This window comes from Kaistia sp. UC242_56 (assembly GCF_044452255.1).
In the GTDB taxonomy this organism is placed as follows: domain Bacteria; phylum Pseudomonadota; class Alphaproteobacteria; order Rhizobiales; family Kaistiaceae; genus Kaistia; species Kaistia defluvii_A.
Window position 1 is genome coordinate 1 of record NZ_JBIOAN010000001.1, and the last position, 56,680, is coordinate 56,680.

51 protein-coding genes are annotated in these 56,680 nt (G+C 66.3%); 20 read left to right on the forward strand and 31 right to left on the reverse strand.

Annotated features, from left to right (window positions below; translation table 11 throughout):
- Positions 1-165: 165 nt before the first annotated feature.
- Entirely contained in the window at positions 166-537 is a 372-nt protein-coding gene (locus ACHMWQ_RS00005; protein ID WP_396305901.1) for a hypothetical protein, read from the reverse strand.
- A 329-nt stretch (positions 538-866) separates the two neighbouring features.
- Here ACHMWQ_RS00005 and ACHMWQ_RS00010 point away from each other — a divergent pair, with 329 nt between their 5' ends.
- Together ACHMWQ_RS00010 and catB are read left to right on the forward strand one after the other, a co-directional pair.
- Positions 867-2,942 carry a M23 family metallopeptidase gene (locus tag ACHMWQ_RS00010; protein ID WP_396305902.1) on the forward strand — a complete coding sequence of 692 codons (2,076 nt, stop codon included), beginning with the start codon at positions 867-869 and terminating at the stop codon, positions 2,940-2,942.
- 280 nt (positions 2,943-3,222) lie between these two features.
- Positions 3,223-3,852 carry a type B chloramphenicol O-acetyltransferase gene (gene catB, locus ACHMWQ_RS00015; protein WP_396305903.1) on the forward strand — a complete coding sequence of 210 codons (630 nt, stop codon included), beginning with the start codon at positions 3,223-3,225 and terminating at the stop codon, positions 3,850-3,852.
- A 102-nt stretch (positions 3,853-3,954) separates the two neighbouring features.
- Here the strand turns inward: catB and clpB are convergent, their stop codons facing one another.
- The 6 genes from clpB to ACHMWQ_RS00045 all read right to left on the reverse strand — a co-directional run bounded on the left by clpB (position 3,955) and on the right by ACHMWQ_RS00045 (position 14,207).
- Positions 3,955-6,555: an ATP-dependent chaperone ClpB gene (gene clpB / locus ACHMWQ_RS00020; RefSeq protein ID WP_354554514.1), complete on the reverse strand. Its 2,601-nt coding sequence runs from the start codon at positions 6,553-6,555 to the stop codon at positions 3,955-3,957.
- 282 nt (positions 6,556-6,837) lie between these two features.
- Positions 6,838-8,124 carry a DUF4167 domain-containing protein gene (locus ACHMWQ_RS00025; protein WP_396305904.1) on the reverse strand — a complete coding sequence of 429 codons (1,287 nt, stop codon included), beginning with the start codon at positions 8,122-8,124 and terminating at the stop codon, positions 6,838-6,840.
- Positions 8,125-8,571: 447 nt separating this feature from the next.
- Positions 8,572-9,450, reverse strand: a complete 879-nt coding sequence (prmC, locus tag ACHMWQ_RS00030) for a peptide chain release factor N(5)-glutamine methyltransferase (RefSeq protein ID WP_396305905.1) — start codon at positions 9,448-9,450, stop codon at positions 8,572-8,574.
- Positions 9,447-10,517, reverse strand: a complete 1,071-nt coding sequence (gene prfA / locus ACHMWQ_RS00035) for a peptide chain release factor 1 (RefSeq protein WP_396305906.1) — start codon at positions 10,515-10,517, stop codon at positions 9,447-9,449. The genes prmC and prfA overlap by 4 nt, the downstream gene beginning before the upstream one ends.
- A gap of 5 nt (positions 10,518-10,522) precedes the next feature.
- Positions 10,523-12,790, reverse strand: coding sequence for a phosphoenolpyruvate--protein phosphotransferase (ptsP, locus tag ACHMWQ_RS00040; RefSeq protein ID WP_396305907.1), 2,268 nt, complete (start codon positions 12,788-12,790; stop codon positions 10,523-10,525).
- A 163-nt stretch (positions 12,791-12,953) separates the two neighbouring features.
- Positions 12,954-14,207 (reverse strand): aspartate kinase, encoded by a 1,254-nt coding sequence (locus ACHMWQ_RS00045; protein WP_354554504.1) that lies wholly within the window; start codon positions 14,205-14,207, stop codon positions 12,954-12,956.
- A 277-nt stretch (positions 14,208-14,484) separates the two neighbouring features.
- Here ACHMWQ_RS00045 and ubiG point away from each other — a divergent pair, with 277 nt between their 5' ends.
- The gene (gene ubiG, locus ACHMWQ_RS00050; RefSeq protein WP_396305908.1) at positions 14,485-15,231 is read left to right on the forward strand and encodes a bifunctional 2-polyprenyl-6-hydroxyphenol methylase/3-demethylubiquinol 3-O-methyltransferase UbiG; all 747 of its coding nucleotides are present in this window, start codon (positions 14,485-14,487) and stop codon (positions 15,229-15,231) included.
- Between the two features lie 97 nt (positions 15,232-15,328).
- Here the strand turns inward: ubiG and ACHMWQ_RS00055 are convergent, their stop codons facing one another.
- From ACHMWQ_RS00055 to ACHMWQ_RS00070, 4 genes are read right to left on the reverse strand one after another with little or no spacing between them, the layout of a single operon-like run.
- Positions 15,329-15,763 carry a DUF1178 family protein gene (locus tag ACHMWQ_RS00055; RefSeq protein WP_266334872.1) on the reverse strand — a complete coding sequence of 145 codons (435 nt, stop codon included), beginning with the start codon at positions 15,761-15,763 and terminating at the stop codon, positions 15,329-15,331.
- Between the two features lie 16 nt (positions 15,764-15,779).
- Complete coding sequence (locus tag ACHMWQ_RS00060; protein ID WP_396305909.1) at positions 15,780-16,631, reverse strand: carbon-nitrogen hydrolase family protein; 852 nt, start codon at positions 16,629-16,631, stop codon at positions 15,780-15,782.
- A 40-nt stretch (positions 16,632-16,671) separates the two neighbouring features.
- The gene (gene grxC, locus ACHMWQ_RS00065; protein WP_266334868.1) at positions 16,672-16,929 is read right to left on the reverse strand and encodes a glutaredoxin 3; all 258 of its coding nucleotides are present in this window, start codon (positions 16,927-16,929) and stop codon (positions 16,672-16,674) included.
- A gap of 37 nt (positions 16,930-16,966) precedes the next feature.
- Complete coding sequence (locus ACHMWQ_RS00070) at positions 16,967-17,752, reverse strand: ComF family protein (protein WP_396305910.1); 786 nt, start codon at positions 17,750-17,752, stop codon at positions 16,967-16,969.
- A gap of 86 nt (positions 17,753-17,838) precedes the next feature.
- Between ACHMWQ_RS00070 and ACHMWQ_RS00075 the strand changes: the two genes are divergently transcribed.
- Complete coding sequence (locus ACHMWQ_RS00075) at positions 17,839-18,702, forward strand: methyltransferase domain-containing protein (protein ID WP_396305911.1); 864 nt, start codon at positions 17,839-17,841, stop codon at positions 18,700-18,702.
- Positions 18,703-18,708: 6 nt separating this feature from the next.
- Here the strand turns inward: ACHMWQ_RS00075 and ACHMWQ_RS00080 are convergent, their stop codons facing one another.
- The 5 genes from ACHMWQ_RS00080 to ACHMWQ_RS00100 all read right to left on the reverse strand — a co-directional run bounded on the left by ACHMWQ_RS00080 (position 18,709) and on the right by ACHMWQ_RS00100 (position 22,465).
- On the reverse strand, positions 18,709-18,888 hold the full coding sequence (locus ACHMWQ_RS00080; RefSeq protein WP_396305912.1) for a Flp family type IVb pilin: 180 nt from the start codon (positions 18,886-18,888) through the stop codon (positions 18,709-18,711).
- An 89-nt stretch (positions 18,889-18,977) separates the two neighbouring features.
- Entirely contained in the window at positions 18,978-19,382 is a 405-nt protein-coding gene (gene mutT / locus ACHMWQ_RS00085; RefSeq protein ID WP_354554492.1) for an 8-oxo-dGTP diphosphatase MutT, read from the reverse strand.
- A 25-nt stretch (positions 19,383-19,407) separates the two neighbouring features.
- The gene (locus ACHMWQ_RS00090; protein ID WP_396305913.1) at positions 19,408-20,151 is read right to left on the reverse strand and encodes a GNAT family N-acetyltransferase; all 744 of its coding nucleotides are present in this window, start codon (positions 20,149-20,151) and stop codon (positions 19,408-19,410) included.
- Between the two features lie 10 nt (positions 20,152-20,161).
- Positions 20,162-21,394, reverse strand: a complete 1,233-nt coding sequence (gene argJ, locus ACHMWQ_RS00095; protein WP_396305914.1) for a bifunctional glutamate N-acetyltransferase/amino-acid acetyltransferase ArgJ — start codon at positions 21,392-21,394, stop codon at positions 20,162-20,164.
- A 162-nt stretch (positions 21,395-21,556) separates the two neighbouring features.
- Entirely contained in the window at positions 21,557-22,465 is a 909-nt protein-coding gene (locus ACHMWQ_RS00100) for a peptidylprolyl isomerase (protein WP_396305915.1), read from the reverse strand.
- Between the two features lie 308 nt (positions 22,466-22,773).
- On the opposite strand from ACHMWQ_RS00100, the gene secA reads away from it, so the two are divergent.
- Positions 22,774-25,500, forward strand: coding sequence for a preprotein translocase subunit SecA (secA, locus tag ACHMWQ_RS00105; protein WP_396305916.1), 2,727 nt, complete (start codon positions 22,774-22,776; stop codon positions 25,498-25,500).
- Positions 25,501-26,120: 620 nt separating this feature from the next.
- Here secA and ACHMWQ_RS00110 read toward each other — a convergent pair.
- The 3 genes from ACHMWQ_RS00110 to ACHMWQ_RS00120 form a co-directional block, all read right to left on the reverse strand.
- A complete protein-coding gene (locus tag ACHMWQ_RS00110) occupies positions 26,121-26,843 on the reverse strand; it encodes a Crp/Fnr family transcriptional regulator (RefSeq protein WP_396305917.1) in 723 nt (240 codons plus the stop codon).
- Positions 26,844-26,955: 112 nt separating this feature from the next.
- Positions 26,956-28,083, reverse strand: coding sequence for a 3-dehydroquinate synthase (gene aroB / locus ACHMWQ_RS00115; protein WP_396305918.1), 1,128 nt, complete (start codon positions 28,081-28,083; stop codon positions 26,956-26,958).
- A complete protein-coding gene (locus ACHMWQ_RS00120) occupies positions 28,070-28,696 on the reverse strand; it encodes a shikimate kinase (protein ID WP_396305919.1) in 627 nt (208 codons plus the stop codon). The genes aroB and ACHMWQ_RS00120 overlap by 14 nt, the downstream gene beginning before the upstream one ends.
- Before the next feature lie 199 nt (positions 28,697-28,895).
- On the opposite strand from ACHMWQ_RS00120, the gene ACHMWQ_RS00125 reads away from it, so the two are divergent.
- From ACHMWQ_RS00125 to ACHMWQ_RS00140, 4 genes are all read left to right on the forward strand, one after another.
- Complete coding sequence (locus tag ACHMWQ_RS00125) at positions 28,896-29,045, forward strand: hypothetical protein (RefSeq protein ID WP_266334846.1); 150 nt, start codon at positions 28,896-28,898, stop codon at positions 29,043-29,045.
- A gap of 38 nt (positions 29,046-29,083) precedes the next feature.
- Positions 29,084-30,004, forward strand: a complete 921-nt coding sequence (xerD, locus tag ACHMWQ_RS00130; protein ID WP_354554524.1) for a site-specific tyrosine recombinase XerD — start codon at positions 29,084-29,086, stop codon at positions 30,002-30,004.
- Between the two features lie 142 nt (positions 30,005-30,146).
- Positions 30,147-31,100 (forward strand): acetyl-CoA carboxylase carboxyltransferase subunit alpha, encoded by a 954-nt coding sequence (locus tag ACHMWQ_RS00135; protein WP_396305920.1) that lies wholly within the window; start codon positions 30,147-30,149, stop codon positions 31,098-31,100.
- Positions 31,101-31,238: 138 nt separating this feature from the next.
- On the forward strand, positions 31,239-32,396 hold the full coding sequence (locus ACHMWQ_RS00140) for a transcriptional regulator (RefSeq protein WP_396305921.1): 1,158 nt from the start codon (positions 31,239-31,241) through the stop codon (positions 32,394-32,396).
- 403 nt (positions 32,397-32,799) lie between these two features.
- Here ACHMWQ_RS00140 and ACHMWQ_RS00145 read toward each other — a convergent pair whose 3' ends face one another.
- Positions 32,800-33,063, reverse strand: a complete 264-nt coding sequence (locus ACHMWQ_RS00145; RefSeq protein WP_396305922.1) for a BolA family protein — start codon at positions 33,061-33,063, stop codon at positions 32,800-32,802.
- Between the two features lie 69 nt (positions 33,064-33,132).
- Between ACHMWQ_RS00145 and ACHMWQ_RS00150 the strand changes: the two genes are divergently transcribed.
- The 5 genes from ACHMWQ_RS00150 (at position 33,133) to ACHMWQ_RS00170 (ending at position 38,924) form a co-directional block, all read left to right on the forward strand.
- A complete protein-coding gene (locus ACHMWQ_RS00150) occupies positions 33,133-33,756 on the forward strand; it encodes a DnaJ domain-containing protein (protein WP_354554471.1) in 624 nt (207 codons plus the stop codon).
- 102 nt (positions 33,757-33,858) lie between these two features.
- A complete protein-coding gene (cobS, locus tag ACHMWQ_RS00155) occupies positions 33,859-34,845 on the forward strand; it encodes a cobaltochelatase subunit CobS (protein ID WP_354554469.1) in 987 nt (328 codons plus the stop codon).
- A gap of 186 nt (positions 34,846-35,031) precedes the next feature.
- Complete coding sequence (gene cobT / locus ACHMWQ_RS00160; protein WP_396305923.1) at positions 35,032-36,936, forward strand: cobaltochelatase subunit CobT; 1,905 nt, start codon at positions 35,032-35,034, stop codon at positions 36,934-36,936.
- A complete protein-coding gene (locus ACHMWQ_RS00165; RefSeq protein WP_396305924.1) occupies positions 36,933-37,967 on the forward strand; it encodes an esterase-like activity of phytase family protein in 1,035 nt (344 codons plus the stop codon). Before cobT ends, ACHMWQ_RS00165 begins: the two co-directional genes overlap by 4 nt.
- Positions 37,968-38,174: 207 nt before the next feature.
- Positions 38,175-38,924, forward strand: coding sequence for a DNA helicase (locus tag ACHMWQ_RS00170; RefSeq protein WP_396305925.1), 750 nt, complete (start codon positions 38,175-38,177; stop codon positions 38,922-38,924).
- 51 nt (positions 38,925-38,975) lie between these two features.
- Here the strand turns inward: ACHMWQ_RS00170 and ACHMWQ_RS00175 are convergent, their stop codons facing one another.
- Complete coding sequence (locus ACHMWQ_RS00175; RefSeq protein ID WP_354554461.1) at positions 38,976-39,614, reverse strand: VUT family protein; 639 nt, start codon at positions 39,612-39,614, stop codon at positions 38,976-38,978.
- 8 nt (positions 39,615-39,622) lie between these two features.
- On the reverse strand, positions 39,623-39,928 hold the full coding sequence (gene rpmB / locus ACHMWQ_RS00180; protein ID WP_354554459.1) for a 50S ribosomal protein L28: 306 nt from the start codon (positions 39,926-39,928) through the stop codon (positions 39,623-39,625).
- Between the two features lie 257 nt (positions 39,929-40,185).
- Here rpmB and ACHMWQ_RS00185 point away from each other — a divergent pair, with 257 nt between their 5' ends.
- From ACHMWQ_RS00185 to ACHMWQ_RS00210, 6 genes are all read left to right on the forward strand, one after another.
- The gene (locus ACHMWQ_RS00185; RefSeq protein WP_396305926.1) at positions 40,186-41,043 is read left to right on the forward strand and encodes a DUF3108 domain-containing protein; all 858 of its coding nucleotides are present in this window, start codon (positions 40,186-40,188) and stop codon (positions 41,041-41,043) included.
- A 1,132-nt stretch (positions 41,044-42,175) separates the two neighbouring features.
- Positions 42,176-45,376, forward strand: coding sequence for a helicase-related protein (locus ACHMWQ_RS00190; protein ID WP_396305927.1), 3,201 nt, complete (start codon positions 42,176-42,178; stop codon positions 45,374-45,376).
- A gap of 18 nt (positions 45,377-45,394) precedes the next feature.
- Entirely contained in the window at positions 45,395-45,799 is a 405-nt protein-coding gene (locus ACHMWQ_RS00195; protein ID WP_396305928.1) for an RNA-binding S4 domain-containing protein, read from the forward strand.
- Positions 45,800-45,918: 119 nt separating this feature from the next.
- Complete coding sequence (fdxA, locus tag ACHMWQ_RS00200) at positions 45,919-46,257, forward strand: ferredoxin FdxA (RefSeq protein ID WP_396306311.1); 339 nt, start codon at positions 45,919-45,921, stop codon at positions 46,255-46,257.
- Between the two features lie 462 nt (positions 46,258-46,719).
- The gene (locus ACHMWQ_RS00205) at positions 46,720-47,313 is read left to right on the forward strand and encodes a CarD family transcriptional regulator (RefSeq protein ID WP_354554452.1); all 594 of its coding nucleotides are present in this window, start codon (positions 46,720-46,722) and stop codon (positions 47,311-47,313) included.
- Positions 47,314-47,527: 214 nt separating this feature from the next.
- Positions 47,528-48,394 (forward strand): RNA polymerase factor sigma-32, encoded by an 867-nt coding sequence (locus ACHMWQ_RS00210; RefSeq protein WP_396305929.1) that lies wholly within the window; start codon positions 47,528-47,530, stop codon positions 48,392-48,394.
- 667 nt (positions 48,395-49,061) lie between these two features.
- Here ACHMWQ_RS00210 and ACHMWQ_RS00215 read toward each other — a convergent pair.
- From ACHMWQ_RS00215 to ACHMWQ_RS00255, 9 genes are all read right to left on the reverse strand, one after another.
- Positions 49,062-49,568, reverse strand: coding sequence for a heme-degrading domain-containing protein (locus ACHMWQ_RS00215; RefSeq protein ID WP_396305930.1), 507 nt, complete (start codon positions 49,566-49,568; stop codon positions 49,062-49,064).
- Positions 49,569-49,593: 25 nt separating this feature from the next.
- A complete protein-coding gene (locus ACHMWQ_RS00220; protein ID WP_396305931.1) occupies positions 49,594-50,310 on the reverse strand; it encodes an ABC transporter ATP-binding protein in 717 nt (238 codons plus the stop codon).
- Positions 50,307-51,149, reverse strand: a complete 843-nt coding sequence (locus ACHMWQ_RS00225; protein ID WP_396305932.1) for an ABC transporter ATP-binding protein — start codon at positions 51,147-51,149, stop codon at positions 50,307-50,309. The genes ACHMWQ_RS00220 and ACHMWQ_RS00225 overlap by 4 nt, the downstream gene beginning before the upstream one ends.
- The gene (locus ACHMWQ_RS00230) at positions 51,142-52,008 is read right to left on the reverse strand and encodes an ABC transporter permease (RefSeq protein ID WP_396305933.1); all 867 of its coding nucleotides are present in this window, start codon (positions 52,006-52,008) and stop codon (positions 51,142-51,144) included. Before ACHMWQ_RS00230 ends, ACHMWQ_RS00225 begins: the two co-directional genes overlap by 8 nt.
- Complete coding sequence (locus ACHMWQ_RS00235) at positions 52,005-53,084, reverse strand: ABC transporter permease (RefSeq protein ID WP_396305934.1); 1,080 nt, start codon at positions 53,082-53,084, stop codon at positions 52,005-52,007. The genes ACHMWQ_RS00230 and ACHMWQ_RS00235 overlap by 4 nt, the downstream gene beginning before the upstream one ends.
- Positions 53,085-54,683 carry an ABC transporter substrate-binding protein gene (locus ACHMWQ_RS00240; protein ID WP_396305935.1) on the reverse strand — a complete coding sequence of 533 codons (1,599 nt, stop codon included), beginning with the start codon at positions 54,681-54,683 and terminating at the stop codon, positions 53,085-53,087.
- A 153-nt stretch (positions 54,684-54,836) separates the two neighbouring features.
- A complete protein-coding gene (locus ACHMWQ_RS00245; protein WP_396305936.1) occupies positions 54,837-55,346 on the reverse strand; it encodes a nucleoside deaminase in 510 nt (169 codons plus the stop codon).
- A 130-nt stretch (positions 55,347-55,476) separates the two neighbouring features.
- A complete protein-coding gene (locus ACHMWQ_RS00250) occupies positions 55,477-55,890 on the reverse strand; it encodes an OsmC family protein (RefSeq protein WP_396305937.1) in 414 nt (137 codons plus the stop codon).
- A gap of 50 nt (positions 55,891-55,940) precedes the next feature.
- Positions 55,941-56,132, reverse strand: coding sequence for a hypothetical protein (locus tag ACHMWQ_RS00255; RefSeq protein ID WP_396305938.1), 192 nt, complete (start codon positions 56,130-56,132; stop codon positions 55,941-55,943).
- Positions 56,133-56,680: the final 548 nt, after the last annotated feature.

Sequence of the window (56,680 nt, forward strand, 5' to 3'; positions counted from 1 at the left end):
GGAGAGGTATAGGGAGACACGCCCGGCCCGTCAACGCCTATTTCCAAGAATTTCGATTGCCGCGGCCGCCCGAAATTCCGCCATGTGGATAAGCAGCCGTCGAAGCCGCTGCAATCCGCAGGAACGGGCCGAAACCAGCAAGTTCTTGAAATACCTTAATTTTCGTTAACCTATCGGATCCCCGCAGCGCGCGAGCCGCTGCCTCGTTGCGAGGCGGACACCGCCCGAGGACCGGGCAACGCCCGTTCCGGCGTCGTGCAGGACCAAGGAGCCGGGAGGCTTCCCTCTTCCCTCTTCCCTCTTCCCTCTTCCCTCTTCCCTCTTCCCTCTTCCCTCTTCCCTCTTCCCTCTTCCCTCTTCCCTCTTCCCTCTTCCCTCTTCCCTCTTCCCTCTTCCCTCTTCCCTCTTCCCTCTTCCCTCTTCCCTCTTCCCTCTTCCCTCTTCCCTCTTCCCTCTTCCCTCTTCCCTCTTCCCTCTTCCCTCTTCCCTCTTCCCTCTTCCCTCTTCCCTCTTCCCTCTTCCCTCTTCCCTCGCCAAAGCCGGCGCCAGCCATATTGATGACACGAAAAGGGACGAGTTCAGGAGCCTGTCCTTTGCGGTGCTGCGTCGGTCGCGCGGCTACCGCGCATGGCCGTCCGGCAAGGCGCCATGCGGGATGGTCGCAAGAGGCGACCGCTTCGTTGACTTGAGCCGCCGCGGACGGCAAGTTCCTTCGTCACGCGGGGCAGGCTCCAGGATCAGATGACAGGCGCTAGAAAAGCTGCCGGCGACGGGGAGAATACGAGACCGTGAAGGCATCGACGCGCGGCGGCGCGCCAGCAAGAGGAATGCACGGCGCGCGCATCGACCTCGGGCGGGAGCCGCCCTTGACGGTTGGCGACACGAGCGAGGGTGTTCCGCATCGGCGCAGCGTCAGCATTCGCTGGCTGACCGGCACCGTGCTCACGGGCTTCACCTCCACCATCCTGATGGGCGGCGCCCTGATGGCGGCGCTCGACGGGCGTCACCAATTGGCCTTCCCGCCGGAAGTTGGCCGCGCCATGCGCGCCTCGGAAGCGGGCGGCGACGTCCCCCTCTCCAACGGCTCCAAGGGCGATCGCATCCGTACCGCGCGCGAGCCGGCCTCGGATCGCCAGGTCGTCCAGGTCTCGACGGTCACCAAGCAGGGCGACCGCGATCTCATCAAGCTGAAACCCTTCGCCCGCATCGCGACCTCGATCGCCACAACCATCACCGCCCTCAGCGACGACGTCCCGGCCTATGACCCGGCCAAGATCGTCGCCGGAGCGGCCGGCAGCCGCGGCGGCGACAAGGGCGGCGATAGCCCGCCCGCTCCCACCGCCGCCGAAAAGCTCGGCGTCGTCGATGATGAAGGCGCGTCAGGGGACGGCGGCGATGACGGCCTGATCATCGACGGCAATGCCGACGGCGTCGCCGACGACACCAAGGGCGACGGCACCAGCGTTGTCGCGGTCGGGGCCGAGCAGGAGCAGATCTACGGCGCCAATGTCGAGGGCGAGGTCTCGATCAAGGTCAGCGACTTCCCGATCGGCGAGGCACCGCAGCCGGAGGAGCCGAGCTTCAGCCCGGACGAGGCGGAACAGGTCGCGCGCGCCTCGATCCAGACGACCGTATCCAACGGCGTCCAGATCGCGGCGATGCCCTATGTCGACCCGGACCGCTTCTCCTTCGACGAAAGCGGCACCGATCCGTTCTCGGCGCTCGGCGTGCGCATCGTGCCGGAGAACGTCTCCTTCGTTTCCAAGACCGGCCCGGCGATCCCGTCCGACGAGCGCGTCGCCGTGGTCGAGAAGAAGGAAACGCTGGCCGAGATCCTCGACGAAAGCGGCGTCGCCCAGCCCGACGCCCAGAACATCCTTGCCGCCATGTCCAACCTCATGGACCTGTCGGACCTGCAGGCCGGGCAGAAGGTTCGCATCCTCTTCTCGGCGGAAGGCGAAACCCCGCGGCCGATGCGCGTGTCGATCTATGACGAAGGCTCGCACCAGGCGACCGTCGCGCGCCGCGACGACGACACCTTCGTACGTGCCGACGAGCCGGAGAGTTCGACCGACGAATTCGAGATGGCGGAGCCGGCCCCGGCCGACAACAGCCCGATGCCGCGCCTCTACCAGGCGGTCTATGAGACCGCGCTGGAGCAGAAGATCCCGGTGCCGCTGATCACCGAGCTGATCCACATCTTTTCCTATGACGTCGATTTCCAGTCGCGCGTCGCACCGGGGGATTCCCTCGAAGTCTTCCATTCGCTGCCGGAATCCGGCGGTGCCGAGGATGACGAGGAAATCCTCTACGCCGCCATCACGCTCGACGGCGCGACCAAGCGCTATTACCGCTACCGCTCGCCGGATGATGGCGTGGTCGACTATTTCGACGAGGAAGGCCGCAGCGCCAAGAAATTCCTGGTCCGCAAGCCGATGAATGGCGGCGTGCTGCGTTCGAATTTCGGCTACCGCAAGCACCCGATCCTTGGCTATACGCGCCTGCATCCGGGCGTCGACTGGGCCGCCCCGCGCGGCACGCCGATCCTGGCCGCCGGCAACGGCACGGTCGAGAAGGCCGGCTGGAGTTCGGGCTACGGCAACTTCACGCTGATCCAGCACACCAATGGCTATGAATCCGCCTATGGCCACCAGTCGGCGATCGCCAAGGGCATCCGTCCGGGCGTCAAGGTGCGGCAGGGCCAGGTCATCGGCTATGTCGGCTCGACCGGCCTGTCGACCGGCCCGCATCTGCATTACGAGGTCCGCATCAACAACAAGCCGGTCGATCCGTTGCGCGTGCGCCTGCCGCGCGGCCGCGTTCTGCAGGGTGACATGCTGCTGGCCTTCAAGCAGGAAAAGACCCGCATCGATACGCTGATCGGCATGCCGGCCAGTTCGAAGGTCGCCGCGATCAACGCCGAGGAAGAGGCAACCAACTAGGGCGCCTCGCAGACCAACGCCGTTTCGCCGCGAGGCGAAGAGCAGAAGACCGTTGGACAGCACCATCGTCGCGGCGATGGGCCTTCAACGCGGAGCCGGAACTAGTCCGGAGAAAGCTTGATGTTACCAGAAAGCGACAGATGACCGCGCTTGCCTGACTGCCGCATCTCGGATGCGGCAGTCAGGCTTGTGCCGTCACCCGCCTCGCCCGAGGCGAATTTCTGTTTCTGGGGTGCCCGCTGCGACGAGTTTCGCAGGCGCACCGACATGGACAAGAACCATGAACTATTTCGAGAGCCCGTTTCTGGGCAAGCCGCTGACCGAGCAGGTCATCAACCCCAATATCCAGGTCGGCCGCTACAGCTACTATTCCGGCTATTATCACGGCCATTCCTTCGATGACTGCGCCCGCTATCTGATGCCCGACCGCACCGATGTCGATCGTCTCGTCATCGGCAGCTTCTGCTCGATCGGCACCGGGGCGTGCTTCATGATGGCCGGCAACCAGGGCCATCGGAACGACTGGGTATCGACCTTCCCGTTCTTCTTCGTGCCCGAAGAGCCGGCCTTCGCCGGTGCGGTCAGCGCCTACCAGCCTGCCGGCGACACGGTGATCGGCCATGACGTGTGGATCGGCGCCGAGGCGATGATCATGCCGGGCATCCGCATCGGCAATGGCGCGGTGATCGGCAGCCGGGCCCTGGTGACGAGGGATGTCGAGCCCTATGCGATCGTGGGCGGCAATCCTGCGCGCCCGATCCGCAAGCGCTTCCCCGAAGAGGCCATCGCCCTGCTGCAGGAAATGGCCTGGTGGGATTGGCCGATCGAGCGGATCCGCAACGCCATGCCCCTGCTCTGCTCGGGCGATGTCGCAGCCCTTCACAGGCACTGGGAGGACCAGACCGGCTGAGCCGCTGCCGACAGCAAAAAGCCGCGCCGGATTTCTCCGGCGCGGCCTCTTTGTTGGGGAAGCGGACCCTGTCTTTGCAACAGGATCCGCGTCGGTTGCGGATCAGGCGGCCTGCGAGGCCGTCTCGCCGCGCGGCAGGAACAGGAGCCTGTCCGTGCCGGCCGTGATCTTGATCAGCGAGCCGTCGGCGATCTCGCCGGCCAGGATCTTGTCGGCCAGCGGATCCTGCACATAGCGCTGGATCACCCGCTTCAGCGGACGCGCGCCATAGGCAGGGTCGTAGCCCTTCTCGGCCAGCCAGCTGCGCGCCGTATCGTCCAGCTCCAGCGTCACCTTGCGCTCTTCGAGCAGCTTGGCGAGGCGGCCGAGCTGGATTTCGACGATCCGGCCCATCTCCGTCTTCTTCAGGCGATGGAACAGGATGATGTCGTCGAGACGGTTCAGGAACTCGGGCCGGAAATGCCCGCGCACCACCGCCATGACCTGCTCGCGCACGCCATCGACATCCTCGTCATCGCGCAGATGCGCCAGATAGTCGGAGCCGAGGTTCGAGGTCATGATGATCAGCGTGTTCTTGAAATCGACCGTGCGACCCTGACCATCGGTCAGGCGGCCGTCATCGAGAACCTGCAGCAGCACGTTGAAGACGTCGGGATGCGCCTTCTCCACCTCGTCGAACAGCACGACCTGGTAAGGCCGACGCCGAACCGCCTCGGTCAGCGCCCCGCCCTCCTCATAGCCGACATAGCCCGGAGGGGCGCCGATCAGCCGGGCCACGGAGTGCTTCTCCATGAACTCGGACATGTCGATGCGGACCATCGCGGTCTCGTCGTCGAACAGGAAGGAGGCGACCGCCTTCGTCAGCTCCGTCTTGCCGACGCCGGTCGGGCCGAGGAAGAGGAACGAGCCGATCGGCCGGTTCGGATCCTGCAAGCCGGCGCGCGCCCGGCGAACCGCGGTCGACACCGCATGCACGGCTTCGCCCTGGCCGACGACGCGGCGGCCAAGCTCGTCCTCCATGCGCAGCAGCTTCTCGCGCTCGCCCTGAAGCATGCGGTCGACCGGAATGCCGGTCCAGCGCGAGACGATCTGCGCGATGTGGTCGGGCGTTACCGCTTCTTCCATCATCGTGCTGGTCTGCGCCTTCTCGGCTTCGACGAGCTGGCGTTCCAGGGTCGGGATCGTGCCATAGGCAAGCTCGCCGGCCTTGGCCAGATCGCCGGTACGCTGCGCCTTGTCGAGGTCGCTGCGCGCCTGATCCAGCTGTTCCTTCAGCTTCTGCGCGACGTTCAGCTTCTGCTTTTCCGCCTGCCAGCGCTGGGTATAGGCCGCCGATTCTTCCTCGAGGTCCGTCAGTTCCTTCTCCAGCCGCTCGAGCCGATCCTTCGAGGCCTGGTCGGTCTCCTTCTTCAGCGCTTCCCGCTCGATCTTGAGCTGGATGATGCGCCGATCGAGTTCATCGAGCGCTTCCGGCTTGGAATCGACCTGCATGCGCAGCCGGGCGGACGCCTCGTCGACCAGGTCGATCGCCTTGTCGGGCAGGAAACGATCCGTGATGTAGCGGTTCGACAAAGTGGCGGCGGCGACCAGCGCGGAGTCGGTGATCCGCACGCCATGGTGCAGCTCGTACTTCTCCTTGATGCCGCGCAGGATCGAAACCGTATCCTCCACCGTCGGCTCGCCGACGAAGATCGGCTGGAACCGGCGGGCGAGCGCCGCGTCCTTCTCGACATGCTTGCGATATTCGTCGAGCGTCGTGGCGCCGACGCAATGCAGTTCACCGCGAGCGAGAGCCGGCTTCAGGAGGTTGGACGCATCCATCGCGCCATCCGCCTTGCCCGCGCCGACCAGCGTGTGCATCTCGTCGATGAACAGGATGATGCCGCCGGCAGCCGACGTGACTTCCGACAGAACCGCCTTCAGGCGCTCCTCGAACTCGCCGCGATATTTGGCGCCGGCGATAAGCGAGCCCATGTCGAGCGCGAGCAGGCGCTTGTCTTTCAGGCTTTCGGGCACGTCGCCATTGACGATCCGCAGCGCCAAGCCTTCGGCGATCGCCGTCTTGCCGACGCCCGGTTCGCCGATCAGCACCGGATTGTTCTTCGTGCGGCGCGACAGCACCTGGATGGTGCGCCGAATTTCGTCGTCCCGGCCGATGACCGGGTCGAGCTTGCCGTCGCGCGCCACCTGGGTGAGATCGCGGGCATATTTCTTCAGCGCATCATACTGGCCCTCGGCGCCGGCCGTGTCCGCCGTGCGACCCTGGCGCAGGGCTTCGATCGCGCGGTTGAGGCCAACCGGCGTCACGCCGGCATCCTTGAGGATGTCGGCCGTCTTCGCGTCTTTTTCCAGCGCCAGAGCGAGCAGAAGCCGCTCGACGGTGACGAAGCTATCGCCGGCCTTCTTGGCGAGGTCGGATGCCTGCTGGAAGACCTTGGCGAGCGGCGGTGCCAGATAAAGCTGGCCGGCGCCGCCACCGGAAACCTTCGGCATGGCTTCGAGCGCGCGTTCCGTCGCGGCGAGCGCCTGGCGGGAATTGCCGCCGGAACTGTCGATCAGGCCACCGGCCAAACCTTCCTCGTCATCGAGCAGAACCTTGAGAAGATGTTCGGGCGTGAACTGCTGGTTGCCACGCGTCATCGCGAGCGTCTGCGCTGACTGGATAAAGCCCTGCGCGCGCTCGGAGTAATTATCAAAATTCATCGTCGCCTCCTGACCCGGTCCCATCGCCCCGAAGGCGCGCATGGGCCGCTCTGAATATGGACCTCAGTCCAGCGACAGCCAAGTTCCGGCCTGCCGCCAGTCCGGATATAGTGTTGCCCTATAGCAACAGGAAGGGGCGGGCCGCACAATTTTAGCGAGCCTGCCCTACGCATCACGACCAGCCGAAAGCCAATGTTTGGGCCGGCGCGGATCCCTGGGCCGGAAACAAAAACGCCCGGGCGCGAGGCCCGGGCGTTTTCAATCTATCTGCGGCAGGACGACCTATTCGTCGCCGGCCGGCTCGCCGGCCATCGCCGGCTCGGAGCCCGCCTCGTCTTCCGAGGTGCGGACCCGCGCGCGGGTGGTGCGACGGCGGCGCGGACGGAACTCTTCCTCATCGGTCGAGGCCGCACCTTCGATACCAAGATCGAGCGAGGGCGCTGCTTCGGCGGCAGCGGCGGATGCCGCCGCGGCCCGCTCGGCCTTCGCGGCACTGCTGCGGGGCGCCCGGGTCGGACGCGGCGCTTCGGCCACGACGGCTTCGGCGACTGGCGCGACGACAGCCGGTTCGGCCTTCGCGACCTCGACGACTTCCGGCGTCACCGGTTCGGACTTGGCCGGCTCGGCGCGGATGGCTTCGGGCTTCGCCTGATCGGCCGCGGGATGGAACTGCGCAGCGTCGACAACCGGCTGCGGCGCCGGCTCCCCCGTCACGAAGCGGGGAAGCTGCGAACGCTCGTTGCGGTCGCCGCGATCCGAACGGTCGCGACGCTCGCCACGGTCCGCACGCGGCTGGCGGTCGGTCCGCTCGGGGCGATCCTGACGTTCCGGACGATCCTGACGCTCAGGACGGTCCTGGCGTTCGGGACGATCCACGCGCTGTTCCGTCCGCTCGGGACGGTCGCCGCGCGGCTCGTTGCGATCGGAGCGATCGTTCCGCTCGGGGCGGTCCTGACGCTCGCCGCGATCCTGCCGGTCGGTTCGCGCCGGCCGCTCGTAACGCTCCTGGCGGTCCTGACGTTCGGGGCGATCCTGCTGGCGATCACCGCCTTCGCGGGCCTCGTTCTGGATGCCGCTGTTCTGGCCGTTGGCATAGGGCTGCCCGTCGGTCTGGGCGACGTTGCCGTCATTGTCCCGCGGAGGCTGGCGATCGACCTGCTGGCCGCGTTCCTGATTGTGTGCCTGACCGAAGCGCTCGCTGAAGCGATCGTCCTCTTCGTCGAGGCCCTCATCGTCCTGGTCGGAACGATAGGACGGCTGCGGCTGCTGGGCGTTCTGCGGGTTCTGCGCCTGCGCCGCCGCGATGACGCGGAAATAATGCTCGGCGTGCTGCAGATAATTCTCGGCCATGACGCGGTCGCCGGACGACTGCGCGTCGCGCGCCAGCGTCACATACTTCTCCGCGATGTGGAGAGCGGTGCCACGGATTTTGACATCCGGACCGTTGCTCTCGAACGAGCGGGTCAGCGGATTGGGGCCTTTGCGGTTGTTGTTATTGTTGTTGCTATTGCTGTTGTTCCGCCCGCGCATCCGCTTGTTGTTATTGTTGTTCTGCTGTCCTTGTCTCATGAATTTTCTCTTCCGTGACCAACAAGGTCAACCAATCTCATCGACCGAAGCGAAACGCCGGCCGGACAAATCCGTCGATATCGGGCCGCATCGAGCCTCAGCCCGAAACGCCGGAACCGGCGAAGACGATCGTCACTCTTCCGCGGATCGGGCAGCCAAGTGTCCAGACATCGGACCTTGGGCAACCTGGCCACCGCCGGAGCGGGGCGTCCTGGGAATTCGTGTCGTACCAAGTAGAGATGACGCTCTAGGCACTGAAGCCCGGTCGATCTCCCCCGATCCGACCCTCACGGCCAATCTGGCCCTTACCGCGCCGCTCCCTCGCGAAGCCTAAGCTTCGACGTCAGGGAGACGCATCAATTCCATCTGCGGTGGCTCGGAAACTAGCTGTTTCGTGGCTGATTTCCAAGCGGATTATTCAATTTCAGGCGCCTGCGCGCTTTGGCATCAGGCTCCAGTCAATCGGTGCAGTTCCACCACCCGGTCATGACCCGCGAGATCGCGATGGACTTCGACCGTGAGACCGGATTCACCGGCGAGCGACGCGAGTGACTGAGCCTGATCGTGGCCGATTTCGAAGAACGCCGCACCGCCGGGATGCATCACCCGGTCCAGATCCGCAAGGATCGCTCTGTATGCAACGAGACCGTCATCCCCCCCATCCAATGCCAGCATCGGATCGTGGTCTCTGACCTCCCGATCCAGGGTGGAGATGATTCCACTCTCTATATAGGGCGGATTTGAGACGATTACATCCACGGGCCCGGAACACGCCGACCAGGAGCCGCGAACGAACAGGCTGCGCTCGGCGAAACCCAGCCGCGCAGCGTTGTCGCGCGCCGCACGGGCCGCCTCTTCCGACAGATCGACGCCGAGGCCGATCGCACGGGGCAGTTCGCTGAGAAGGGCGATCAGGATCGCGCCCGTGCCGGTGCCGATATCAAGCAGGCGCAGCGGCCTGTCGCGGCCATGCGTGCGGTCGATCCAGGCGAGCGTCGCCTCGACCAAGGTCTCGGTGTCCGGGCGCGGCACCAGCGTCGCGTCGGCGAGATTGAAAGTCAGGCCCCAGAATTCCTTTTCGCCGAGAATGCGGGCGACGGGCTCGCCGGCCAGGCGGCGTTCGATCGCCGCGTCGATGGCATGGCTCTCGGCTTGGGAAAGCTCCCGGTCATCGACCAGGACGAGACGGTCCGGCGCGATGCCCAGCGCGCCGGCGACCAGCAGGCGCGCATCCAGCGCCGGCGTCGCATCGGGCCCGAGCCCGGCCGCCAGCCGCGCCGCCGCGGCGCGGCGCGCCGAAGCCAGCGTGGCGGCCGGAAGGCTCATGAATCGAGCGCGGCCAGCAGCCCCGCCTGATGCTCGGTGATCAGTGGCTCGATGATCTCGTCGAGCGCCTCGCCCGTGATCACCGCCTCGAGCTTGTAGAGCGTCAGATTGATGCGATGGTCCGTCACCCGGCCTTGCGGGAAGTTGTAGGTGCGGATGCGCTCGGAGCGATCGCCGGATCCGACCTGGCCCTTGCGGTCGGCAGCGCGCTCGGACGAAAGCCGCTCGCGCTCCATGTCGAACAACCGGGCGCGCAAAATCTGCGTCGCCTGGGCGCGGTTCTGGTGCTGCGACCGGCCGGCCACGACGATGACGGTGCCGGTCGGGATATGCGTGATGCGCACGGCCGTATCGGTCGTGTTGGCGTGCTGGCCGCCAGCCGACGAGGCGCGCGTCGTGTCGATCTTGATGTCTTCCGGGCGGATGTCGATGTCGACATCCTCGGCCTCGGGCAGAACCGCCACCGTCGCAGCCGAGGTATGGATGCGGCCGCTCGCCTCGGTCGCCGGGACGCGCTGCACGCGGTGGGCGCCGGATTCGAACTTCAGCCGGGCGAACACGCCCTTGCCGGTCACGTCGGCGATGATTTCCTTGTAGCCGCCAGCCTCGCCCTCGCTCTCGGAGAGAACCTGAATCCGCCAGCCATGCAGCGCGGCATAGCGCTGATACATGCGAAAAAGGTCGCCCGCGAACAGGGCGGCCTCGTCGCCGCCGGTGCCGGCGCGAATTTCGAGGATGGCGCTCTTCTCGTCGGCCGCGTCGCGCGGCAGGAGCAGAACACGGATCTCCTGAGTCAGGGCTTCGATCTGCGCCTCGAGTGAGTCCCGCTCCTCCTCGGCAAGCGCCGCCATCTCGGGATCGCCGGCGAGATCGTCCAGCGCTTCGCGTTCGGCTGCGGCCGCCTTTAGCCGGTGAACGGCCTCGACGATATCCTGCAGCTCCGAACGCTCCTTGGACAACTGCACCAGGGTCGCGCCGTCGCTGGTCGCGGCGAGCTTCTGGTCGATGACCTCGGCGCGGGCAACGAGATGATTGATCTTTTCCCAGGGAAGCCCGGGCGGCAGCAAGGAGGTCAGATCGGTATGCCTTCGGCTTCGACGAAGGCGGAAAGCGCCGCGCGGACGCCGTCCTCGCCATCGTCCAGGGCTAGGAGGGGATCAAGCACGGCCTTCAGCCGGCTCACGTCAAGCGCCAGCAGGGTGGCCTTGACCGGGCCGATCGAGGCGGCCGACATCGAGAGAGAGCGGAAGCCGATGCCCGCCAGCGCAACGGCGGCCAGCGGCCGGCTGGCGATTTCGCCGCACAAGGTCACGGGGGTCCCATGCCGATCTGCCGCCTCGACGATCCGACGCAGCGTGCGCAGGAAATGCCGCGACAGCGGGTCGAAGCGGCTGGCGACGCGCATGTTCCCGCGGTCGCTCGCCGTCATGTATTGCAGCAGGTCGTTGGAGCCGACCGAGACGAAATCGACGGCCTCCATCAGCGAATCGAGCTGGAACAGCAGCGCGGGGACCTCGACCATCGAGCCGAGCAGGATGCGCGACGGCTCGTCGTGGCCATGCCGGCGCAGCTGCGCGACCTCGCGCTCCAGCAGGGCGCGGGCGCGACGGATCTCGCTCACCTCGGTGACCATCGGCAGCATGACGCGCAACTCGCGACCGGCCGCCGCGTGCAACAGCGCCCGCAACTGCATGCGGAGCAGGCCCGGGCGATCCAGGCCAAGCCGGATCGCCCGCCAGCCAAGCGCCGGATTTTCCTCCGGCTGCATGCGCATATAGGGCAGTACCTTGTCGCCGCCGATATCGAGCGTGCGGAAGGTGACGGGCCGGTTGCCGCTGGCCTTGAGGACGGCGGCGTAGAGCGCGGTCTGCTCGTCCATGCGCGGCATGGTCGAGGCGACCATGAACTGGAGTTCGGTGCGGAACAGGCCGATGCCCTCGGCGCCCGCTTCCGAAAGATGCGGCAGGTCGACCAGAAGGCCGGCATTCATGTTCAGCGAGACGCGGTGACCATCCAGCGTGACCGCCGGCTTGTTGCGCAGCAGCCTGTACTGGGCCTGGCGCTTGGCGCGGAACTTGACCTTCTCGCCATAGGCCGCCTCGACATCGGCCGGCGGCCGCACATGCGCCTCGCCGATATCCGCGTCGAGAATGATCGGATCGCCATTCTCGACCAGCGAGACGATGTTGGCGGCGCGGCCGATCGTGGCAATGCCGAGGGCACGGGCGACGATGGTGACGTGGCTGGTCGCCCCGCCCTCCTCCAGCACCAGTCCGCGCACGCGGCTGCGGTCATAGTCGAGCAGTTCGGCGGCGCCCATGTTACGCGCGACGATGATGCTGTCCTTGGGCAGCGTGCCGCCATCGGGACCATGCGACTTGCCCATCAACTCGCGCAGCAGGCGGTTGGCCAGGTCGTCGAAATCGTGCAGCCGCTCGCGCAGATACGGATCGGTCTGGCGCTGCAGGCGGGCGCGCGTGTCGCTCTGAACCTTCTCGACGGCGGCTTCGGCCGAAAGCCCGTTCTGGATCGCCTCGTCCATGCGGCGCACCCAGCCGCGGTCATAGGCGAACATGCGATAGGCTTCGAGGATGTCGCGATGCTCGCCGGCCGGCGCGATATCGTCGCGCGAGAGCATGTCGTCGACGGAGAGGCGCAGATTGGCGATCGACTGCTCGAGCCGCTGGCTCTCCTTGTCCGTGTCCTCGGCGATCAGCTGGGTCACGACGACGCGTGGCTCGTGCAGCACGACATGGCCAAGCGCGATGCCGTCCGAGAGCGGCGTGCCCTTCAGCGACAACGGGCGCTTGACGTCGAGCGAGGTTCCGGGCCGCGCCAAGCCCTGCAGCTCGCCGACCGCGATCATCTCGGCCAGAACCATCGCGGTGGTCTGGAGCGCCTCGACTTCCTCGTCGTGATAGGTGCGGTGGGCGCGGTTCTGCACGACGAGAACGCCGAGCGTACGGCCGGCGCGCAGGATCGGCACGCCGAGGAACGCGTTGTAGATCTCTTCGCCCGTTTCCGGCAGGTAGGCGAAAGCCGGATGGCTCTGCGCGTCCTGCAGATTGAGCGGGCGCGCCTCGGAGGCGATCAGGCCGACAAGGCCCTGCCCGACGCGCAGGCCCGCATGGTGGACGGCCGACCGGTTCAGGCCTTCGGTGGCGTAGAGCTCGAGCACGTCATCGGCGCGCAGGACATAAACCGAGCACACCTCGGCCACCATGTTGGCCGCGATCTGGGCTACGATCTTGTCGAGCCGGTCTTGCGCGCTGATCGGCTCCGCCATGATTTCGCGCAGGCGACGGAGCAGGACGCGCGGCCCGGCGAGTGACCCCCGCATGGTCCGCCTTCCGCAATTTGAGAGCTTTGACGGGTTCCGACCATCGAAATCCGTCTCGGGAAGCCGGCCGATTCGGCCGGTTCCCCGCATGCTTCCTACCTAGTCGTGGCACGAGTTAGGCAGAAGGTACAATGCTGTTTCGTAGGGTCGGAAAGCCTGTTGATCAGGCGGCGTCCAGCCCGTAGAGCGAATGCAGCGTCCGTACGGCCAGCTCGGTATAGGCCGCGTCGATCAGGATCGAAATCTTGATTTCCGACGTCGTGATCGCGCGGATGTTGATGCCCTTGCCGGCAAGCGCCTTGAAGGCGGATGCCGCGACGCCGGCATGGCTTCGCATGCCGATGCCGATCACCGAGACCTTGGTCAGGTCGCGCGAGCCCTGCACGCTGGTATAGCCGATCGAATCGCGCGCCTCGGCCAGCACCTTCCAGGCCCGGTCGAAATCGGTATTCGGCACGGTGAAGGTCATGTCGGTGGTCGTGCCGTCTTCCGAGACGTTCTGCACGATCATGTCGACATTGATGTTGGCTTCGGCCAGCGGCACGAACACCGCGGCGGCGACGCCCGGCTTGTCGGCGACTTCGCGAAGCGAGATCTGAGCCTCGTCCTTGGCATAGGCGATGCCGGTAACAACCTGCTTTTCCACGATCTCGTCCTCGTCGCAAATGAGGGTGCCTGGGGGATTGTTGGGATCGGCGAGGCCCGGATCTTCCGGATCGACGAAGCTGGACCGCACGAAGGTCCGCACACCATGCACCATAGCCAGTTCGACGGATCGTACCTGCAGCACCTTCGCGCCCAGCGACGCCATCTCGAGCATTTCTTCATGCGAGACGCGGTCGAGGCGCTTGGCCTTCGGTACCATCCGGGGATCGGTCGTGTAGACGCCGTCGACGTCCGTATAGATGTCGCAGCGATCCGCCTTGATCGCGGCGGCGATCGCCACCGCGCTGGTGTCGGAACCGCCGCGGCCGAGCGTGGCGATGCGGTTGTCCGGGCCGAGGCCCTGGAAACCGGCGACCACGGCGACCTGGCCCTGCTCCAGCCGCTCGATCAGCTTCGAGCCGTCAATGTCGACGATGCGTGCGGCGCCATGGGCGCCATCGGTGCGGATCGGGATCTGCCAGCCCTGCCAGGAGCGGGCGTTGATGCCCATTTCCTGCAGCGCGATCGCCAGGAGGCCGGAGGTCACCTGCTCGCCGGAAGCGACGACTGCGTCATATTCGCGTGCATCGTGCATCGGCGCCGCGGCGCGCGTCCAGCTGACGAGTTCGTTGGTCTTGCCGGACATCGCCGAAACCACGACTGCGACCTGGAAGCCGGCGTCGACTTCGCGTTTGACGTGACGAGCCACAATGCGGATGCGATCGATATCGGCGACGGAGGTTCCGCCGAACTTCATCACCAGCCGGGCCATCAGCAACCTTTGAAGGGCAGTTTCCGCAGAAGCTGCGGAAGAGATTGAAGGATCTCCGGTCAACCAGAACAACCGGACGGGCGCCTTCATAGCGGCTTCGGCAGGAAGCCGCAACGGCGACGGCGCGCGGGCTGCACCAAGCTCTGGGGACGGGCTGGCGCGGCGCGAAAATCGGCCGATCGACGGGCCGGATCCTGCCCCGATACGGGGATGCGGCGACCGCCTGCCTTGACTTCACTCGCCGCCACGACGACGTTCGCCCGAGAAGGAGCCGCCCATGTCAGCCGCCGAGCACAGCACTACCGTCGACCAGGACGAAATCGCGCATTTTTCGGCGATCGCCGGCGAGTGGTGGGCGCCCAACGGCAAGTTCGCGCCGCTGCATCGCCTCAACCCGATCCGGATCGGCTTCATCAAGGACGAGGCCGCGCGGCTGTTCGGCCGCGACGGGCGGGACCCCAAGGCCCTGCAGGGCCTGCGCGTGCTGGATATCGGCTGCGGCGGCGGGCTGTTGTCGGAGCCGATGGCGCGGCTGGGCGCGACGGTTGTCGGCGCCGATGCCTCGGAAACCAATATCGGCGTCGCGTCGCTGCATGCGCGCGAGGCGGGCCTCGACATCGACTACCGGGCGACGACCGCCGAGGCGCTGTCGCAGGCCGGCGAGCGATTCGACATCGTGCTCGCCATGGAGATCGTCGAGCATGTCGCCGACCTGCCGCTCTTCATCCGCGAGACGTCGGCCATGGTGAAGCCGGGCGGGCTGATGGTTCTTTCGACCATCAACCGCACGCCAAAGGCCTGGGCGCTGGCGATCGTGGGAGCCGAGTATATTCTGGGCTGGTTGCCGCGCGGCACGCACAGCTACGAGAAGCTCGTGCAGCCTTCGGAACTCGCCTCGGCGCTGCGGGAAAACGGCCTCGATCTTTCGACCGAGACCGGCGTCGTGTTCAACCCGCTTCGCAACCAGTGGAAGACTTCGTCCGACATGGACGTCAACTACATGCTGTCGGCCGTCCGCCGCTAGAGCGTTTTCGAGCGAAGTTGGTACCAGTTCGCGTGAAGAAAACGCGATCCCACAAGGAGTTAGAGCGTTGCGCCGTTTCAGAGAAACGGGGAAGGCTCTAGTTGCCGTCTTCCGGCAGGACCGGCAGGGGCAGGAACTCGATCCCCTCGTCGATCAGCGAGCGCGCCTCTTCCGGCGAGGCCTCGCCATAGATGCCGCGCGCCTCAACCTCTTCGTAGTGGATCTTGCGCGCTTCCTCGGCGAACTTGGCCCCGACATAGTCGGCGTTTTCCGTCACATGCGCGCGCAGCTTGCGCATCATCTCGACCATAGCCGCCTGGCGCGGGTCCGGCGCGGCGACCTTCACGGCCGCCGCCTCTCGCTTGCGCGCCGTCGAAACGGACGGCGCCATCAAGGCCTTCACGACATCGCTGGTGCCGCATTCCGGGCAGGTCACGGCCTTCGCCTTGGCGGCCTTGTCAAAGGCCGCCGCGTCGCGAAACCAGCTTTCGAAGTCGTGTCCGCCCGTACAGACGAGATTGTATCGGATCATGACATCTATATGGGGATCAGTTCACGAAGCTGCCAACCTGCGGCATCTCGGGCAGCGCAAAATCGCGTGCATTGGCGAGCGCCGGAATGGCCTGGCGCGCCGAGGCGGAAAAGGCCGGGTCGATCTCGGCGATGATGAAGCCGGGCTGGTCGTCGGCTTCGGCCAGGATCTTGCCCCAGGGATCGACGATCATGCTGTGGCCATAGGTGTCGCGGCCGTCTTCATGATGGCCGGCCTGCGCCGCCGCCACGACATAGGAGCCGGTCTCGATCGCCCGCGAGCGCAGCAGCACGTGCCAGTGCGCCTCGCCGGTCTTCTTGGTGAAGGCGGCGGGTACGGCCAGCACCGCGGCGCCGGCCTTGGCCAGCGTCCGGTGCAGCGCCGGGAAGCGGACATCGTAGCAGATCGTCAGACCGATCTTGGTCCAGGGCAGGTCGGCGACGATGGCGGAATCGCCGGCGCGATAGGTCGCGGATTCGCGATAGCTTTCGCCGCCGGACAGATCGACATCGAACATGTGGATCTTGTCATAGCGGCCGATGACGGCGCCATTCGGCGCGATCAGGAACGAGCGGTTGGCGATGTGATCGTCGGCGAGCTTGATCGCCATCGAGCCGATATGGAGATGAATACCCAGTTCGCGCGCGATCTCGCGGAACCGCTGCAGCGACGTGTCGATCTCTTCCGGGCCGATCGCCGCGAGCAGCGCTTCCTTGTCGCGGTCGAGGATGGTCGTCATTTCCGGGGTCAGCACATAGCCGGCCCCGGCTGCCGCCGCCGCCCGGATCAGAGCCTCGGCATCGTCGACATTCGCCGCCACCGAACGTCCGCTGCGCATCTGGACGCAAGCCGCTTTAAAGCTCGTCATCGGCTCTCTCCTTGATTGAATAAAATGAAAGCGACGCCCGTCAGGACGCCAGAAGCAGATCCAGGCGGCCCTGCCCCTCGAGATCGTGCAGGTCGTCGCAGCCCCCGACATGCGTCCCGCCGATGAAAATCTGCGGGAACGTTGCGCGCCCCTTGGCGCGCTCGATCATTTCCTGGCGGAGTTCCGGCTTTCCGGTGGCGTCGAATTCGACATAGGCAACGCCTTTCTTGTCCAGAAGGCGCTTGGCGGACGAACAATATCCGCAGGCCTGCCGGGTGTAGATGATCACTTCGGCCATGTTCAATCCTGATGATTGGGAGCCGCCTATATAGGCTTCAGCCCAGCCCTTCGACAACCCGTGCGAAGACGACGACGTCGACGCGGGCCGCGCCGCCGCGCAGAAGCGCCCGCGTCACGGCCTTCGCCGTCGCCCCGGTGGTGTAGACATCATCGACGAGAAGCACATGCCGGCCGGCAAGCTTCGCCCTGGCCTCCGTCGATACGCGAAAGGCGCCCTGGACGTTGGCCGCGCGCTCGCTCGCCTTCAGCCCCACCTGCCGGCGCGTCGGCTTGATCCTGTCGACAAGGTCCGGAAGATGCGGCCTTTCCAGCCGTTTCGCGATCTCCGCCGCGATCATCCCCGACTGGTTGAAGCGGCGCTGCCAGAGCCGGCGCGGATGCAGCGGCACCGGCACGACGATCTGCGCCTCGCCGGCAATGTCGCCCGCCGCCCGCACCATCATCGCGCCGATCGAGCGGGCGAGTTCGACATGGTCATGATATTTGAGCCCCTGCACGATCCGGCCGGACAATTCGTCATAGACGGCGACAGCGCGCAGCCGGTTGAAGGGCGGCGGATCGGCGATCGCCTCTGCGGAAAGCGCCTCCGGGCCGATGTCGTATCCGAACGGAATCGCGAGCCGTTGGCAGAAGGGCCGTTCGATCAGCCGCAATCGGTCCCAGCAGGTCGCGCACAGCGCGCCGCTCTCGGCCACAGGCCGGTTGCACGCCATGCAGGCCGGCGGCAGCGCCAGATTGATGACGAACCGCCCTGCCGCCCGGAGCCGTGCCCGAAGCGGCTCCAGCCATGTCGATTTTTCGACCGCCGCGCCCGCTCGCATGCCGCAGCGTAATGCAGAACGGCTTTGACCGGAAGAGCCGCCAGTCCCATAACGGCCGCCACCACCCCCGTCAGGAAGGCTGTGCCATGGCCGGCGCCCCCATTCTCTTCGATCGAAACCTGCTCGACCTGCGTCGCGCGCGCGCCGAGCGGCTCGCCGTTTCCGGCAGCGATTTCCTGCTCGCCCGCACGATCGAAGACCTGATGGACCGCCTGTCGACGGTGAACCGCCACTTCGAGCAGGCAGCCGATATCGGGGATCTCTCGCCCGCCCTCGCGGCGGCGCTCTCCTCCAACGGCCAGGGCGGCGACGTGCGACGGGTCCGGCTAGACGCGAATGAAGGCTTGCCGCTGGAGCCAGGCTCGATCGACCTCGCGGTCAGCGCGCTGTCCTTCCAGTGGGTCAACGACCTACCGGGCCTGCTCGCCCAGATCAAGCGGGCGCTGAAGCCGGACGGCCTGCTGCTGGCAGCCCTTGTCGGGGGCGACACGCTGCATGAGCTGCGCGCCGTTCTGACCGAGGCCGAGAGCGACATTCGTGGTGGCGCCGCGCCGCGCGTCGCGCCCTTTGCCGATGTGCGCGACATCGGCGCGCTGCTGCAGCGCGCCGGCTTTGCCCTGCCGGTGACCGACACCGACCGGCTCATCGTCCGCTATGACAGCCTGTTCCATCTGATGCGCGATCTGCGCGCCATGGGAGCGACCAACGCGCTCGTCGCGCGCGACCCGCGCCCGCTGACCCGGCCGATCCTGGCTCGCGCCGCCGCGCTCTATGCCGAGCGCTACGCCGACGCCGATGGCCGCGTCCGCGCCACCTTCGAGCTGATCGCGCTGTCGGGATGGGCGCCGCATGAGAGCCAGCAGAAGCCGCTCAAGCCAGGCTCGGCCAAGGTGCGGCTCGCCGATGCGCTGGAGGCGGCCCGCAAGGAGAGGGAGCAGTCGTCGGAGTAAGAGGCGTCAGGATTGCACGGCCAGCGCTAACACACGCTCATAGAGCGAGAGGATGCCGCCGCCGGTGAAAATGACGGCCACCAGCGCCAGGACGATGACGCCGATGATCAGGCCGTATTCGATGGCGATCGGGCCCCGGCGCGAGCGCAGGAAGCGGATAAGGGAGGGGCCAGCGGCGGCGCTCATCGACATGCCTTGCCTGGACAGCCACGGAATTCCGCTATCCATTCGGCGTCACGACACGCGACGCCTTCAGGCCAGACCCTCGCCCAAACTCATAAAAGCTCGATTAACGGCGCGATCAAAGGCTCGTCGGCCGGCGGCATCGGATAATCTCGGAGTTGCTTGGCGCGCACCCATTTCAGCGCCTGCCCTTCCAGGCTGCGCGGAAATCCGGTCCAGCGCCGGCAGACATAGAGCGGCATCAGCAGGTGGAAATCGTCATAGCTGTGGCTGGCGAAGGTGAGCGGCGCGAGGCACGCGGTCTTGGTCTCGACGCCGAGTTCCTCGCGCAGTTCGCGGATCAAGGCGTCTTCCGGCGTCTCACCGGCATCGACCTTGCCGCCTGGAAACTCCCACAGTCCGGCCAGCGCTTTTCCCTCGGGACGCTGTGCGATCAGGATGCGATTGTCGGCATCGACCAGCGCACAGGCGACCACGAGAAGAAGGCGGCGTGTCATCAAAACCTCGGAGGAACGGGAGGGATCAGGCGGGACTGCGGTAGTGGTAGCGATATTGCTCGACGAAGCCGAGCGACTCGTAGAGCCGGATCGCTGCATCGTTGTCGGAGGTCACCTGGATCGCGGCCGCCCGGGCGCCGTTCTCCGTCGTCCAGCGCAACGCCGCCCGCATCACCATGGCGCCATAGCCCTGGCGCCGCTTCGTCCTGTCGGTGACGACGTTGAGATAGATGCCGATCCCGCCCGCATTGACGGCGAGCGCCGCGGCGGCCGGCGTCCCGTCCGGCGCATAGGCGACGACACCGCGCGCCTCCGGCGCGATCAGCCCGAGCAGGATCTTCAGCGTCTCCACGGTCTTGCCCGTCGACTGGCTCAAGGTCGACTGCGCCCGATACCAGCGCGGATCGGTCGGATTGAAGAACCGGACGTCGCCGGCTGGCTCGAAGGCACAATCCTCGAGCGACATGGCGAGAACCCGGCTCTCCTCATAGGTGGACCAGCCGGCGCGGTCGAGCGCATCCAGCACGCGGCCGCCGGCCAGCGGCGTCACGCGGAAGACCGGCGCGATGCCATGGCGCACCGAGAGGGCGGCGAGGTAGTCGATCCGCCGCTCGGCATCCTCGTCATCTTCCGGATCGAGGCTCTGGAACGAATTCGAGCGCTTCGAATAGCCATGCGCGAAGCGCCAGAGCCAGGCTCCGTCATGCACGGTACCGACCGCAGGCCAGGCGGACAGGCATGCGGATTCGATACCCAGGATGGACGGCAAGATGGTCACCTCAGCTGCGGTAGTCGCCATTGATGGCGACATATTCCTTGGTCAGGTCGCAGGTCCACACGGTGGCCTTGCCCTCGCCCAGGCCGATCTCGGCCGTGATGACGATTTCCTGGTTCTTCATGTAGGCCGAGGCGACGGCTTCCGAATAGGAAGGATCGCGCTCGCCTTCGAAGGCGACGCGGGTTTCGCCGAAGGAGATCGACAGCCTGTCGCGGTCGGCCGGTTCGCCGGCCTTGCCGACCGCCATGACGACGCGGCCCCAATTGGCGTCCTCGCCGGCCGCCGCCGTCTTGACCAGCGGCGAATTGGCGATCGACAGCGCGATGCGCTTGGCCGAGGCGTTGGAAACGGCGCCGACGACCCGGACCTCGATCAGCTTGCGCGCGCCCTCGCCGTCGCGCGCCACCTGGGTCGCGAGGTCGAGCAGAACCTCATCCAGCGCCCGGGCGAAATCCACCAGGCGCGGATCGGCGGAATCGGTAATGGTTTCCGCGCCTTGCGCCTTGCCGGTAGCGAACAGAAGCAGCGTGTCGGAGGTCGAGGTGTCGCTGTCGACGGTGACGGAATTGAAGCTGCCATCGACACCCCTGGACAGCAGCGCCTGAAGCACCGGCGCGGCGATGGCGGCATCCGTGGCGACGAAGGAGAGCATGGTGGCCATGTCCGGCGCGATCATGCCGGCGCCCTTGGCGATGCCGTTGATCGTGACCGTGGCGGCGCCAAGCTTGACGGTGCGGGTCGCGCCCTTCGGGAAGGTGTCGGTGGTCATGATGGCGCGGGCGGCGTCGACCCAGGGGCCGGCGGCGGCGCGCGATGCCGCATCCGGCAGGACCGCGGCGAATTTCTGCGCGTCGAGCGGTTCGCCGATCACGCCGGTCGAGGCGAGAAACACTTCATCCGGGCGGCAATCCGCGACCTTGGCCGCCAGTTCGCCCTGCAAACGCGTGGTTTCGCGGCCCTTCTTGCCGGTAAAGGCATTGGCATTGCCGGAATTGACCAGCAGGGCGCGTGCCGTGCCGCCCTTCAGCGATTCCCGGCACCAGTCGACCGGCGCCGACGGGCACTTGGACTGGGTGAAGACACCGGCCACCGTCGTTCCCTCGGCAAACAGCGCCAGGAAAACGTCGAGGCGGTTCTTGTACTTGATGCCGGCCTCGGCGGTCGCGAAGGTCACGCCTTCGATCGGCGGCATCTCGGGAAAGGGAACGGCGAGCGGGGACACGGCAGTGGACATGATGCCTCGGCGGGTTCGGGCAAAAGAGGCCATCCCTCTGCCCGAACCGCCTGTCACGCGCAAGCCGTTTCGGATCAGGGAACGGAGGAAGCGGCAATCCTGAAATGCAAAAAGGCCGGACTGATGTCCGGCCCTTCCGTTAGCAATCCGTTAACCCTGCGCTTACTGCGCGGGCTGCGACGGAGCGGCCTTCAGGGTCGGGTCGACGATCTCGACCTTGCTGTCCTTGCGCAGGCCGGCGACGGTCTCGACGAAGGTGTCGCGCAGCACGAGCTGGCGGACCTGATCCTTGACCTGGTCGAAGGTCGGCAGCGGCTGCTTGCGCTTCTCGACCGACTTGATGACGTGGTAGCCATACTGGGTCTTGACCGGCTTCTCGGTGTACTTGCCGGGCTCGAGAGCGAAGGCCGCTTCCTCGAATTCCTTGATCATCTTGCCCTTGGTGAAGAAGCCGAGATCGCCGCCCATCTTGGCGGAACCGGGATCCTTCGACTTCTCGGCCGCGAGCTTGGCGAAATCGCCGCCCTTGTCGAGCTCGGCGATGATCGCCTTGGCCTCGTCCTCGGTCTCGACCAGGATGTGCTGGGCGTGGACTTCCTCTTCCGGCACGATCTTGGCGATCTCGGTCTCGTAGCGCTTCTTGACCGCTTCGTCGGTCACGGCGAGGTCGACCTTGGCGCGGAAGAACTCGTTGCGCAGCGCGCGGGCGCGCAGCAGAGCGAGACGGCGCTGGAATTCCTCGGACTTGTCGAGGCCGTCCTTTTCGGCGGCGCCCGCCATCAGGCGCAGGTCGATCAGCACGTCGAGGATGGCCTTGCGGCGCTGGTCGGGCGCAACCTTGGCGAGTTCCTCGGCGAAATCATCGCCTGCCAGGGTGAGATCGGCCTCGGTGATCGGCTGGCCGTTGACGGTCGCCAGAACGGTCTTCGGATCGGCAGGCGCAGCGGCGGGGGCAGCCGCGGGCGCGGGGGCTTCCTGCGCGGCAACCGGTGCCGCCAGCGCCATCAGGCCGAGCACGGCCAGAGCAGGCCCGCGCAAGGCCGTAAGGGAAGATGAGACACGAGACATCATGGACTTGTCCTGTTCCTTTACGGAGAGAGAAGTGAAGAGCATTGCGTGTTCCTCACGATCAAGTGCGTGGATCTGCTGCAATTCCGGCATTTTGCGGGCATGACGCCGCCGGTCGTCCACGTTGACAACCCTTGTGCCCCCTCTTATCTGTCTCGGAACTCGGCGTCCAGAACGCTGTGACGTGTGAGGTGACGGCGCGCCTAACGGTTTCCGGCCTTCGTCGCAGCCGATGCGATCGCGCCGACAACAAGAACCCGGCGCCCCCTCGCCTCTCCGGGGCGGCCCGGACCCAACATCAAGGATGACCCATGGTCGGTCTCGGTTCGCTTGCGCGCAAATTTTTCGGCTCGGCCAATGACCGCCGCGTCAAGGGCTACCGGCCCGTGGTCGCGCAGATCAATGCGCTGGAAGACGAGTTGTCGAAGCTCACCGACGACCAGCTCCGCGCCCGCACCGAACAGTTCAAGCGCGAGATCGCCGGCGGCAAGACCGTGGACGAACTGCTGGTTCCCGCCTTCGCCACCGTCCGCGAGGGCGCCAAGCGCGCGCTCGGCATGCGTCATTTCGACGTCCAGATGATCGGCGGCATGGTGCTGAACGATGGCGCCATCTCGGAAATGAAGACGGGCGAGGGCAAGACCCTTGTTGCGACGCTGCCGGTGTACCTGAACGCGCTCAGCGGCAAGGGCGTGCACGTCGTCACCGTCAACGACTACCTCGCCTCGCGCGACGCCGAATGGATGGGCCGGCTCTACCGCTTCCTCGGCCTGTCGGTCGGCGTCATCGTGCATGGCCTCGACGACGACCAGCGCCGCGCCGCCTACGCCTGCGACATCACCTACGGCACCAACAACGAGTACGGCTTCGATTATCTGCGCGATAACATGAAGTACGAGCTCGGCCAGATGGTCCAGCGCCCCCATCATTATGCGATCGTCGACGAAGTCGACTCGATCCTGATCGACGAAGCGCGCACCCCGCTGATCATCTCCGGCCCGCTCGACGACCGCTCGGAGCTCTACACCACGATCGACGCCTTCATTCCGGCGCTCTCGCCGGAAGATTACGAGATCGACGAGAAGCAGCGCACCGCCAACTTCACCGAGGCCGGCAACGAGAAGCTCGAGCAGCTCCTGACCGAAGCGGGCCTGCTGAAGGGCGAGTCGCTCTATGACGTCGAGAACGTCACCGTCGTGCACCACATCAACCAGGGTCTGCGCGCGCACCGTCTGTTCCAGCGCGACAAGGACTACATCGTCAAGGATGACGAAGTCGTCATCATCGACGAGTTCACCGGCCGCATGATGCCGGGCCGCCGCTATTCGGAAGGCCTGCACCAGGCGCTGGAGGCGAAGGAACACGTCAAGATCCAGCCGGAAAACCAGACGCTGGCCTCGATCACCTTCCAGAACTATTTCCGCATGTACGAGAAGCTGGCTGGCATGACCGGTACGGCGCAGACGGAAGCGGCCGAGTTCATGGACATTTACGGTCTCGAGGTTCTCGAGATCCCGACCAACGTCCCCGTCTCGCGTATCGATGATGACGACGAGGTCTACCGGACTGCCAACGAGAAGTACAAGGCGATCATCCGCGTCATCAAGGATTGCAGCCAGCGCGGCCAGCCGGTCCTCGTCGGCACGACCTCGATCGAGAAGTCGGAACTGCTGTCGGAGCTCCTGAAGAAGGAGAAGGTCCCGCACCAGGTGCTGAACGCCCGCTATCATGAGCAGGAAGCCTATATCGTCGCCCAGGCCGGCGTGCCCGGCGCGGTGACTATCGCCACCAACATGGCCGGCCGCGGTACAGACATCAAACTCGGCGGCAACCTCGAAATGCGCATCGAGCGCGAACTGGGCGACGTCCAGGACGAGGCCGAGCGCAATCGCCGCATCGAGGAGATCAAGGCCGAGATCGCCGTCCTCAAGGACAAGGCGCTGGCCGCCGGCGGTCTCTACGTCATCGGCACCGAGCGGCATGAAAGCCGCCGCATCGACAACCAGCTGCGCGGCCGTTCCGGCCGTCAGGGCGACCCGGGCCATTCGCACTTCTTCCTGTCGCTGCAGGACGATCTGATGCGCATCTTCGGCTCGGAGCGCATGGACGGCATGCTGCAGAAGCTGGGGCTGAAGGAAGACGAGGCGATCGTCCATCCCTGGATCAACCGGGCTCTGGAAAAGGCGCAGCAGAAGGTCGAGGCGCGCAACTTCGACATCCGCAAGAACCTGCTGAAATACGACGACGTCATGAACGACCAGCGCAAGGTCATCTTCGACCAGCGCATCGAGCTGATGGCCGAGGAAGACGTTGCCTCCACCGTCGACGACATGCGCCAGGAAGTGATCGCCAATCTGGTCGCCAAGCATATCCCGGAAAAGGCCTATCCCGAGCAGTGGGACGCCAAGGGCCTGCACGAGGCGCTGCTGACGGCGGTCAATCTCGACCTGCCGATCGAGGCCTGGGCTGCCGAAGAAGGCATTGCCGACGCGGAAGTGCTGGAACGCGTGCAGAAGGCCGGCGACGAAGCCGCCGCCTCGCGCACCGAGCGCTTCTCGCCGACCGTCATGCGCCAGGTCGAAAAGGCCGTCCTGCTGCAGACGCTCGACCATCTCTGGCGCGAGCACCTGGTCACGCTGGACCACCTGCGCCAGGTCATCGGCTTCCGCGGCTACGCGCAGCGCGACCCGCTGAACGAATACAAGACCGAGGCCTTCGAGCTGTTCGAGGCAATGCTGCAGAACCTGCGCGAGGCCGTCACGGCGCAGATGATGCGCGTCGAGATCATGCAGTCGCCGCCGCTGGCGCCGGATGACATGGACATGGACAGCCTCCAGGCCATGCATCTCGACCCGCTGTCCGGCGAGAACGAGTTCGACGACACACCGCTGCTCGAGAATGCGGACGCGGCCGCCGGCTTCGCGGCGCTCGGCGTCGACCCGAACGACCCGTCGACCTGGAGCCGCCTCCAGCGCAACGCCCCCTGCCCCTGCGGCTCCGGCAAGAAGTTCAAGCACTGCCACGGCAAGCTGGCGTAAGGCTGGTCCGATATTTTTGAAGAAGCCCGGCATGGCGACATGCCGGGCTTCTTTGTGTCTGGCGCGGCTCGGTCGTGATTCCGGGCGAAGACCCGGGGGGGCCCGTCAGCCGGAAAATCGCGCCCGCAAGGTCCTGTTCCTCGGCTGCATGGATTCCTGCTTTCGCAGGAATGACGGCGAGGGTGAGGTGATGGCGGAGCCAGATCTTCGACCGGCCGCTGTCATCCTGCGCCAGCCCGACGCCCCCACTGGCGTCATCCCGGGCGGATACCCGGGATCCATTCAGCCGTAGCGCAGCAAGCAAGACCCTCACCCCACCCTCTCCCGCAAGCGGGCGAGGGCTTTCGGGCGGCGTGGTGGCGGCGTCGAGACCGGGCGCGATGGGCTCCCTCTCCCGCAATCGGTCGAGGGCTTTTGGCCGGTGTGGTGGCGACGTCGAGACCGGGCGCGGTGCGGTGGCGGCATCAAGACTGGGCGCGATGGGCTCCCTCTCCCGCGCGCGGGAGAGGGCTGGGGTGAGGGTCTGTTGCCGGACGCCGGCCCGACCCCACGCCCCGGCACCGTCCAGCCACAACACAAATGGCATTCGGCCACGAACTCGAGACTGAGAACTCTCCCCCTCACGCCGGCTGGGGGACCCTCGGCATGCCGCGGCGGTTGGCGGCGACCAGCTTTCGGGCCAGCGCGTTGCCAATCACCTGGTGCACGGCCGCGGACAGGCGGGCATCCTCGGCGCAGGCGCGCGACAGCTTCTCGCGGTCGAGCGCGATCACCGAAAGCCGGTCGGAGGCGCGGACCGTCGCCGACGCGACGATGCCGGTCAGGAACGACACCTCGCCGACGAACTCGCCCGCATGCAGGCGCGCGACTTCGACCCCACCCGCCAAGACGACGGCATGGCCGGCCGTGATGAAATAGAACCAGTCGACGGGTTCGCCTTCGGTCGTCAGCGGCGCGCCGGGCGCGAGGTCATACACCTCGCCAAGCCGGATCAGTTCGCCGATCTGGTTGTCGTCCAGGCTGTTCGCGGCGTCGATCACCACTTCGTCGGCGCCGGCGCCCAGCAGCTGGCCGCGGGTGGCCCGGCCGAGAGCGCGCCGCGCCTGGACCAGAGCCATGAGGCGATAGGCGTTGATCAGGATGAAGACGACATTCCAGACGATGCCGGTATAAAGCGCGCCGCCGGACATTGCGAAATAGACGATCTGGAAGGCAAGCGAGATGATCAGCAGGATGCGCAGCCAGAAGATGTTCGTCAGGAACAGCGAGACCGCGAAAAGCACATAGCCGATATGGGCGGGCAGGTCGTACCAGCCGCCGAAGGTTTCGAGGATGTCAAACACGAGCCCGTCTCCGCGCGAGGAGTCGGCGCTTCAAGGCCGCCGCAATCGCTCGCTCCGGCATTCTAAAGCATCGCTGCAAAAAGCGAGACTCCGTTTCGGGAGATCGCGCCGGTCAGCCCACCAGCATGTCGGCCAGGAAGGTCTCGACGGCGGCCGGCGGCACATCCTTGGCGATAAAGGCCTTGCCGACGCCATGCGTCAGGATGAAGGTCAGCGTGCCGCGCGACACCTTCTTGTCCTGGCCGATGCGCTTCATCAGATCCTGAGCGTCGGGCAAGCCGCCGGGCACGTCGGAGAGCCGCGTCGGCAGGCCGACCGCCTTCAGATGCGCCTCGACGCGGGCGCCGTCATCCGGCGAGCAGAGGTTCATGCGGGCGGAAAACTGGTGCGCCAGCACCATGCCGATGGCGACGCCCTCGCCATGCACGAGGCGCTGCGAATAGCCGGTGGCCGATTCCAGGGCATGGCCGAAGGTGTGGCCGAGATTGAGCAACGCGCGCTCCCCGGTCTCGTGTTCGTCGGCGGCGACGACCTTGGCCTTGGCGCGGCAGCTGGTGGCAACCGCGTGTTCGCGTTCCGGGCCGCCGGAAAGGATGCCGCGCCAGTTCTGCTCCAGCCAGGCGAAGAAGGCGGGGTCGTCGATCAGGCCGTATTTCGCCACCTCGGCATAGCCGGCGCGGAATTCGCGAGGGGAGAGCGTATCGAGCACGCCGGTATCGGCGATGACGAGATCGGGCTGGTGGAACGCCCCGACCAGGTTCTTGCCCTCGGCGGTGTTGATGCCGGTCTTGCCGCCGACGGAGCTGTCGACCTGGGCCAGCAGGGAGGTCGGGATCTGGACGAAGCGCATGCCGCGCCGGGCGATCGCCGCCGCGAAGCCGGTGAGGTCGCCGACGACGCCGCCGCCCAGCGCGATGACGATGTCGCCGCGCTCCAGCCGGGCCGCGAGGATCGCGCGGGTGACGGTTTCGAGCGTCTGGAAATTCTTCGAAGCCTCGCCGGGCGCGACCACCACGGGCACGCTGTCGATGCCGGAGGCGGCGAGCGACGCGGTGAGCGCTGAAAGATAGAGGCCCCCGACCGTCTCGTCGGTGACGATCGCGGCGCGCACCTTGGGCAGCCGCTCGGCGATGGCGCGGCCGGCATCGGCGATCAGGCCGCGGCCGATCAGGATGTCATAGGCGCGATCGCCCAGCGCGACGCGGACCGTGGTGGGGGCTGCGGCTTCAGCGGTCGTCATCGGTCGGTCGGCTTTCCTGGGCGGGGCTCTCTGCCGCCAGAAAGGCGAGCAGCGCTTCGATGGTTTCGTCGGCGACGATCTCGTGGGTCACGTCGCGCGACAGGATATGGACATTGGCCAGCGAATAGATCGGATCGCGCTCGGTCATCAGCCGCCGCATGGTGGCTTCGGGATCGGCGGTCTGCAGCAGCGGCCGGTTGGCGCGCTTGCGCACCCGCGCCATCAGCACGTCGAGCTCGGCGCGCAGCCAGATCGACACGGCGCCCTCGAGGATCGCGCCGCGCGTCTCCTCGTTCATGAACGCGCCGCCGCCGGTGGCCAGCACCTTCGGATTGCCGTCGAGCAGGCGGCGGATCACCCGCCTTTCGCCATCGCGGAAATAGGCTTCGCCATGCTGGGCGAAGATCTCGGGGATGGTGGCGTCGGCCGCCTTCTCGATCTCGGCGTCGGCGTCGATGAAGGGCAGATGCAGTTTGGCGGCGATGCGCTTGCCGACCGACGTCTTGCCGGCGCCCATCAGCCCGACCAGGACGATGGCGCGCGGGCCCAGGCGGCTGATCAGGGCCGCCGCCGGCGCAGTGCTATCCTGTTCTGGCACGATGCTCTCGATCATGGTCCCGCAGCTCCTCGTCCAGCCTCAGCCGAGGTAGAACCGGACCCGGGCGAAACTGTCAAGCGTTCCGCGACGCATCGCATGCGGACAGCGCGTTTCGCGGCGCGGGAATCGGACGGTTGTGACCCGCGCCCTTGCCATCGATGCCGGTGCATGGCCATAACCTCACTCCAGATATTTCGAGGTCCGTGGCCGGTTCATGCCGACACTGTCGCGCTTCATCATCGCCTGCATCCTGCTCGCTCTCGCCGGCTATGCCGCGGTGTTCGCGCTCGCGAACTTCGTCGAGCCGAGCCCGCGCGAGATCACGGTGCGGGTCCCGACCGACAAACTGCTGCAGGAACAATAATCGTGGCCAAGGCAAAGACCCGGCGCACGCTGGCGGGCATGCACCACCTCGAGGCGTTTCTCGAGATGATGAGCGCCGAGCGGGGCGCCTCGCCGCATACGCTCACCTCATACCGCCGCGATATCGAGGACTATGCCGAATTCCTCGGCGATCGCGGGCTCGATTTCGAAAGCGCGGCGCTGGCCGATGTGCGCGCCTATCTGGTCGATCTCGAATTGCGCGGCTTCGCGGCATCCTCGGCGGCGCGCCGGCTTTCCGCGCTGCGCCAGATGCACCGCTTCCTATTCGCCGAGGGCGTTCGCCGCGACGATCCCTCCGGCATCGTCGAGGGACCGAAGCGCAAGGTACCGATCCCCAAGGTGCTGTCGGAGGCTGAGGTCGACCGGCTGCTGCAGACGGCGGAGAGCGCCGTCGCCCTCGCCAAAACGCCCTCGGCGCAGCTGCGCGCCGCCCGCCTCGCCGCCCTGCTGGAGACGCTCTATGCCTCGGGCATGCGCGTGTCGGAGCTGGTGGCGCTGCCGGCCTCCGCCGCCCGGGCGGATCTGCGCGCGCTGATCGTGCGCGGCAAGGGCAACAAGGAGCGGCTGGTGCCGCTGACCGAGCGCGCCCGGGAGGCGATCTCGCGCTATGTGGCGCTGCGCCGCGAGCTGGAAGGCAAGGCGCCGAGCGGCCAGTGGCTGTTCCCCTCCTTCGGCGAAAGCGGCACGCTGACCCGCCAGGCCTTCGCCCGCGACCTGAAGGAACTCGCCGTCGCCACCGGCATCCCGGCCGCCCGCGTCTCGCCGCATGTGCTGCGCCATGCCTTTGCCAGCCATCTGCTGCAGAACGGCGCCGACCTGCGCATCGTCCAGCAATTGCTCGGCCATGCCGACATTTCGACGACGCAGATCTATACCCACGTGCTGGAAGAGCGGCTGCGTGCGCTGGTCGCCGAGCACCATCCGCTGGCAAAGCCGTGAGGAGCCGCCGATCCGGCCCCGCCGCGAGCTGCGCTTGCGTCAGCTTGACACCGCCGGGCCTTACCGCCAGTGTGCGGCCACTTTCAGGGAGGTCTATCCGGCCGCCCGCATATAGCCATGTTTGTACGGCTTGAAGGTCTGGATGCGAACCTTTCTTGAATTCGAAAAACCCGTCGCCGATCTCCAGGGCAAGGTGCAGGAGCTCCGCGCCATGGCCGAGAAGGGCGATGCCGTCTCTGTCGGAGACGAGATCTCCCGGCTCGAGGTGAAGGCCGGACAGGCCTTGGCCGAGATCTACGCAAAGCTGACGCCCTGGCAGAAGACCCAGGTGGCGCGCCATCCCGACCGGCCGCATTTCGTCGAATACGCCAAGCGGCTGATCACCGATTTCACCCCGCTCGCCGGCGACCGCAAATTTGCCGAGGACCAGGCGATCCTCGCCGGTTTCGGCCGTTTCCGTGGCCGTCCCGTCGCCGTCATGGGCCAGGAAAAGGGCCATGACACCGAGAGCCGCCTGCGGCACAATTTCGGCATGGCCCGGCCCGAGGGCTATCGCAAGGCCGTGCGCATCATGGAACTGGCCGAGCGCTTCGGCCTGCCGGTGATCGCGCTGGTCGACACCGCCGGCGCCTATCCCGGGATTGACGCTGAGGAACGCGGCCAGGCCGAGGCGATCGCGCGCTCGACCGAAGCAGCGCTGGGCCTCGGCACGCCGAACGTCTCGGTCATCATCGGCGAAGGCGGCTCCGGCGGCGCCATCGCGATCGCCACCGCGAATCGCGTTTTGATGCTTGAGCATTCGATCTACAGCGTGATCTCGCCGGAAGGCGCCGCCTCGATCCTCTGGCGCGACGGCAGCCGCGCCCAGGATGCGGCGACCAACATGAAGATCACCGCGCAGGACCTGTTCCGCTTCGGCGTGATCGACGAGATCATTCCCGAGCCGATGGGCGGCGCGCATCGCGATCCCGACGCGGCGATCGATGCCGCCGGCAATGCGATCGAGCACGCGCTGGCGTCCTTCGAGGGCCAGCCGGAAGCGGACATCAAGCGCCAGCGTCGCGAGAAGTTTCTTGCGATCGGCCGGTCGCTTTGACACGATTCCGCCCGTCTTCACGTCTATTGAGCATCTGATTCGGTCCGCGCGCAGCCCCTGAGGGGCCTTCGCGCGGTCGTTCAGAGACGGGATGGAGCCGCTCCGCCACAGCGCTGCGAAGGCTCCGCAGGGGTGTTCATGCCAGGTTCCGCGTTCTTTTCTCGTCTTCGCAAGGCTTTGCTGTTCCTCGCGGTGGGGCTTGCCCTTGCCGCCTGCCAGGACGCGACGCCCAAGCATCTGAAGCCGCTCCCCGCCAAGCTCAAGGCGAAGATGGAGCAGCTGAACATGGACCCGAAGGCGCCGGTCTATATCCGCTCCTTCAAGGAAACCTCCGAGTTCGAGGTCTGGAAGCAGCGCCGCGACGGCACCTATGGCCTGCTGAAGACCTATGACATCTGCAAGTGGTCCGGAAAGCTCGGCCCGAAGGTCCGCGAAGGCGACCGCCAGGCGCCGGAGGGCTTCTATACGGTCAAGCCCTCGCAGATGAACCCGAACTCCCGCTATTACCTGTCGTTCAACATCGGCTTCCCGAACGCCTATGACGCGGCGTGGAACCGGACCGGCAACAGCCTGATGGTGCATGGCGCCTGCTCGTCGGCCGGCTGCTATTCGATGACCGACGAATCGGCCGGCGAGATCTATTGGCTCGCCCGCGACGCCTTCATCGGCGGCCAGCGCTCGTTCGAGGTGCATCTCTACCCGTTCCGCATGACGGCCGAGAACATGGCCAAGCATCGCAACGATCCGAACATGCCGTTCTGGCAGATGCTGAAGGACGGCAACGACCATTTCGAGGTGACGCGCAAGCCGCCCGTCGTGGGCGTCTGCGAGAAGCGCTACGTGTTCGACGTCGACACCGGCGGCGCCGCCCTCAACGCCTCGGCTGCCTGCCCGGCCAACATGCGCGTGCCGGAATGGCTGGATGCGGCGGTGAAGGCGAAGCAGTCCAAGGACCAGCAGATCTTCCTCGCCACCGCCGCCAGGCTGGAGAGCCAGGGCCAGGCGGTTGCCTCCAAGTCGGTGACCGACGCCGCAGCGCGCCAGGCCTCCGTCGAGGCCGAGGCGATGGCCACGGGTCCCGCCGCCTACACGCCCGTCGCGATCCAGGCGAGCACGGCCGGCAACGCGGCCGCGCTGGCGATCGACGGCGTCCCTGCGCCCGAAATGCCGCTGCCGGTGCCCTCGCCGATCCGCATGACGGCGGAGCCCTCCGGCGACGCCTATGCCCCGGCCCCCGCCCCGGTCGCCAAGAAGCCGGGCTTCTGGGACAAGTTCAAAACGCGCGAGCCGTCGTAAGGCGGGAGCGAGCCGCGCTTCGAGTCCCCCCTTCACCTCTCCCTTGGGGAGAGGTCGGCCCGCAGGGCCGGGTGAGGGGTTCAGGCTTCTCCGGTGAGATCGCAACCCCTCACCCGCCGGCCTGCGGCCGTCGACCTCTCCCCATGGGAGAGGTGAAGAACGGCGCCTGCTCACCCGAGGCCGCAGCGGCACGGGAAGAGCCCTCCCCCACCCCCCTCGCAACTCTGGGTGCCGCCTCACCCCACCCGCGCCGTCACTCCTGCGAAAGCAGGAATCCATGCAGCCGGGGCACAGGGCGTTTCGCTGTCGATTTCCCGGCTAAGGGGCCCGCAGATGGCAAGCAGGACGCCCGCCACCCAAAATCCCGGCAGATCGCGGTCGCCGGCATGGCGGCAAATCGCCTCTATTCCGGCGCCTTGGCCTGGATGGCGAGGGCGTGGACGCCGGCGGCGAGTTCGTCCGCGAGGATCGAATTCACCATCCGGTGGATATCCACCCGGCTCTTGCCGCGGAACGCTTCCGCCGTGATTTTCACCCGGAAATGGGTCTCGCCCTCCTCCCGGTGGCCGGCATGGCCCTTGTGCAAATGCGACTCGTCGATCACATCTAGGGTCTGCGGCGACAGGGCGCTTGCCAGCGCCGCCGTAATCCGCTCTTTCGTGTTCATAGAGAAACCTCCGTCACTCTGGCGAAACATCGCCTTGTTCGTGGACGGGGTGGCTACCATAATCGCATCATGAAGCTCGATTCAAAATTGTTCGACGGGATCCGGATCAAGTCAGCATCCGGAAAAACCGCTCAGAAGCCAGCGACCCAGCTTTGCAGCTGGGCCGGTTGCAAGGCCGAAGGTACGCACAAGGCGCCGAAGGGCCGGAACCGCGAAGGGCAGTTCCACCATTTTTGCATCGACCATGTGCGGCTCTACAACAAGAACTACAACTACTTCTCCGGGATGGGCGACGAGGATGTCGCCGCCTATCAGAAGGATTCGCTGACCGGCCATCGCCCGACCTGGACGATGGGCGTCAACAGCGCCGGCGAACAGCGCGAACGCGTCAAGAGCCACGCGGCGCGCGACTGGAGCGGCGGCGTGCAGGATCCGTTCGACATGTTCGACGGCACCGCCGGCCGGATGAAGGAACCCGCGAAACCGGTTCGCCACATCAAGACGCTGGAGCGCAAGTCCTTCGACACGCTGGAGCTGGACGGCTCGGAGTCCAGCGTCGAGATCAAGGCGCGCTACAAGTCGCTGGTCAAGATCTACCACCCCGATGCCAATGGCGGCGACCGCAGCTTCGAGGACAAGCTGCGCGAAATCATTCAGGCATATAACTTTCTCAAGGCGGCCGGCTTCTGCTAGAAGAGCCTCACTTCCCGCTCGCTCCCCGCGCGCGGGCTCTTCAGTTTGGCCCTCCCGCCTAGAACCCGACCGCAAGCGTCCGCTGGATGCGACGGAGCAGACATGACTGAGACGACGACTGATCGCACCGCCCTGCCCGATACGACGATTTCCGTCCGTGAGGTCTTCGGCATCGATTCCGACCTGCAGGTGCCGGCTTACTCCGAAGCAAGCGAGCACGTGCCGGACGCCGATCCGGATTATCTGTTCGACCGCACGACCACGCTGGCCATCCTGGCCGGCTTCGCGCGCAATCGCCGCGTCATGGTCACGGGCTACCACGGCACGGGCAAGTCGACCCATATCGAGCAGGTCGCCGCCCGCCTCAACTGGCCGGCCGTGCGCGTCAATCTCGACAGCCATATCAGTCGTATCGACCTGATCGGCAAGGACGCGATCGTCATCAAGGACGGCCTGCAGGTCACGGAATTCCGCGACGGCATCCTGCCCTGGGCCTACCAGCACAACATCGCGCTGGTGTTCGACGAATATGACGCCGGCCGCCCGGACGTGATGTTCGTGATCCAGCGCGTGCTCGAATCCTCCGGCCGCCTGACGCTGCTCGACCAGAACCGCGTCATCCGCCCGCATCCGGCCTTCCGCCTGTTCGCCACCGCCAACACGGTCGGCCTCGGCGATACGTCGGGCCTCTATCACGGCACGCAGCAGATCAACCAGGCGCAGATGGACCGCTGGTCCATCGTCACGACGCTGAATTACCTGCCGCATGACAACGAAGTCGGCATCGTCATCTCGAAGGCCAAGCACTTCGCCGACCCGAAGGGCCGCGCCCTGGTCGGCCGCATGGTCCGTCTGGCGGACATGACCCGTTCGGCCTTCATGAATGGCGACCTGTCGACCGTCATGAGCCCGCGCACGGTCATCACCTGGGCCGAGAACGCCGAGATCTTCGGCGATATCGGCTTCGCGTTCCGCGTGACCTTCCTCAACAAGTGCGACGAGCTCGAGCGCTCGCTGGTGGCGGAATTCTATCAGCGCGCCTTTGGCGAAGAGCTGGTCGAATCGGCCGCCAATGTGGTGCTGAGCTAAGGCGGACTAGGGCCCTCGCCCGCATCGCGGCGGGGGCTTGGCGGGGCTCGCCTTTTCGGGCCGCCCCCTCGGCCTTTCGGTCGATAGCCCCAGGCCGGGACTGCGCTTAAGATCGAGGCTTGAGATCGGCGCGGGACCGTCACCCCGCCCCTTCCCGTTCGGCGGGCGAGGGAAAAGGAAGCGAAGATGAGCGGCAGCAACAGCGATCCGAGACAGAAGCCCGGCGAGGCGGTGACGGAGCCGTTCAAGCGCGCGGTCGCCGGCTGCGTGCGGGCGATTTCCGGCAAGCCGGACCTCGAGGTCTCGTTCTCCAACGACCGGCCGATCCTGACCGGCCTGCGCGCGCGCCTGCCCGAGCCGGCGCGCAAGCCGACGGCCGCCGAGATCGCCGTCACCCGCGGCCTCGGCGATTCCATGGCGCTGCGGCTGGCCTGCCATGACGAGACCATCCACCGCGCCGTCGCGCCGGAGGGCAAGAATGCCCGAGCGATCTTCGATGCGGTCGAGCAGGCGCGCGTCGAGGCGATCGGCGCCCGGCGGATGGAGGGTGTCGCCGGCAACCTCGCCGCCATGCTCGAAGACCGCTATCACCGCGGCAATTTCCACGAGATCACCGAACAGTCGGAAGCCCCGCTCGAGGACGCCGTCTCGCTGCTGGTGCGCGAGAAGCTGACCGGGCAGAAGCCGCCGCAATCGGGCGAGAAGATCGTCGACCTCTGGCGCGACTGGATCGAATCCAAGGCCGGGCCGAACCTCGACAAGCTCTCGACCACGCTGGGCGACCAGAAGCAGTTTGCCTCGGCCGTCCGCTCGCTGCTCGCCTCGCTCGACATGGCCGAGGAACTCGGCAAGGGCGAGAACGACGACAACGAGGAACAGGGCGACGACGCCTCCGAGGATTCGGGCTCCGAGAAGGACGACGCCTCGGACCAGGCAGACCAGGCCGACAGCGATGCTTCGGAAGAGGCCGAGACCACGGGCGACGAATCGGAAGCCGGCGACACGGAGACGACCGAGGCCGGCGCCGAGGACGATTCCGACGGCGAGGACGCCGAGGATGCGCGCGACGCGGGCGAGGCCAAGCGACAGGACGGCCCGTCCTCGAACGCCTGGCCGACCGTCGACTACAAGGCCTTCACGACCCGCTTCGACGAGACGATCAAGGCCGAGGACCTCTGCGACGCGGCCGAGCTCGACCGGCTGCGCGGATTCCTCGACAAGCAGCTCTCCAACCTGCAGGGCGCGGTCGGCCGGCTCGCCAACCGGCTGCAGCGCCGCCTGATGGCGCAGCAGAACCGCTCCTGGGACTTCGACCGCGAAGAAGGCATGCTGGATCCGGCGCGGCTCCACCGCGTCGTCACCGACCCGATGCAGCCGCTCTCCTTCAAGATCGAGAAGGAAACCAATTTCCGCGACACCGTCGTGACGCTGCTGATCGACAATTCGGGCTCGATGCGCGGCCGGCCGATCACGGTGGCGGCGACCTGCGCCGACATCCTCGCCCGCACGCTGGAGCGCTGCGGCGTCAAGGTCGAGATCCTCGGTTTCACGACGCGCGCCTGGAAGGGCGGGCAGTCGCGCGAGGCGTGGCTGCAGGCCGGCAAGCCGGCAGCACCGGGCCGCCTCAACGACCTGCGCCACATCATCTACAAGGCTGCCGATGCGCCCTGGCGCCGCGCCAAGCGCAATCTCGGCCTGATGATGCGCGAAGGCCTGCTCAAGGAAAACATCGACGGCGAGGCGCTCGACTGGGCGCATCAGCGCCTGCTCGCCCGCACGGAGCAGCGCAAGATCCTGATGATGATCTCGGACGGCGCGCCGGTCGACGATTCCACGCTTTCGGTCAACACCGGCAACTATCTCGAGCGCCATCTGCGCTTCGTCATTGACGAGATCGAGAACCGCTCGCCGGTCGAACTGATCGCCATCGGCATCGGCCATGACGTGACGCGCTACTATCGCCGCGCCGTGACCATCGTCGACGCCGAGGAACTGGCGGGCGCGATGACCGAGAAGCTGGCGGAACTGTTCGACGAGCACCAGACGCCGGTGCGCCGGGCAGCGCCGAGACGGCGGACCGGGACGCGATGAAGCGGGCGCTGGCGGCCCTCTGTGCGATGATCCTGGCCGGGTCGGCCGGCATCGCACTGGCCGCCGGCTTCACGCCGGAGCCGACCCGCACGACGCGGATCGAGAACTTCCTGATCGGCCGCAACCAGGCCCGCTTCGGCGAATTCGAATTTGCCGGCGGGCTGACGCTGAACTCGACCAACCGCGCCTTTGGCGGCCTGTCCGGCATCGACTTCAGGCCGGACGGCCAGAGCTTCGTCGCCATCTCCGACACCGGCTACTGGTTTCGCGGCACGCTGGTGCGCGAGGGCGGCAGGCTGGTGGGGATTGCCGACGCCGAATGGGCGCCGATGCTGAACAGCAAGGGCAAGCCGCTCGGCGTCAAGCGCAATGCCGACGCCGAGGGCCTGCGGCTGACGACGATCGACGGCCGCGAGGCGGCCTATGTCTCGTTCGAGCAGACCAACGACCTCCGCCTCTATCGCGCCAATCCGGACCTGTCGCTGGCCAAGCCCGAATCGGTCAAGCTGCCGCGCTCGGCGACCGGGCTGGTGAAAAACAGCGGCCTGGAGATGGTCGCGCTGGCGCCCGCCGACGGCCCGCTTGCCGGGTCGCCCGTGCTGGTCTCGGAACGCTCGCTCGACAAAAAGGGCAACCACCGCGCCTGGATCGTGCGCGGCCCGCTGGCCGGCGCCTTCTCGGTAAAGCGCCGGGACGATTTTGACGTCACCGACGGCGCCTTCCTGCCGAATGGCGATCTGCTGCTGCTGGAGCGGCGCGTGATCATGCCGTTCGGCGTCGGCATGCGGATGCGCCGCATTCCCGGCGACACGATCCGCCCCGGCGCGCTAGTCGACGGCCCCATCGCGATGGAAGCCGACATGCTCAACCAGATCGACAACATGGAAGGCCTCGCCGTCACCACCGACGAGGCGGGCCGCACCCGGATCACGCTGGTCTCGGATGACAATCTGAGCGTCCTGCAGCGCACCCTGATCCTGGAATTCATCTGGCAGGGGCCCGGCAGCGGGGCCGGCGCCGCCGTCAACTGATCCCGGCTTTTTCGCGCAAGGCGGCCTGCCTGGCATTCTCCGCCGGCACGCCATCGGCTATGCTCTGATTCTGGCGCCGCCCACGCCTCCCCCCTCCATTCGGGACAGCATCTGCATGCCGGGCGACGGACGATTTTCGAACCGACTGTTCGAGCGATACGCATAAGGAGGGGTTGCGGTTCTGGCTCGCACCAGGAGGTTTGCACCATGACTCTGCCGGCATCCGGCAAGCTGCCCACTTCGCCAGCTTTATCCGCCCCGATCCATCGCCTTAAACGCAATGCCAGGCTGCTCTCACGCCGGGAGGGCATCCCGCTGCACGCGGCGCTCGACCGCGTCGCCACGGCGGAAGGATTCGAGGCCTGGAGCCTGCTGCTCTCGCGGGCGGAGGCGGCGTCGCCCGCGGCGAGACTGTACGCCCGGCTCGCTCCCGGCGACCTCGTGTTGATCGGCGCGCGGCCCGGCCAGGGCAAGACGCTTCTGGGTCTGGCGCTCGCTGCCGAGGCGATGAAATCAGGGCATCGCAGCGTGTTCTTCACGCTGGAATATACCGCGCGCGAGATCGCCGACCGGCTCCGGGCGATCGGCGCTGAGGCGGTATTTTCCAGCGACCTGTTCCAGCATGACAGTTCCGACGCGATCCATGCCGACCATATCGCCGCCGCGCTGGCCACGGCGCCGCCGGGAACGCTCGCCGTGATCGACTACCTGCAACTGCTCGACCAGAGGCGGGCGAACCCCGACCTGATGACGCAGGTCCGGACGCTGCGGGCCTTGGCGCGCGAGCGAGGTCTGATCCTGGTCTTCCTGTCCCAGATCGACCGGTCCTATGATCCCGCGGCCAAGCCGCTACCGGATCTCGACGACATACGCCTGCCCAACCCGCTGGATCTGGCGCTGTTCGACAAAGCCTGCTTCCTGAACCAGGGCGAGATCCGCATCCAGACGCTGCGCTGAACAAAAAAGCCCCGCCGAAGCGGGGCTTTTTCATTGCAAAGGCTAAGCGGGTCAGGCCGGGCTGCGCTGCGCCTCGGGCCAGGACAGCACGAAGCGCATCAGCGCCCGGTAGGGCGCGAGCAGCAGCAGCGCCGCGCAGAGCTTCACCGTCAGGTCGCCCAGCGCCCACGACATCCAGCGCGCGCTCGCGACGGACAGCACGCCGAGCAGCGGCGCCGATTCGAGCGCGAAGGAATCGTTGGGGCCCAGGAAGGCCGCAAACGGGGCGAAGGCGAGCGTGAAGAAGATCGCGGTGTCGACCACCGAGCCAACGACGGATGCGGCCAGCGGGGCGCGCCACCAGGCCTGACGGCGCAGCCGGGCAAACAGGCTGATATCCAGCAGCTGGCCGAACAGATAGGCGGTGCCCGAGGCGATCGCGAGACGCGGCGTCGCCAGCTTGAACGACACGAGGACGGCGCAGACGAAGCCGACCAGCACGACGATCCGCGCGACGCGCGGGCCATAGCGGCGGTTGGTCAGGTCGCTGACGAAGAAGGCGAACGGATAGGTGAACGCGCCCCAGGTCAGCAGATCGGCAAGCGCCAGCCTGCCGACCATAGCCTCGACCGGATACTGGACGAGGATATTCGACAGAACGACAACGGCCGCCATGAAGGCGGCCGCAATGATGTGACCCGGCTTGATCATCGGAGGCCTCAGGCGGCTGCGACGCTATCCTGCTCGGTGGTCTTCTTCGCGATGGCGCGCTTGAGCGTCAGGGCGCGATCGGACAGCTCGCTAGCGCTGGCCTTGGCCAGAAACGCGTCGAGACCGCCGCGGTGCTCGACCGAGCGCAGGCCGTAAGCCGAAACGCGCAGCTTGAAGCTGCGGCCGAGCGCGTCGCTGATCAGCGTCACGTTGACGAGGTTCGGCAGGTAGCGACGACGCGCCCTGTTGTTGGCATGGCTGACGGTGTTGCCGGTCATGACGGCCTTGCCGGTCAACTCGCAGACACGGGACATAACAGAAATCCTTCTTTTCCGCCGCAACGCGCCGGGCTCGGCATCCATCGCGACAGGGGTATCGGAAAGTGGGCCTTCTCATAGTGGCCGAAGCTTCGGTCGTCAAGCATTCAGCGCGCAATCCCTAGTGACGAAGACGGTGCAAATCACCTAGAATCGCGCGAAGTGATTTGGGGGCATCATCACGACCACGAAGCCGAAGCCGGACTCAGGGATGAGAACCGGCTTTGGGCCGCTCCTCCGACGGAACAATTCCCATGCAATCGCTCCGCCTCTTCCGTGCCCTTGTCCTGCCGCTCCTCGTGGCCGCCGCACCCGTGGCGTCGGTTGCGCCGTCGGCTGTCGCCGCGCCCGCGCAGCAGCAGGCCGGCAAGGTCGACGCGGAATATAACATCCTGCTCGGCGGGCTGACCATCGGCCGTTTCGCGCTCGATACGGTTTTTGACGACAAGGGCTACACGATCACGGCGCGCGGTTCGACCAGCGGCGTCAGCCGCTTCGTCTCCGACGGCAAGGGTTTCCTGAAGAGCAGCGGCCGCATCGTCGGCTCGCGCGTCCTGCCCGCCGCCTACATGCTCGACACTAGCGAAAACGGCCGCCGAAACTCTACCGTATCGATGCAGATGAACAGCGGCACCATCGTCAATGTCGCCGCCATGCCGCCGCTGGCCAAGAAGGCGGACCGCGTTCCCCTGCTGCCGCAGCACAAACGCAACATCTTCGACCCGCTGAGCGCGATGATCGTGCCGATGGTCAAGGGCAACCTCGCGGCGGCCTGCAACCGCACGGTTCCGGTGTTCGACGGCTGGCAGCGCTTCGACGTCAAGCTCTACTATAAGGGCACCGCCGAGGTGGACGGCCAGAACGGCTCCTACAAAGGCTCGGTCGTCGTCTGCGGCGCCCGCTACGTCCCGGTCGCCGGCCACCGGCCGACGCGCGAGGCGATCGAATATATGGAAAACAACAAGGCGCTCGAAGTCTGGCTGGCCCCGGTCGAGAGCCTCGGCGTGATGATGCCCTTCCGGATGCAGATCGGCACCGAGGTCGGCATGCTGACCATCCACGCCTCCCGATTCGTCGGCGAAGCCGAGACGCGGCGCGCCGCGGCGCAATAGCCGGCGGTCCAGCGCGAGGTCCTGTGCGGGCTTCGAGACGGCCCTGCGGGCCTCCTCAGCCTGTTGCGGATTTTGCTGTTGAAGCAGAGGGCCCCTAGAGATCGGGTTCGCTTGGGTTGGGTTTCGTCTCCGCCTCGGTTTCGGCTTGGAAGCCGAGCGTAACGGTCGAACTCCCTCGGCACTCGGCCTTGCTGCCCAATCTCCCATCTCAACATCCTGAGGAGGCCCGAAGGGCTGTCTCGAAGGACGCACACTGCGGATGCAGCCCCGCCCGCATGAGTCCATCCCCAAGCAAGACCCTCACCCCACCCTCTCCCGCAAGCGGGCGAGGGCTTTTGGGCCGGCGGTCTTCATCGAGGGCGAGGCGACAGCCATAGACGCAGGGAGCCTGCGACAGCCACGGGCGCCGGGAGCCTGCGACGGCCACGGGCGCGGGCGCGCCTGCGACGGCCACGGGCGCGGGCGAGCCCCTCGCCCGCTTGCGGGAGAGGGTTGGGGTGAGGGGCTTCCTTCCCGCAACCCGCTCCAATGCCATCGCGCTGTCACGATCGATATCGTCCGCCCGACCGGACCCAGATGCCGCCTGTCCCGAATTGCGACACCCCGCCTGACACCCGTTAACGCGCGCCCGCCGGGAAGCCGGGATCCCACGGATAACATCCAGACGCCCGCCGACAGCGCACCCTGCCCATGGGGTCCGCCCCCACGCGCGACACCATCGCTAGCCGGCACGAATCCGGAACGGCGATTCGCCAGCGATTCGTCCATGCTCCGTTCCGGATTCGGTCGAATCCTTAACGCGGCCCGGCCCGGCAGCCTTAACGGAATTCATCTCCCGCTAACCACGCTGCGACCGCCCGGACCGGCAAACGTTAACGACGCGAGGCCTTTTGCGGCCTTTCGGGGCAAACCTGCGGCACTATTTCGTGGCGCCGGCGTTGGAGCGGCACATATATGGTGGTGAACAGAACGCGATTTCCGGGGAGTCAGCGATTCGGACCTCGTTTGTTCCAGTAAGGTTCTAGAACTTAACCGGCGCCGCTCGCGGCACGGCCTGAAAGCGCTTCTCTGTTTCGACATGATACAGGGGCATGCTCGGTAGCGTTGATCTGGAAGTGAGACTGCCCGCGATATGAATGAACGGACGAGACCACCAGGCGCCGGAGCGGGCGGGCGCAATGTCACTGCCGTTCTGGGGCCCACCAATACCGGCAAGACCCATCTGGCGATCGAGCGGATGCTGGCGCATTCCTCGGGAATCATCGGCCTGCCGCTGCGCCTGCTGGCGCGCGAGGTCTATGGCCGGATCGTGGCCCGGGTCGGCGCGGAATCGGTGGCGCTGATCACGGGCGAGGAAAAGATCGTCCCGCCCAATCCGCGCTTTCGCGTCTGCACGGTCGAGGCCCTGCCCTCGCATACCGACGTTTCCTTCGTCGCCATCGACGAAATCCAGCTCGCCGCCGATCTCGATCGCGGCCATGTCTTCACCGATCGGCTGCTGAACCTGCGCGGTCGCGACGAGACGCTGCTGCTGGGCGCCGCCACCATGCGCGGCATCCTGGAAAAGCTTCTGCCGGGCATCGAGATCGTCACCCGTCCGCGCATGTCGATGCTGACCTATGCCGGCTCGAAGAAGATCACCCGCCTGCCCCGCCGTTCGGCCGTCGTCGCCTTCTCGGCCGACGAGGTTTATGCGGTCGCCGAACTGATTCGCCGGCAACGCGGTGGCGCTGCGGTGGTTCTCGGATCGCTCAGCCCGCGCACCCGAAACGCCCAGGTCGAACTTTATCAGTCGGGCGATGTCGATTTTCTCGTCGCCACTGATGCGATCGGCATGGGCCTCAATCTCGACGTCGACCATGTCGCCTTCGCGCAGGAGCGCAAGTTCGACGGCTTCCAGTATCGCCGGCTGACGGCGGCCGAGCTCGGCCAGATCGCCGGCCGCGCCGGACGCCACACGCGCGACGGCACCTTCGGCGTCACCGGCCAGGTCGATCCCTTCGAGGACGAGCTGATCGAGGCGCTGGAAAGCCACCACTTCATGTCGGTGCGCACGTTGCAATGGCGCAATCGTGCGCTCGATTTCCGCTCGATCGATACGCTTCGCGCCAGTCTGGACCGTCCGCCGGGCCATGAAGGCCTGTCCAAGGCGCCGCCCTCCGAGGACGTCACGGTGCTGGAAATCCTGGCCCGCGATCCGGGCATCCGGGGCCTGGCCGATCGGCGCGAGCGGCTCGAACTGCTCTGGGATATTTGCCAGACGCCTGATTATCGACGCATTGCACCGGCTAATCATGCCGAGCTGGTCGGCGATATTTTCACCTTCGTCGCCCGCGATGGCGCGGTCCCGGACGACTGGTTTCAGCGTCAGGTCGCCTTTGCAGATCGCACAGATGGCGATATCGATACGCTCGCCAACCGCATTGCGCACATTCGGACATGGACCTTTGCGGCAAACCGGCCTAACTGGCTTAAGGATCCTCGCCATTGGCAGGAGCGCACGCGCGCTATAGAGGATCGTCTTTCCGATGCGCTCCACGAAAGGCTCACTCAGCGTTTCGTGGATCGGCGCACAAGTGTACTGATGAAGCGGCTCAGAGAAAACGCCATGCTCGAAGCAGAAATCACGACCTCCGGCGATGTGCTGGTCGAGGGACAGCATGTCGGAAGCCTGCAGGGTTTCCGCTTCACGCCAGATCCCCAGGCAGACGGACCGGACGCCAAAGCGATCGGGGCGATTGCCCAGAAGGCGCTTGCCGGCGAAATCGAACGCCGTGCCGAGAAGATCGGCAATGCGCCCAATCCCGAATTCGTGCTGTCGACCGACGGTACGCTGCGCTGGCTCGGCGCGCCGGTGGCAAGGATCGTCGCGACCGACGATGCCCTGCGCCCGCGCCTGATCCTGCTGGCGGATGAAGGCCTGACGGGCCCGGCCCGCGAGCGCGTGCAGGACCGCGTCGATATCTGGCTGAAGAGCCATATCGAGACGCTGCTGAAGCCGCTGTTCGAGCTTCTGGCCGGCGTCGAGCTTTCGGCGCCCGCCCGCGGCATCGCCTTCCGCATCGTCGAAGGCCAGGGCGTGCTGGAGCGCTCGGAGATCGCCGAGGAGATCAAGGCGCTCGACCAGGAGGCCCGCTCGGGCCTGCGCAAGCTCGGCGTGCGCTTCGGCGCCTATCACATCTACGTCCCGGCCCTGCTGAAGCCCGCCCCGAGCGCGCTGAACGCCATGCTCTGGGCGCTGAAGAACCACGGCCTCGACGCACCGGGCCTGGCGGAGCTGCCGCAGCTTTCGGCAACCGGCCGCACCACGGTGCCGGTCGACCCGACCTTCGCCCGGCCGCTCTACAAGGTCGTGGGCTATCGCATCGCCGGTAACCGCGCCGTGCGCATCGACATCCTCGAGCGCCTGGCCGACATCATCCGTCCGCTGATCGCCTGGAAGCCGACCTCCGACAATCTGGTGCCGCCGGAAGGCGCCGTCGACGGCAATGGCTTCACCATCACCGTGTCGATGACCTCGCTTCTGGGCTGCTCCGGCGAAGACTTTGCCGGCGTGCTGAAGTCGCTCGGCTATCGTCTCGACCGCCGCCCGGCGCCGCCCAAGGCCCCGGTCGCGGAAGCAGCACCGGCCGTAACCGCCGTTTCGGAAGAGACGACGGAAACCGTCACCGAGACGGCGACCGACGCTCCCGCCGAAGTCGAGGCACCCGCTGCCGAGACCGTCGCTTCGGAAGAGGCGGTGGAAACCGTCGTGACCGAGACCACGACCGAGGAAACCGTCACCGAAACCGGCGAGACCGACACGACCCCGGTCGTCGAGGCACCGTCGCTCGAGACCAGCGATGGCGAGCCGGCGGAAGCCGAAGCCGCCGTGCCGGCCGAGCCGGAAATGATCGACGTCTGGCGTCCCGGCCGTTTCGACCGCCGTCCGCAGCAGCGCGACAACCGCCGTGACCGTCGCCCCAACCATGGCGCGTCGTCGCCGGCCGAAGGCGCTGCCGGCGAGGCGAAGCCGGAAGGCCGCGACGGCCGTGGCCGTCAGGCCGAGGGCGAGCGCGACGGACGCCGCCAGGGTGGCCGCCCGCAGCAGCCGCGTGGTCCGCGTCCCGAGCGCGGCGCTGGCGATCGTCCGCAGGGCGAGCGCGAGGGCCGTCGCAACGACCGTCCCGGCAACGACCACCGCAACAAGGGCGGCGATCATCGCCAGGGCCAGAACGCGCCGCAGCCGCGCCGCGAGGAACCCCGGCGCGAGCGTCCGATCGACCCGAATTCGCCCTTCGCGGCCCTGGCGGCTCTCAAGGCCGACCTCGAAGCCAAGAAGCGCGGTGGCTAAGCGAGACGCGGAGCGGCGATGAGCGAGGAAACCGGACGCCAGCGTATCGACAAATGGCTCTGGTTTGCCCGCTTCGCGAAAAGCCGATCGATCGCCCAGAAGCTGGTGATGGGCGGCAAGGTCCGGGTCAACCGCGACAAGATTGACGCGTCGAGCCGCCTGGTGCGGCCCGGCGACGTCCTGACCCTCTCGCTGGAGCGGCAGATCCGTGTCGTCAAGATCCTCGACCCCGGCACGCGCCGGGGTCCCGCCCCCGAGGCGCAGCGCCTTTACGAGGACCTGACGCCGCCGGCGATCCTGACGGAGCCGGTCATCCGGGGCGGCCCGAGGCCGACAAAACGCGATCGACGGGTGCTCGATGCGTTCCATTCCGCCTCCTCCGGAGACGAAGGCGAGAATTTTCCAAATGACGACGAAGATTGAGGAAATTCATTCAGCCTGACCTTGGCGATGCGGCATCCGCGATCCTTGCGCCGCCCCGCTAAAGCGTTTACCCAGACGACGCCGGCGAGCTTGGAGCGTGCTTGCCCGAGGAGACGATCTTGCCCTATGTCGTGACGGACAATTGCATCAAGTGCAAATTCACGGATTGCGTCGAAGTATGTCCCGTGGACTGCTTCTACGAGGGCGAAAACATGCTCGTCATCCATCCGGATGAGTGCATCGATTGCGGCGTCTGCGAGCCGGAATGCCCAGCCGAGGCGATCAAGCCGGATACCGAGCCGGGCCTCGAAAAGTGGCTGAAGCTCAACGCCGAATATGCCGAGAAGTGGCCGAACATCACCGTGCGCAAGGATGCGCCGGCGGATGCCGCGGACTTCGACGGCGTCGCGAACAAGCTCGAGACCTACTTCTCCGCCGCTCCCGGCGAAGGCGACTGAGCCGGCTCTGCCGCCGCCTTCCTGCCGACGCCTGGCCCAGGACGAAGCCGCTGTCGAGGTGCGCCCGCGCACCGCGACGGCAATGCTTTGATTTTTGGGTATTTTGTGATATATATACAAATACAGTCGGTAACCACTTACGGCGTCACCGCACCTTTCTGGTGTTTCGTTCGTGAACAACCCTCAACATTGAAGCGAGAAGTCGTCCTGCCGCGACATTAAGGCGCGCTGGCGATGGATCGTCGTCGATGTTGGGTTGCGCGCGTGCGGATCCCCGGATCGGGACGAGCGTTTTCCGGATCGGCTGACAGTGGAAGAGCGAACCTGACCGGGTCGCCTCCGGAACATGTTGTTCCGGGACCGGTCCGGAACCGCGATAGCCATGGATGAGACGGGTTTCGTCAAAATCCGGCCTTTGGCTTGGCGAGCCGGGCCCGCCAATTTAACGGAGTTAATACGCGTATGGCCACCCTCAAGAAGACCACTCTGCGTTCCGATTTCAAGACCGGCGAACATATCGTCTATCCGGCGCATGGCGTCGGCGAGATCGTCGGGATCGAAGAACAGGAAGTGGCCGGCATCAAGCTTGAGCTCTTCGTTATTGCATTCGAGAAGGACAAGATGAAACTGCGCGTACCGGTCGCCAAAGCGGCGACGGTCGGCATGCGCAAGCTTTCGGATGCAACGACCGTCAAGAAGGCCCTCGAAACCATCCGTGGCCGCGCCCGCGTCAAGCGCACCATGTGGAGCCGTCGCGCCCAGGAATATGAAGCGAAGATCAATTCCGGCGATCTGATCCAGATCTCGGAAGTCGTCCGCGACCTGTTCCGCTCGGATACCCAGCCCGAACAGTCCTACAGCGAGCGCCAGCTCTATGAGGCGGCCCTCGACCGCATGTCGCGCGAAATCGCGGCGGTGAGCGAGATTTCCGAGACCGAAGCGGTCCGCCAGATCGAGCAGAACCTTGCCAAGAGCCCGAAGCGCGGCGGCAAGGCCGATGAAGAAGCTGTTGCCGAAGTCGAAGGCGACGACGAGAAGCACGACGAAGCCGCATAATTCCGGCGCATCGTCTTTCCCTAAAAAACGCCCGGCTCTGCCGGGCGTTTTTTTATGCCCGCATCGTGCCGGCCGCCCTGCGACGCTCTGCCGCCATCACAAGCTTCTGCCAGGTCCATCACACCAATGTGCGTCGCCTTTTCGGAACTGGGGCGTAGGGTTGCTGTTGTTCAAACGTGGGGCGCACGAAATTCCAAACACAGGAGCGGGTCGCATGGGCACATCGGCGATCTCTGGGCGGCAGTTCGTCAAGGCGGCGATGCAGGCCCCTTATCTGGAACGGGATGAGGAAAAGAATCTCGCCATTCGCTGGCGCGATATCAAGGATCAGAACGCTCTGCACCGCCTTGCCGCCTCGCATATGCGGCTTGTCATCGCCATCGCGGCGCGGTTCCGCCATTTCGGCCTGCCCATGAGCGACCTGATCCAGGAAGGCCATGTCGGGTTGCTGGAGGCGGCCGCCCGGTTCGAGCCGGACCGCGACGTCCGCTTCTCGACCTATGCCACCTGGTGGATCCGCGCCTCCATCCAGGACTATATCCTGCGCAACTGGTCGATCGTTCGCGGCGGCACCAGCTCGACCCAGAAGGCCCTGTTCTTCAACCTGCGCCGGCTGCGCGCCAAGCTCTCGCAAGGCTCGGTGCCGATCCCCAATCAGCAGATCTACCAGCAGATCGCCATTGCCGTCGGCGTCTCGACCAATGACGTGGCGATGATGGATGCGCGCCTCTCGGGCGCCGACACCTCGCTGAACGCGCCGATCTACGACACGGAATCGTCCGCCTCCGACCGGCAGGATTTTCTGGTCGACGATACGCCGCTGCCCGACCAGATGGTGGGCGACGTCATCGACAGCGAGCGGCGGGTGACCTGGCTGCACGATGCGATGGCGGTGCTTTCCGACCGCGAAGTCCGGATCCTGCGCGAGCGCCGGCTGCGCGAGGAAGGCGCCACGCTGGAGTCGCTCGGCGAGACGCTCGGGATCTCCAAGGAGCGCGTCCGCCAGATCGAAAGCCGGGCCATCGAAAAGCTCAAGGCCGCCCTGCTGCGCGACCATCCCGACCGGGCGAGCTTTGTCTGACGGAAGGCACGGAGGAAGGGTGCCTGCGGCACTGGCGTCCCCCTCCGTCATTCCTGCGAAAGCAGGAATGCATGGCCGGCTGGATGCTGCCCCCGTAAGTGCACCACCGGTGGACCTCGCGGCTGAATGGATCCCGGCTCGGAGGCCGGGATGACGGCGAGCGTGGGGTAGGGCCGTGCAACCACGCGACAAGCCCTTACCTCTCCCTGAGGGAGAGGTCGGCCCGAAGGGCCGGGTGAGGGTTTAGGGAACCATCCAGATAGGCTCCCTGCTGCCCACCCGCTCCCCCGTCATTCCTGCGAAAGCAGGAATCCATGGTTGGGCGGGGTGATACCCCAGTCCACACGCCCCCGATCCACATCACGGCTGAACGGATCCCGGCTCGGAGGCCGGGATGACGGCGGGCATGGGGCTGGGGCGGGGATCTAACTGCGACGCAGTCCGGAATGCCAATCTGGCTCCCAACATCCTGAGGAGGCTTGCGAAGCAAGCCGTCTCGAAGACGCAGGGCAGACGGGCAGGCTTCACTGCCAAAGTTCAAGAGGGCTATGGCCGGACGCACTCTGCGTGCTTCGAGACGGCCCTTCGGGCCGCCTCAGCATGTTGAGGTTGGAGCTTACGCGGGCCCCCCTCTAGCAAGCTCCCCCGGGCCCTCCCCCCAATGAAACTACGCCGTCCAGACTTCCGGGCGCGCCTCGCCGGTGCCCAGCTCGGCCAGCAGTTCCTCGATCACGGTGACCACCAGCTTGTGGTCCTCCGCCTGCGGCAGGCCGGAGACGGTCGCGGTGCCGACCATGCCGACATTCCGGACCATTATCGGGAAGGCGCCGCCATGCGGGTAGTATTTCAACGGGTCGACCAGCTGCGCGGTAGCGAAATCGACGCCCTTCACCCGCGCCTTCTGGCCCATATAGAACGAGGAATGGCCGTAGCGGCGCACGACCGCCGTCTTGCCGGCGACCCAGAACTCGTTGTCGGCCGAGGTGCCTTCGAGCGCGCAATAGAACAGCCGCTGCTCGCCTCGCGAAATCTCGACAACAATGGAGAGATTGTCCTGGCGCGCGCGCTCGATGATGCGCGTGCCGAGCGTGATCGCCGTGTCATTGTCGAAACGGTCGAAGACCAGCCGCTTTTCCTGGTCGAGAAGTTCCTGCAACAGGGCTTCGTCGCTCATTCGTTCCCCCTCCGTGATATCCTGATCATCGCGCAGCCGCAGCGCCCGCCGCAAGGGCCGGCCGATCGAAGGTCGCGGCAATGCGCCCCTCCGCCATGCGCGCCGCGCGGTCGCACATATGGCCGATCACGTCCGGGTCATGGCTGACCAGCACGAAGGTCATGCCGAAGCGCGCCTTGAGCGTGACAAGCAGGTTCAGGATCTCGGCCTGCACCGACATGTCGAGCGCCGAGGTCGGCTCGTCGAGCAGCAGCAGTTTGGGCCGCAGCAGCAGCGCGCGGGCAATCGCGATGCGCTGTCGCTGGCCGCCGGAAAGCTGATGCGGATAGCGCGCGGCGACGTCCGGCCCGAAGCCGACCTCGGCCAGCGCCTCGGCGACGCGCTTGTCCGGATTGTCGAGCCCGTTGACGACGAGCGGCTCGCGCAGGGCCCGGCCGATCTTGTGGCGCGGATGCAGCGAGGCATAGGGATCCTGGAACACCATCTGCACCTGCTGGCGCAGCTTGCCGGTGAAGCGGCGGCGCGGCGGCACAGCCTGGCCAAGCAGCGCCATCGAGCCATGCCAGTCGCGGTTTAGCCCGGCGATGACGCGCAGCAAAGTGGATTTGCCGCAGCCGGACGGCCCGAGCAGGCCGAAGGTTTCGCCTGCCTCGATCGTCAGGGTGATGCCGCGCAGGATATGACGGCCGACATCCTGGTCCCGGAAGGTGACGTTGAGATCGCTGATATCGACAAGGCTCATGCGCCCGCCCCCAGGCTGACGCGGTCGAGCGTCGGCAGCAGCGTGCCGAACGTTTCGGGCGAAGGCCGGCACGCCCACAGCGTCTTCGTATAGGGATGTTCCGAGTTCGCCAGCTCGGACGCCGGCAGGCGATCGACGATGTCGCCGCGATACATGACCAGCGCCCGGTCGCAGAAGCGCGCCACCTGGTCGAGATCATGGCTGATCAGAATCAGGCCCATCTGCCGCTCGTCGACGAGCTTCAGCATCAAATCGAGCGCCTGGTCGCGCAGGTCGCGGTCGAGTGCCGAGGTCGGCTCGTCGGCGATCAGCAGGCGCGGCTCGGCGATCAGCGTCGCCGCCAGCATGACGCGCTGGCCCATGCCGCCGGAAAGCTGGTGCGGATAGGCGTGATAGGCGCGCAGCGGATCCGGCAGGCCGACAGCCTCCAGCATGGCGAGCGCCCGCTCGCGCCGCTCGGCCTTCTTGGCGGCGGTATGCAGCTTCAGGGGTTCCTCGACCTGGCGGCCGATGCTCATCACCGGATCGAGCGCAAATTTAGGATCCTGCAGCACCAAACCGATCTTCGAGCCGCGCCAATGCTTCCATTGCCGGGGCGACAACGCGGTCAGATCCTCGCCGTCCAGCGTCAGCCGGTCAGCGGTGACGCGGCCGGGTTTTGCCACCAGCCCGATCAGCGCGCGCGCCGTCATCGATTTGCCCGAGCCGGATTCGCCCACCAGGCCCAGCTTTTCAGCGCCCATGGCAAAGGAGATGCCGTGCACGACCTCGACCGGGCCGCGATCGGACGGGAAGCGAACCGAGAGCTTTTCGACATTCAGCAGGGTCGGATCAGCCATTGCGCGGGTCCATCAGGTCACGGAGCCCATCGCTCAGCAGGTTGAAGGCGAAGCTGGTGAGCAGGATCGCGGCGCCGGGCGTCGCCGCTACCCACCACTGGTCGAAGATCACCTGCGTGCCCTCGGCGACCATGGCGCCCCATTCGGGCGTCGGCGGACGCACGCCAAGGCCGAGAAAGCCAAGGCCTGCGGCGATCAGGATGATCCCGCCAAGGTCGAGCGCCATGCGCACGATCGCGCCCGGCAGCACGAGCGGCAGCACATGGCCGAACAGCAGGCGCGGGCCGGTGATGCCCATCATCTCGGCGGCGGCGAGATAGTCGCTCTTGCGCAGCGCCACCGTCTCCGACCGCGTCTGCCGCGCATAGGCGGGCCAGGCCGTCAAGGCCAGGGCCAGGGCGCCATTGACGAGACCGGCGCCGAGCACGGCGACGAAGGCGAGCGCCAGCACCAGCTTGGGAAAGGCCATGGCGATGTCGGTGATGCGCATCAGGATGCGCTCGACCATGCCGCCATAGAAGCCGGCGACGATGCCGATGGCGATGCCGAGCGGCGTCGTCAGCAGGATGACGATGGCGAGCAACATGAGCGTCGGCCGGGTGCCGTAGATCAAGCGGGACAGCAGGTCGCGGCCAAAGCCGTCCGTGCCGAACCAGTGCGCCGCAGATGGCGGGATCAGACGGTTGGCGACGTCCTGCGCGATCGGGTCATAGGGCGCGAGAAGCGGCGCGAACACCGCCACCAGCAGGATCAGCACCACCAGCGCGGCGCCGATCGCGGCGGTGGGCGAGCGGCGGGCGAATTTCGCCAGCGACAGACGGTTGGGAGCGACCGCGACGGTCAAGGGCAGATTGGTCATGACAGCCTCGGGTCGACGATGCGGGCGAGAATGTCGGTGATCGCGTTGACGATCACGAAGCAGACGCCGATGACCAGCGTGCCGCCGAGCACGGCCGGCATGTCGGAGGCGAAGATCGCCGTCGTCATGTAGCGACCAAGGCCCGGCCAGCCGAACACGGTCTCGGTCAGCACCGCGCCTTCGAGCAGCGTCGCATAGGCGAGCGCGATCACCGTCAGCACGGTTCCGGCGACATTGGGCAGCAGATGGGTCAGCATCAGGCGAACCTCGCCGACGCCCTTGGCGCGCGCCGCCACGGCGTATTCCTTGCCGAGTTCGCCGAGCAGGCTCGCCCGCGTCAGCCGCGAGATCGAGGCGAGCGAATGAATGGCGAGCACGCTGGCCGGCAGCACGAGATGCGACAGCGTATCGAGGAACGAGCCCTCCTCGCCCCAGAGCGCCGTATCGATCAGGTAAAAGCCGGTCACCGGCGTGATCGTATAGGCGTAGATGTCGCTGAGACGGCCTGGGCCGGCGGCCCAGTGCAGGCGGGCATAGAACAGCAGCAGGAACAGAAGGCCGAGCCAGAAGATCGGCACGGAATAGCCGATCAGCGAGATTATCCGGACGATGCCGTCGATCAACCCGCGCGGCCTGAGCGCCGCGAGGACGCCGAGCGCCACGCCGATCAGCGCGCCGAAGAGGATGGCGACGGTGGCGAGCTCCAGCGTCGCCGGGAAGACGCGGACGATATCGCCGAAGACGGGCTGGTTGGTCGACCAGGAGGTGCCGAGATTGCCCGTCAGCACATTGCCGACATAGGCGGCGAAGCGCTGCGGCAGCGGGTCATCGAGGCCGAGCGTCTGGCGCGCCGCCTGATAGGTCGCCTCGGTCGCCTTGTCGCCGGCCAGATGCAGCGCCGGATCGGCCGGCGAAAGCTCGGCCAGCGCGAAGGTGACGACCATCAGGCCAAGCAGGGTTATCGCCAGGGTCACCAGCCAATTGGCGACGCCCGCGAGAAACGAAAGTCCCCGCCGGCCGCGAGGCCGACGGGGAAGAAGCTCAGGGGCCGCGAGGCGGCCGCCGGTATCTGTCAATTACTTCTCGACCCCTGCGAAATAGACCTGGTCCGCGTTGAGGCCCTGGACGAAGCCCTTGACGTTGTCGCGCAGCACGATCTGGTTGTTCGGCTGCATGAGGATGACGAAGGGCGACTTCTGCTGAACCTCAAGCTGAATAGCCTTATAGTCCGCCGCGCGCTTGTCCGCATCCTGTTCTTCGACGGCAGCCTGGGTCTTCTCGGAAAGTTCCGGAATGCTCCAGCCATAGCGCCAGGCAACGGTCTTGGTGCCGTCATCGCGATTGAGCGCGAAGGCGCTGGCGTTGGAATGCGGGTCGAAATAGTCCGGGATCCAGAAGGCCAGCGCCGCCTCGTGGCCCTGCGAGCGGAGCGTCGAGTAGAACTGGCTGGCGACGGCGGGCTCGATTTCCAGCTTGATGCCGGCCTGCGCGAAGGTCGCCTGCAGCGCCTGGGCGATGTCGGTATAGGGCGGCTGGTTGATCACGGAAAGCTTGACAGTCAGGCCCTTGTCGAGCCCGGCGGCCTTCAGGATGCCCTTGGCCTTCTCGACGTCCAGCTTGAACGGCGTGTCGTCGAGCGAACCGGCAAAGCCCTTCGGAATGAAAGCCTGGTGGACGTTGGACTGGCCCTTGAGCAGGTTCTTGGCGATGCCTTCGTAATCGACGAGCCAGCGCGCGGCTTCCCAGAGCGCCGGGTTCTTGGTGTCGGGATTGGTCTTGCTGGCGGCATTGAAGCCCAGGAAATCGACCTCGGCCGAAGGCGCCGACAGCACCTCGATGCCGGGCTTGCCGGTCAGGGCTGCGATCTGGTCGGCGCCGATGTCGCGGGCGATATCGGCATCGCCCTGCTCGATCAGCAGGCGGCGCGCCGAGGGATCGGCGACATTCTTGAAGATGATGCCCTTGAGCTTGGGCGCGCCGGTCGGCGAGGTCGCATTGGCGTCGAGTACGAGCGCCTCATGCGGCTGGTAGGCGCGGATCTTGAACGGGCCGGAGCCGGCCGAAGCCGTGTGCAGCCAGGCATTGCCGAAATCGCCATCCTTGGCGTGCGCCTCGACTTCCTTCTGGTCGACGATCGACGCGACCGGCGCGGAAAGGATCGACAGCGCGAAGGACGGGCCGACCTTGGCGGGCCAGGAGACCTTGACGTGGCTATCGTCGACCTTGGTCAGGAAGGTGTCGACATTATCGGCCGACCAGCCGAGTTCGTTCAGGATGAACACCGGCGACTTGCCGAGCTTCACCGCGCGCGACAGCGAATAGATCACGTCATCGGCGCGGACCGGATTGCCGGACGAGAAGGTGGCGCCGTCGCGGATCTTGAAGGTGATCGCATTGCCTTCCGGCGCCACGACCCAGCTCTCTGCCAGCACCGGATCGAGCTTGGTCGGCTCGGTCTGGTTCGACTGCACCAGCCGCTGATACAGGCTGTTGAAGGACTGCACCGAGGTCAGCTCGAACCCCTCGGCCGGGTCGAGGCTGACGATGTCATCGATCGCCTGGGCGACGATCAGCAGGTCCTTGGGCGTGGCGGCCATGGCGGCCGGCGCTCCGAACAGGCCCCCCAGCGCAATCGCGCCGGCCAGCGCCGTCGCGGAAAGGAAACGCATGGTCATGCGGAATTCTCCATCACAGTCGGGGAGCCTTCGACCGGCCCTGCCCGCTTGCCGGCATGGAACCATTCCCCGGGGGGCTTCGCAACGGCGACGATTGCGCGATTTGATCAGATGGTGAAAAAAACAGTCGACAACCGGCCGGGATACGCGCGTTCAGTGCTTGTCCCAAACGCCTTCGTGCAAAGCGGCCGCCTCCTCGACCAGCAGCGGCCCGATCACCTGGATCGGCCGCTGGCCGGCATCGAACACGACGCGGCAGGGCAGATCGAGCGTCGGATTCTCGGAATGGTCGCCGGTGATCGCCTTCATCTCGTGCTCGCCCAGGCCATAGACGACACGGCCGATACCGGCCCAGTAGGCCGCGCCGGCACACATCGCGCAGGGCTCGGCCGACGTGTACATCGAGCAGCCGCGCAGGAAGCCCGGTTCATAGGCCTTCGAGGCCCGGGTCATCAGCACGCGCTCGGCATGGCCGGTCATGTCGTGATCCGGCTGGAAGGCGTTTTCCTGCTCCATCAGCACGCTGCCATCCGGCCCGACCAGGATCGCGCCGAAAGGATGCGAGCCGTTTTGCAGCGATCGCCGCGCCACGTCGAAGGCGAGGCGAAGGTAGTGCTCGTGATCGAGCGCCGGCAGGGGCGAGGCTTGGGTCAGCGAGGTCATGCGGCTTGGCTCCCGGCGTGAGGATCCCGAAGCTTCGCAAATTCGGGGCCTTCCGGACAGGGGCCGGAGCCTGTCTTCACGGGATCGCGTTATGGTGACGCGAACCCGTATCCCCTTTGATCGAAACGCTCTAGCCGTTGACCACGGCGGCGCCGCTGCGCAGCGTATTCGACACCGTGCAGATCGTTTCGGCCGCCTCGACGAGATGCGCCTTCTTGGCCGCGTCCAGCGGGCCTTCGATCGTCACCGTGGTGACGAAGCGCTCGACCCGCGACGGCTCGTCATGCGCCTTTTCCGGGATCACCCTGGCGCTGACCTGCTCGATCTCGTCGAGCCAGCCTTCCCGCCGCGCCGCGATCTGCACGCTGAGCACGATGCAGGCGGAAAGCGAGGCGCTCATCAGGTCGAGCGGGTTGAAGCCCTCGGCCGAGGGCCGCGTCACGACCGAAAGCTGGCCGCCGGTTTCGCTGGTGACTTCCGGCAGGCCATCGCGGCTGGCGGTAGCGGTGGCGCCGATGGCGCGGGTTCGGATCGTGGCGTTCATTCTGTACCCTCGAAGGACGGGCCGGATCGCCTCCGGCACCGTTTCGAGTGCTACAGCCACGGCCAATAGGCAAGCGCCCAGACGAAATCGGATGTCGCTTCGTCGTCATCGCCCTTGTCGCAGTCGCCCACCGCGGCGGGGCGCTTCACGGGACTGGCGACCGGATCCGCCTTGGCATCGGCAGACCGGAACAGCGAGAAGAAACGGGGAAGGTCGGAAGGAACGTCGTTGGCAAGTGTCATCGGGTTTCTCCCAGATTGCGCCGCCAAACCGGGCGGCGGGCACGTCTCCGTCGTTCGTTTGGCCTGGGCGGAACGGCCCGGCCAAGGGTGAGATTTCCCGAACTCCGGCCCCATGTCAAGAAACCCGACTCATTCGATCGTGTAAGCAGCCCGAGCCAGAACTGCCAAGGGATTGATCTGTTTCAAGGTTTTCCGGTTGTCCAAAGGGGCGAAAAGCAGGCGAGATTGCGGCCGGTCGGAGGCGTGGGAGGAGGCGTCCGATGTCATTCCAAGGCTGGAACATCATCCGCTGAACCCTCCTTCGAGGCTTCGCTTGCGCGAAGCGCCTCAGGATGATGACAGAGACCTTTAGAACCGCATTGCAAACCGGGATCGCGCCGAAGGCATTCAACGCCCTTCCAAAACAAGACCATCATCCTGAGGTGGCCGGCGAAGTCGGGCCTCGAAGGAGGGTCCAGGGAACGCCGACGACATGGAAGGAGCGGGCGGGATCCATCCCGATTCCGACATCGCGGGCCAGCCTCCCCGCTCCGCTGAACCCTCCTTCG

Coding starts and splice junctions, on each gene's coding strand:
- catB (WP_396305903.1), top strand. CDS start 3,223: ATGAACTATTTCGAGAGCCCGTTTCTGGGCAAGCCGCTGACCGAGCAG.
- clpB (WP_354554514.1), bottom strand. CDS start 6,555: ATGAATTTTGATAATTACTCCGAGCGCGCGCAGGGCTTTATCCAGTCA.
- ACHMWQ_RS00025 (WP_396305904.1), bottom strand. CDS start 8,124: ATGAGACAAGGACAGCAGAACAACAATAACAACAAGCGGATGCGCGGG.
- prmC (WP_396305905.1), bottom strand. CDS start 9,450: ATGAGCCTTCCGGCCGCCACGCTGGCTTCGGCGCGCCGCGCCGCGGCG.
- ptsP (WP_396305907.1), bottom strand. CDS start 12,790: ATGCGGGGGTCACTCGCCGGGCCGCGCGTCCTGCTCCGTCGCCTGCGC.
- ACHMWQ_RS00045 (WP_354554504.1), bottom strand. CDS start 14,207: ATGGCCCGGCTGGTGATGAAGTTCGGCGGAACCTCCGTCGCCGATATC.
- ubiG (WP_396305908.1), top strand. CDS start 14,485: ATGTCAGCCGCCGAGCACAGCACTACCGTCGACCAGGACGAAATCGCG.
- ACHMWQ_RS00055 (WP_266334872.1), bottom strand. CDS start 15,763: ATGATCCGATACAATCTCGTCTGTACGGGCGGACACGACTTCGAAAGC.
- ACHMWQ_RS00060 (WP_396305909.1), bottom strand. CDS start 16,631: ATGACGAGCTTTAAAGCGGCTTGCGTCCAGATGCGCAGCGGACGTTCG.
- grxC (WP_266334868.1), bottom strand. CDS start 16,929: ATGGCCGAAGTGATCATCTACACCCGGCAGGCCTGCGGATATTGTTCG.
- ACHMWQ_RS00070 (WP_396305910.1), bottom strand. CDS start 17,752: ATGCGAGCGGGCGCGGCGGTCGAAAAATCGACATGGCTGGAGCCGCTT.
- ACHMWQ_RS00075 (WP_396305911.1), top strand. CDS start 17,839: ATGGCCGGCGCCCCCATTCTCTTCGATCGAAACCTGCTCGACCTGCGT.
- ACHMWQ_RS00080 (WP_396305912.1), bottom strand. CDS start 18,888: ATGAGCGCCGCCGCTGGCCCCTCCCTTATCCGCTTCCTGCGCTCGCGC.
- mutT (WP_354554492.1), bottom strand. CDS start 19,382: ATGACACGCCGCCTTCTTCTCGTGGTCGCCTGTGCGCTGGTCGATGCC.
- argJ (WP_396305914.1), bottom strand. CDS start 21,394: ATGTCCACTGCCGTGTCCCCGCTCGCCGTTCCCTTTCCCGAGATGCCG.
- ACHMWQ_RS00100 (WP_396305915.1), bottom strand. CDS start 22,465: ATGATGTCTCGTGTCTCATCTTCCCTTACGGCCTTGCGCGGGCCTGCT.
- secA (WP_396305916.1), top strand. CDS start 22,774: ATGGTCGGTCTCGGTTCGCTTGCGCGCAAATTTTTCGGCTCGGCCAAT.
- aroB (WP_396305918.1), bottom strand. CDS start 28,083: ATGACGACCGCTGAAGCCGCAGCCCCCACCACGGTCCGCGTCGCGCTG.
- ACHMWQ_RS00120 (WP_396305919.1), bottom strand. CDS start 28,696: ATGATCGAGAGCATCGTGCCAGAACAGGATAGCACTGCGCCGGCGGCG.
- ACHMWQ_RS00125 (WP_266334846.1), top strand. CDS start 28,896: ATGCCGACACTGTCGCGCTTCATCATCGCCTGCATCCTGCTCGCTCTC.
- xerD (WP_354554524.1), top strand. CDS start 29,084: ATGCACCACCTCGAGGCGTTTCTCGAGATGATGAGCGCCGAGCGGGGC.
- ACHMWQ_RS00135 (WP_396305920.1), top strand. CDS start 30,147: ATGCGAACCTTTCTTGAATTCGAAAAACCCGTCGCCGATCTCCAGGGC.
- ACHMWQ_RS00140 (WP_396305921.1), top strand. CDS start 31,239: ATGCCAGGTTCCGCGTTCTTTTCTCGTCTTCGCAAGGCTTTGCTGTTC.
- ACHMWQ_RS00145 (WP_396305922.1), bottom strand. CDS start 33,063: ATGAACACGAAAGAGCGGATTACGGCGGCGCTGGCAAGCGCCCTGTCG.
- ACHMWQ_RS00150 (WP_354554471.1), top strand. CDS start 33,133: ATGAAGCTCGATTCAAAATTGTTCGACGGGATCCGGATCAAGTCAGCA.
- cobS (WP_354554469.1), top strand. CDS start 33,859: ATGACTGAGACGACGACTGATCGCACCGCCCTGCCCGATACGACGATT.
- cobT (WP_396305923.1), top strand. CDS start 35,032: ATGAGCGGCAGCAACAGCGATCCGAGACAGAAGCCCGGCGAGGCGGTG.
- ACHMWQ_RS00165 (WP_396305924.1), top strand. CDS start 36,933: ATGAAGCGGGCGCTGGCGGCCCTCTGTGCGATGATCCTGGCCGGGTCG.
- ACHMWQ_RS00170 (WP_396305925.1), top strand. CDS start 38,175: ATGACTCTGCCGGCATCCGGCAAGCTGCCCACTTCGCCAGCTTTATCC.
- ACHMWQ_RS00175 (WP_354554461.1), bottom strand. CDS start 39,614: ATGATCAAGCCGGGTCACATCATTGCGGCCGCCTTCATGGCGGCCGTT.
- rpmB (WP_354554459.1), bottom strand. CDS start 39,928: ATGTCCCGTGTCTGCGAGTTGACCGGCAAGGCCGTCATGACCGGCAAC.
- ACHMWQ_RS00185 (WP_396305926.1), top strand. CDS start 40,186: ATGCAATCGCTCCGCCTCTTCCGTGCCCTTGTCCTGCCGCTCCTCGTG.
- ACHMWQ_RS00190 (WP_396305927.1), top strand. CDS start 42,176: ATGAATGAACGGACGAGACCACCAGGCGCCGGAGCGGGCGGGCGCAAT.
- ACHMWQ_RS00195 (WP_396305928.1), top strand. CDS start 45,395: ATGAGCGAGGAAACCGGACGCCAGCGTATCGACAAATGGCTCTGGTTT.
- ACHMWQ_RS00205 (WP_354554452.1), top strand. CDS start 46,720: ATGGCCACCCTCAAGAAGACCACTCTGCGTTCCGATTTCAAGACCGGC.
- ACHMWQ_RS00210 (WP_396305929.1), top strand. CDS start 47,528: ATGGGCACATCGGCGATCTCTGGGCGGCAGTTCGTCAAGGCGGCGATG.
- ACHMWQ_RS00215 (WP_396305930.1), bottom strand. CDS start 49,568: ATGAGCGACGAAGCCCTGTTGCAGGAACTTCTCGACCAGGAAAAGCGG.
- ACHMWQ_RS00220 (WP_396305931.1), bottom strand. CDS start 50,310: ATGAGCCTTGTCGATATCAGCGATCTCAACGTCACCTTCCGGGACCAG.
- ACHMWQ_RS00225 (WP_396305932.1), bottom strand. CDS start 51,149: ATGGCTGATCCGACCCTGCTGAATGTCGAAAAGCTCTCGGTTCGCTTC.
- ACHMWQ_RS00230 (WP_396305933.1), bottom strand. CDS start 52,008: ATGACCAATCTGCCCTTGACCGTCGCGGTCGCTCCCAACCGTCTGTCG.
- ACHMWQ_RS00240 (WP_396305935.1), bottom strand. CDS start 54,683: ATGACCATGCGTTTCCTTTCCGCGACGGCGCTGGCCGGCGCGATTGCG.
- ACHMWQ_RS00245 (WP_396305936.1), bottom strand. CDS start 55,346: ATGACCTCGCTGACCCAAGCCTCGCCCCTGCCGGCGCTCGATCACGAG.
- ACHMWQ_RS00250 (WP_396305937.1), bottom strand. CDS start 55,890: ATGAACGCCACGATCCGAACCCGCGCCATCGGCGCCACCGCTACCGCC.
- ACHMWQ_RS00255 (WP_396305938.1), bottom strand. CDS start 56,132: ATGACACTTGCCAACGACGTTCCTTCCGACCTTCCCCGTTTCTTCTCG.